Raw genomic sequence first — 56,484 nt, forward strand, 5'->3', positions numbered from 1 at the left:
CCATACAGTAAAGCGGCCGGGTTAAGGACGGAGCGTGCTGCTGCGGGGCGCCCCGCCGCCGCCAATAGGTTGGGCTCACTGGGACTTGGTATTAGCCGTAGGACCTTAGGGAACAGGCTCCGTCGAGACGAACCTGATGGCCTCGACAGGCGCGGAGTGGATGCTGGTCAAGCGGCTCCCAGCCGAGAGATCCGGGTGGCAGGATCGTGCTGTGCCGAACCAAAACTCGACGTGGACGTTTCGTCTGCAAGCCCGCCCGGCTGGTGAGCCGCGAAGCGGGCAGGAGAAACGCCGTCATGCCGGGCTTCAGGGCTTTTGCCGCACTCGCCGGGGGCCTCGCCCTCGGCGCCTGCACCGTTGCACCACCGACCGGGCCCAACGTCTTAGTGTTTCCGGCAGAGGGGAAGGACCTCGCCCAGTTCGGGCAAGAGGACACGGCCTGCCGAGGCTACGCACAGCAGCAGATCGGCGGTGGCTCGCCCCAGCAGGCGGCGAACCAGAGCGCGGTCGGCAGCGCGGCCGTAGGCACGGCGCTCGGTGCGGGTGCAGGCGCCCTGCTCGGGGCGGCGGGTGGCAATCCCGGGGCAGGCGCCGCGATTGGCGCGGGAGGCGGCCTGCTGGCGGGCTCGGCTGTCGGTGCCGGTAACGCGCAGACGTCGGCGGGCAGCCTCCAGCAGCGTTACGACACGGCCTACCTCCAGTGCATGACCGCGAGCGGTAACAGGCAGCCAACCTATGCTGCGGTCCCGTCTTACTCCTACGCGCCGAGCAGCTACTATGCCCCTTACGGCACTCCGTCCTATTGGGGCGCACCCTACTACGGCTACGGTCCCTATGTCGGTGGTCCCGCCGTGTCCTTCGGCTTCTTCGGGGGCGGCTTCGGCCACCGTCACTTCGGGGGCCGCCATCACTTTCGTGGTCATCGGCACTTTGGTGGCTACGGCCATCATGGTGGCCGCGGCCACCGCCGCTAGGACAACCAAACCAGTTAGCCTGCTGCGGTTCTGAAGTCCAACGGACCGCAACCGGCGATCCGTTGGTTCTGGCCGTCAAACCAAGGCGGTGCTCAGATGAACCACTGCCCAGTAGCCTCGAAGTTTGCCGTAGCCTCGGACGCGATGGCATTCCAGTCGACGACGTCGTTCGGGTTCAGTCCGAGGTCGCTGACCGCCTGGAGCACGTCGGCGGCAGGTGCAACCCCTGTCAGTTCGCCGGAGGCGACTGGCAGCACCAGCTTGAAGCCAGCGGTGCCGTCAACCTCACCCTCGGTGCCCACACCCTGGTTGGCATTGGTCGTCATGCCATGGATGACGATCTCCTTGGCCTCGAGCGGCGTGATGCCGTCGAAGATGGCCTGGGCATTCGGATCGTCCGCCGAGAAGGTGAACACCTCGTGGTAGCTCAGCTTCCCGTCCTCGCCGACGGTCGGGAATACCGCCTCGTCGGTGTGGTCATGGCCCTCAGTGCCGTGATCATGAGCGGCGTTCTCGGGGTTCAGCGTCAGGTTAAGCTGGATCGGACCATAGGTTGCCAAACCCTCGGCGAGCTCGACGAAGCCGTCGCCGTCCGTGTCCTGGGCGATGGTGGGCGACTTGGAATCGGTATCGTCAGCGAAGCCATGGATATGCTGAATGTGCATCGGCCCTGGCTCCAGGCCGCTGGCCTGGATGTCGACGGTCAGGGTCTGGGTGTTCTGATCGACGAGCATCACCACCCGACCATCGACGCCTGAGTTGTTCAGGGCGTTGAGATCAGTCGAGTAGAGCAGCTTGCCATCTTGGACGTAGGTGTCGTGTGCCATGGTTGTCTCCCGGGCCGTTTGGACCCAGGAGCAATACAGATGCCCCCAATGCACGGATGCGGAACAATACTTGGAAAAATGCCGAGGACAGCGCGCAATATTCGGTACGATATCTTCATATCTTTGTGGATCACTGGCCAGGAAGCCCGGCTCCGGTTCGCAGCCGCCTTGGCGAGCTTTGACGTGGCTAGAAAGACCGGCACAGGCCCGGCTTAGCTTCTGCGGCAACGGACGAGCCTGCTGCGCCGCCAGCATCTTTGCCGCTGGAAGCCGTAATGTCCTACCGCCTGCCGCCCGTTAACTCTCTTATGGCGCTGCTACTGTTATTGCTCCTATCCGCCGCCATACCCGCGGCGGCTCCAGAACGAGCCGATCGAGTTGGCGGAGGGTCCTTTTGAGATCACCGACCCGACGGCCGCGCCACGCAGGGCGGCAGAACTTGCCTTCGTCGGGTTGTACGAGCGGGCCAGAAGCGGACACGTCCGCGACACTGGGGGAGCGGAGGCGGAAATCGAGATGGGCGTCGTGGCGGGGCTCGAGTTCCGCATGGGGGCATGCCTCTGGTGCTGGAACTGAAGCCAGACCGCCTTCAGTGATGCCGAGGCAGCCCTCGGCGGCAGTGACCGACACTGCGCTGAACGCCTTGTTGTGTCGGCAGATCATCAGCCATGCGTCGCCACCTGGAACCGGTATCCCAGCAGCCGCAGGGCGTTCAAGGTCACCAACACCGTGGCACCGGTATCTGCCAGCACTGCGGGCCAGAGGCCGGTGATGCCAACCACCGTTGTCACCAGAAAGACCGCCTTCAGGCCGAGGGCGATGGCGACGTTCTGGTGGATGTTGGCCAGCGTCGCGCGCGACAGCCCGACCAGGGCGGCGACGTCCACGACGCGGCTGTTCAGCAGTGCTGCGTCGGCGGTTTCCAACGCCACATCGGTCCCGCCGCCCATGGCGATGCCGACCGAGGCGGCGGCCAGCGCGGGCGCGTCGTTGATGCCGTCGCCGACCATGGCCACCGGCGCCTTCGCCTTGAGGCCGCCGATCTCGCGCAGCTTGCCCTCGGGCAGCAGGCCTGCCTGCACGTCGAGCCCGAGCGCGGAGGCAATGGCCTTGCCGGTCCGCGGGTTGTCGCCGGTCAGCATGACCGCGCGAACCCCAAGGTCACGCAGTGCGCGAATGCCTGCGGCGGCGTCCGCCCGCGGCTCGTCGCGGACGGCAATGAGGCCGGTGGACGCGCCGTCCACAGAGACGACAACCACCGTCTTTCCTTCGCCCTCCCATTCTGCAACCGCCCGCTCCGCATCAACCGGGAGAGGCGCCTGCTCGCTAGCGTAGCTGGGCGAGCCGACACTGACCCTTTTGCCGGTGACGACCGCCTCGACAGCCTTGCCCGGGATGGCCCGAAAGTCCTTGGCTGGGCGCAGCGGGATGCCGTCGGCCGCCGCCCGCTCCAGGATGGCGCGGCCGAGCGGGTGGCTGGACCCGCTCTCCACCGTCGCAGCGAAGCCGAGCATTGTCCGCTCGGAGCCGGTCAGTGCCAAGACGTCCGTCACGCGCGGGCGCCCCTCGGTCAAGGTGCCGGTCTTGTCGAAGGCGACCGTGCGGACGCGGCCAATGGTCTCCAGGGCGCCGCCGCCCTTGACCAGCAGGCCTCGCCTGGTGCCGACCGCGAGGCCGGAAGCGATGGCGGCGGGTGTCGAGAGGACGAGCGCGCAGGGACACGCCACCAGAAGCAGCGCCAGTCCGCGGTAAACCCAAACGTCCCAGTCAGCACCGAGCAGAAGCGGCGGCGCCACGGCGACCAGGGCCGCGACGACGACTGCGATCGGCGTGTAGATGGCCGAGAACCGCTCGATGAAGCGCGCGGTCGGCGCCTTGGCCTCTTGGGCCTCATCCACCAGGCGGATGATGCGGGCGATGGTGTTGTCGGAGGCGGGCTTGGTCACCCGGACCTGGAGCGTGCCAGAGGCGTTGATGCTGCCCGCGAAGACGGAGCCGCCCTCAGTCTTCGGCACCGGCACGGACTCGCCGGTGACGGGGCTCTCATCGACCTCGGACGCGCCCTCGACCACCTCGCCATCGGCTGAGACGCGGTCGCCAGGGCGAACCAGGACGAGATCGCCGACCTTGAGACTGGCGGCGGGCACCTCCCGCGCCGTCCCGCCCTCGACGAGCAGCGCCGTCCGCGGCACCAGGGCACCGAGCGCCTCGATACCTGACCGCGCCCGGCTGGCGGCGACGCCCTCCAGCAGTTCGCCTTTGGTGAACAGGAAGACGACGGTAGCCGCCTCGGAGGTCGCGCCGATGGCGATTGCGCCGACAGTCGCTATCGACATCAGCATCTCGATGGAGAAAGGCGACCCTGCACGCGTCGCGGCGGCAGCCTTTTGGCCAAAGAAGGCAAGGCCGAGCAGGGTGGCTGGCAGGTAGGCCCAGTGATCCAGCGAGGGCACGGCGAGGGAGACGGCGAACCCGGCTGCGATCAGGACGGCGAGGATAGCCGCCAGGCGGGCCTTGGTGCCCCGCCACCAGGGCCGACGGACAGGACTGCGGACCTCGGACCCGGCAGTGCCCGGTTCACCCGCGACCACCCGTGGCGCTTCGACCGGCGCGATGCCGTAGCCAAGCCTGCGGACCTGCTCCTCAACCGCCGTTCGCGGCGTGGCGGCCTCGTCCAATCGGAAGGCCAGGATCTGGGTGCCGTAGTTGACCCGAATGTCTCTGGCACCTCGAACGCGGCCGACGGCGGTCTCGATCTTCGAGGCGCAACTTGGGCAATCCATGCCCTCGACCCGGTATCTCAGGGCCGCCCGGGAGTGCTCACCCGCTTCAGCCAGTCCTCCGTCAGCCATAACTACCCATCCCGTCCTTGGATCGCCGCTAGCTTGCGCCGGGGGTGCATGGCACCTCATATGGACCCTATGGCCGCTACAGGGTCAAGAGCATGCCATCGGAGACCTCACTCAGCATCGGCGACCTGGCGAGGGCAACTGACACCAAGGTCGAGACCAGCCGCTGGTACGAGCGGGTTGGGGTTCTCGCGGCCCCCGCCCGGACCTCAGGCAACTATCGGGCCTACGGATCGGAGCATCTGGAACGGCTCAGCTTCGTTCGGCGCGCCCGAGACCTCGGGTTCTCGCTCGACCAGGTGCGTGACCTGCTCCAACTCGCCGACGATCGCAACCAGTCTTGCGACGCCGTGGACCGCGTCGCCCGCGAGCACCTGGAGCAGGTTGAACGCAAGATCGCTGACCTCAAAGCACTCCGGCACGAACTGCGGGACCTCATCGGCCAGTGCTGCCATGGGACCGTGGCCGAGTGCCGCATAGTCCGGGCCCTGGCCCCTGATCGAGGGGCGGCATAGCCGTTAGATCGCCGTCCGCTGGCCGAACTGCTTCTAGGACCAAGGCAGGACGGGAGATGCCAACAGTGTCTCCCGCCCGATGCTTGGATCCGTGTGGGCCGCATGGCAGGCGAGGTGGCAACGTCTCGGCCGGAGGGCCCGGCAATCTTCCTCACTATGCTGCCTGCCCCTCCAGTGCTCAGGATGCCCCGTGACAGATGCCCCATCCCGACCCGCTCGCAGCCTCACCCGGCGCCGCCTCGTTGCCCTGCTCGGCGCCGTTCCGGTGCTGGGGGCACTGCCCTGGATCGGTGGCTGTTCCGGCAACAGCATCGCAGCCTATGGGGGCCCAGTAAGCGATCACTTCAACGGCGAGCGGTTCTTTAACCCGGGCGGAGCCAGTCCGCGTGGCTTCCTTGATCTGGCACGCTGGAAGCTGGGCGGGAACAACGAGGGCTGGCCGGACTCCTTTCCGAGCCCGTTCCCGCCGGATCGGCCGCCCCGTCGCGTCGAGGGGAAGGCGCTGCGCGTGAGCTTTGTGGGGCACGCGACCTTCCTGATCCAGGGAGCGGGGCTGAACATCCTGACCGACCCAGTCTGGTCGGAGCGCGCCAGCCCGTTTTCCTTTGTCGGCCCCAGGCGGGTGAATCCGCCGGGGATTGCCTTCGACAACCTGCCGCCGATTGATGTCGTGCTGGTGTCGCATGGCCATTACGACCACCTGGACCTCGAAACTCTCGCACGCCTCTGGCAGCGTGACCGACCCCGAATTATCGCGCCACTCGGCAACGATGCCACCATCCGGGGGCGTGACCTGGCCATCGAGGTCACCACCGCCGATTGGGGCGGCGTGGTGCCGCTGGGCCGTGGCGTCAAGGTTGTGCTGGAGCAGGTCCACCATTGGACGGCGCGGGGCCTGCTGGACCGCAACCGCGCTCTGTGGTGCGGCTTCGTGCTGCGTGGCCTCAGCGACGGCGTCTTCTTCGCGGGCGACACGGGATTCGACGAGGGCCGCCCGTTCCGGCGCATTGCCGAGCGGCACGGGCTACTCGGGCTCGCACTGCTGCCAATCGGTGCCTACGAACCCCGGTGGTTCATGGCGGGCCAGCACATGAACCCGGCGGACGCGGTTCAAGGCTTCAAGCTGCTCGGGGCGCAGCAGGCCCTGGGTTACCACTGGGGCACCTTCAAGCTCACCGATGAGGGGGTCGGCCGTCCGTTGGCAGACCTTGCGGCGGCGCTCGCCACGCAAGGTGTCGACCCTACCCGCTTCGTCGGTGGCCGTCCGGGTCTGGTCTGGTCGAGAGCGGCGGAAAGCTGATTTGCGCCGATGAGTTTTATGGCGCCACCAAGCAGGGTTTGACATCCAGGCTCAGGCTGGATCCTTCCGGTTGCCCCTCGACACGATGAGCATGTCGGCATCCGGCAAGGGACGCTGTAGCTCCCTAGCAACCTCCCAGGGCGCCTCCAACCAGGTGTCCATCTCGTCGGGCGTCGTCAGCAGCACCGGCATAGCTTTCGGATGAATGGCGCCCACTGTCTCGTTCGGGTCGCAGGTCAGGAAGCCGTAGAGCTCGTGCTCCCCCTCAACTGGATCAGCCTTGGTGCCGCGAACCCCGGTCCAGGTGGTCCAAATCCCCGCGAAGGCGAACAGCGGCCTCTCTTCCGACAGCCCGAACCAGACCGGCGTCTTCTTGGGCTTGGTGTCCTCCCACTCGCTGAAGGAGGTGACCGGCACCAGGCAACGATGCGCCGGTCCGAGCCAGCGGCGCCAATGCGGGCTGCGAGTGTTGCGGATGTTGGTCACAGGGTGCCCGCCATACTGCTCCGGCCCCGGCATGCCCCAGCGCATCATGGTGAGCTCACGCTCGCCGTCCTCAGCTTGCCGCACCACAGGGGCCATGCTGTCGGGATAGATGGCGGGCAGCGGCGGCAGGTTGCCGGTGCTGTCGCGTGTGGCCCGGGTGAGCCCCATGATCGCGCGCTGGTTACTGGTCACGCTGTAGAGATTGCACATGGGTCAGCCTCAGGTGCGCTTCTTCCTCACCCGCTTCTTGGGCGCGGCGTTGGTCAATGCAGCCGCCCAGGGATCGATGACCTGTTTGGTGCCCTGCCGCATCGCGGCCGTCTGATGGCGCTTGGCCTGGCCGAGCATGACGCCCCGGGCTGCTCCGGCCCAGGCATTCGCGCCGCTGAGCATCATGCTCATTAGCGGATTCCTCGTAGTCCATGGGTTGAACATGTCCGTCTCCTGGGGCGCCGACTGAGGGCCTCCCAACCTCGTCAGAAGCCAGTCGAGCGCTGACAGTTGCCGAGGGCCAAATGTTCTCTTAACGTTCTTTTCCCTGAGCCGGAGAGCCTTGTGGAGCCGAGACAGCCTGAACCCGTGCGGCTGCGAATACCGACCGGCCTTGCCGTGTCGCCGTTCCGCATGCTTGCAAATGAGGTTCCAGCATGTCCGCAGACCACGATGCCGTAGACGACAGCTTATCAGGCGATAGCGACCTTCCGGATAGTGAGCCGGATCTCTGGTTGCCTCGGGCCGTAGACCCAGCCCAGGTCGCCGTCCGACTCGCGATCCAACGCGCCCTGGCCGAGCAGGGGATCAACGTCGATACCCTGACGGGCGCCGTTGTCATCGAGGTGTTAAGCCCGGATTGGGTGTCGCCCGTCAGCTTGGCTTGGCGGGACATCGCCAAGGTGCCCAGCAAGCGGACGTCCACTAGCAGGACAGGCGACATCGAGGTCCGGCCGGGCGCGTGGATGGTGTTCGATGGCGATGGATCAGGATCGCGCCACCGGCCCAAATACGAAAACGAGCAGATCTCGGAGAGCCTTTGGCAGGGCCAGAGCGTCTTGGGGGTGTCCCAAGCGCCCGACCGGCTCCTGCCGCCGGACCTGATTCGAGCCGCCGACCTGAGACTCGTCCTGCGGCCCCTGGACGCCGAGGACCTGAGGAGCGTGGCCCAGTCGGTCACGTCCGACACCACGAACTTGATGCTCGCTCCCGAGGTCTGCGCCGCCGTGTCGCCGATTGTTCTAAAGCTAGCGCGACGGCCGGGGCAGTCGGCGGAGAACTTCCTGCGGCGTGCCGAAGGGATCGTGGCTCGCGCAGATTCGGGAGCGCCGCGGCCGCGCTTTCGCTGGACGATCTCCCTGGCATGGATGCTGCGGTAGCTTGGGGACACGACCTGGCGCGCGTCCTGGAGACCTACAGCGCCGGGCGGCTATCCTGGGTGGATATTGACCGCGGTTGCCTGCTCGCCGGTCCATCAGGGACTGGCAAGACCACCTTCGCGCGCGCTGGCGGCGACTTGCGGCGTCCCGCTTGTCCCTGGCTCCTACTCGATGGCAGGCATCGAAGGAGGGCTACCTTGGCAATCTGCTTAAGGCGATGGCGGCGACCTTCGATGAGGCACGCAAGGTGGCGCCCGCCATCCCGTCCGTCGAAGAGCTCGACAGCTTCTGGAGCCGCGGCGCCGACAGCCGTCATCGAGACTGGTAGGCCTCGGTCGTTGGTGCGCTGCTCGACCATCTGGACGGCGGCGTTGGGCGCGAAAATCTGTCAACTTTGTTGGGGGCGGGCTGAAGCAGCCGTGTTGTCACCCCCTGAATACCACGCGGCTGGCTGTCTCGTCCCAGTACAGCCAGCCGTCGGTGGTCCGCGCGAGGTGCCGGAGGCGCTCGAAGAACTCGGGCGTCACCACCCCGAGGCTGTCGTGAACCGGCAGCGGCTCCCGCTGGTCGCTATTGACCCATTCGCGCAACCGGTCTTCGTAGCCGAAGGGAAACGAGCTCGCGTCGTGGCTCTCCGAAATCCAGGCCAGTGCATCGGCAAGCTCGAGTGTCGGGTTTCGGGAAACGATCCCCTTGTAATCCCGCTTCCAATCCCGCCATCGCGCGACGAGCTCCGGCGGCACCTTGTCGTGCAGCCAGCGTTGAAGCAGGAAGCTGAATGCGGAGTGCGGCTGCGGACGCCAAGTGGTCATCCGCGACACCCGCTCCCCAGCGGCGGCGAGCGCGTCCCGGGTGTCCCGGCAAAGGGCCAGAAAGCGGTCTCGCATTTCCTCCTCGCCCACGGTTAGTGAGAAGGCGTCGTCAGCCTCCTCGGCCTGTGCCGCCTCCCAATCCTGTGGCGGCCCACTCATGCGCGCGCCATCCCCTGATCGCGCGCCGCAAGCACCCCCTCGACCAGGCGCCGCAGAACCCGGAGCGAGCCGCCACGCCACGCCTGCTGGATGGCGGCGAGCTCGACCCCGTCCACCGGTGCCCCCCAGGACTGGTGCCAGCCGATGTCGTCGATCGTCCGCTTGATGATGTGGTTGGCGAGAGCCTCGGCATGCTCGACGGAGGGGGACGGGAACCGGATGATCCGGCAGCGGTCGCGCATAGGTGCGGGGATGCCCTCCAGCGAATTCGCGGTGCTGAGCCAGATGACGTGGCTCAGGTCCACAGGCCCTTGGAGGAACGGGTCGAGCCAGCGGCATGCGCTCTCCGGCTCCAACATGCCGAGCAGGGCGTCGAGCAGGTTGCCGTTGTGCTTGCCCGTGCCGACCTTCTCAAGCTCGTCGAGGATGATGCCGGGGGCAGCCGTCCGGAAGCGTCGGGCCAAGGCCACGGGCATGCTCGGCTCGCCCGAGTGCCAGCGCCTCGGCGTGCCCGCGATTGAGGAGTCGGATGCACCGCCGCAAGGATAGATCTGGTGGCGCACGCCCAGGAGCTCGAGCAGGCGGCGCGCGAATGCCGACTTGCCGCATCCTGGCTCTCCAACCAGGATTGTTGGCTTCAGGTGGACCGTGCCGCGTCCCTGGAGGTCGCGCAGGATGGCCTCCGCCACGCCCTCCGCGTGCGGGAACTCGTGGATCAGGCGCCGGAGGCTGCGCGGCACTGCGTCGACGTCCAGCGTCGGGAGCGGCAAGGCCCTGCCGACGATTTCCTGCCAGGGCGCCATCGCCTCCTTGGCCTCTTTGCCGCCGGTGCCGACCTCGCGGACGAGGACGACGCTCGGCACACCAACGGCCGCCCCGCCCTCGTCACTCAGGACCTCGGCGAAGATGGCATCGAGATCCTCGGGAACCGTGTAGTCGAGCACCCGCTTCATCGCGCCCGTGCTGCGGCGTGGCTCGCTGTCCACTTGCACGAAAGGAGCGGCGGCCGCAGGGGCTGCCGCCTCTTCCGCCCTCCGGGCCATACTGTCGTGGTATGCTAGCAGCACCTGCACGTGGGCATGCCCGGCTACCCCCGCCTTGTCGCGGAGGTCGTCCCAGCGCCCCAGTTGGTCCCTGCTGATGCCGACCGGCTTGGCGTCGGCGGAGATGGCAATCCAGCCCATCGCCCGCTCGGTCAACGCCGCGCTCTCGGCGGGCGACATGTCGTCGTCCAGAGCGAGCCGAGAGGCAAGCTGGGCAATCTGCACGCAGGCATCGGTGTCACCGAGGATGGCCGCGTAGAGGGTGGCGCGGTTGGCGCAATCCCGCGCGTCGGGGCCGCTGTAACCCCGGTTGCCGACAGCTTGGTGCAGCAGGTCGGCAGCCGCGAGGCAGGACCTGGCATCGGGGGAATGCTCGAGCCCCTGCACAGCCATCTGCACGAACAGGTCGATGTCCGCTTCCAATTTCAGACGCCGGAGCACTCGCTGGCACCAGCCGCGGATGTCGTTCAGCGCGCTGTCTTCGAAGTATGGGCTCCCGGCGATGAGTTCGCGGACGGTCGGGAGGTGGCGGCCCTTCCGGGCCGCTTGCCGGTGCCGGTCGCGGACACGGAGATAGCGTGCGTTGGCCTCGTCGTCGTTGTGGATGCGCTTGCGCGTACGGGACGTCTGCTTCTCGAACATTGGCGCTCCTGCTGCTGCTCTCGGGTCACCAGATAACCGGTGTGCGCGCAGGAGGCGGGGAGCTACCTGCGCTGGCGAATGCCTATGCTGAGCGGGGCGCGGGGACGCATGAGGGGCTCCATTTCGCGGCAAAATAAAAGCCTGAAAAGCGATCTATGTCAACGCTTTACGGGAAGCCTTCGGTGTTCGATTGCCCTTGTGTCGCTGTGCCGGTGGTTTTGGGCGGCGGGGAGGCCTGCTCACCGGTGGCAGGGCAAGGACCTCGACGACCGGTTGCGGTCCATCCCGGAGGAGCTCGCACTCACAAGCGACGATCAGGTGCCAACCCATCTCGCGCAGGGCGGAGTGGTTGCGCTGGTCGCGGGCGACTTTTTCCACGAACTTGCGTTCTTAAAATTCCAGCCTGCTCTTCGGCATTCGTGTCGGGGGGCAGCGTGGGGCGAGATGCCGGTGCCAGAAGCAGCCGCGAACCTCGACGATGCAGCCCCGGCTCGGCAGCACGATGTTGGGCCGCCCGGGTAGCCGCTTGTCGTACAGCACGTAGCGCAGGCCAGCAGCGTGCAGAGCCCTGCGCACCAGCATCTCTCCGCCGATCCGAAAGGGAGCGGCCGACGTCGACGACTGTTGGCAGGTGCTCGGTGCCATCTGTGGGAACCGGCTGCGCGACCATTGCGACCTCGCGCTCATCGTCTTGGGGATGGCGGGAGCGCTCCGCCGGTTGGAGCTCGTCGCGCTGCGCCTTGAGGATCTGGAGCGGGTGCCTGAGGGCCTGCGGTTCACGGTGCGCCGGTCTAAGATTGATCAGGAGGCACAAGGTGCCGTCATTGCCATCCCGAACGGCAGGCGTCTCTTGCCGCTTGACTTGGTTGAGGCTTGGCTGGCGGCGGGATTGAAGCGACATGGTTCGTTTGGTGATCCCGAGCGTTCACCGTAATCGACCAAGCGACGGAGGAGCCGAGGACTACCAGGGCACCTCACCGCGCACGCGCCTTAGCAGGAGCGTTGGGCACACGTCGTCTGGATAGGTCACGGCATCGGCAACTTGCCTGAGTGCCTCGGCCGTTAACCCATGAAAATACACTTTGAGCCCTACCGACTTCGGAGCATCTCCCGGACGCTCATGCTTGTGGCCGAGCATCGTGTCGATCCAGTTCTGCTTTACGGTCTCGCTGCCGAGGATGGTCTCAACATTGTGCCGGAAGCTGTGGAAGACCATGCTGCCAGGCGTCCCGATTGCGGTCTTGTGTCTGCTGAACTCGCGGCTGTACTCGGCGGCAAGATTGCCATTGGGACCACTAGCGGTGAGTTCGAAGAGGCGCTCCGCCCCTGCGACCCGGCGTGCTTCCACCATTCTCAAGATCCCTGCCTCGAGCAGCGTCGGATGGATCGCCACAGCGCGCCTTCCCGCAGGGCTCTTCGTTGTCCAGGCAGGCCTGCCTTTGTCCTTCTCTGCCTTCTGTGTCTGGATGATGAAGAACCAGTCACCCTCGACTTCCACCACGTCCTGCGGTCGGAGACGGGCGATTTCCTCAACTCTGGCGCCCGTGTAAGCTCCGATGGCAACGAGCCAAGCATGAGTTTCCTCGGAAACGCGGACTCCCTTTCGGTTTTTGGGATTCCAACGGGCCCGCAGAAGACGATCGAGAGCCTCGACCGACCAGGGGAGCCGCTCGCCAGCGACGACCTTGTGTTCGATGCCATCGAAGATGGATTGGTCAGCGATCCGCTCGGTAAGATGCTTCCATAGCTGCCGCAGCAGCGAAAAATGCCGTTCGATCGTCTTCTCGCTCAGCCGCGGAATCGCTTTGTCTTTGCTATCCGCGATAGCAGCCGGGACCGATATCGGGCGGCGGCTTTTCCCGTGGCTGGCGGGTAGTTGCCGGAGCGCATCCTGGAACCGGAACGCATCGTCCTCCGTGTACCGGTTTGTGCGCTTATCGCCGACGACCTCCATCCACATCCGGATCGTTGCGCGACTCTGGTGCTCCGTATGCGCTGGGTATTGTTTGGCTTTGAAGAACCTTCCTACGAGTTCGGAAAGCAGCGGCGGCTCGCCCGTACGATACGAAAGGGTAGCCTCTCCTGCTGCGGGTGTTAATGGTGGCACGTTTGCGGCTGGCGCAGCGGCTCCAACAGCCGCCTCTGGTGTGGGCTTCGTCCCGGCGAGCAGTTCGGGCTTTGTAGCTTGCGATGCACTGGCCGCGATCTCGGCGAGCCGGGCGCTGACTGCGGAGTTCACCTCCGCTGCCCTCTGCGTCCGAGCCAGGGTTACCTCCGCCTCGTCGGCACGTGCCTGCTCGCGAATCTTCCGATGTTCCGCTAGCCCAACGCGATCCAATGCCGCCGCTTGTGCCATGCGGGCCGTTCCGGCCTCCATACGCTCGGCGATTAGCGCCATGTGCTGGGCGAGGTGACGACGCTGATCATCCGGCAGCGCCATCACCAGGTCGACAGCCTCTCGGTTAAACAGCAGGCCTGCGAGAGCACCCTCGCCTCGGAGGAGGGCAGCCACCAGCCCATCAGCCGTGGGCGAGGCCAGGTGCGGCTCATCGAGAAGCTGGTCGATGAGCACCTTGGCGTGGCGCGCGGTCAGGGTAGGGATTTTGGACACAGCTTTGAACACGGCCTCCGTCGCTAGCCAGGCCAACCTGGCACGTCCGGCTGCTTTCCTAGGGCAGACTGTATGCAAGCTGCGATTAATTTCTGTGCGTCCGATACGCGTTCTGAGCGCATCGGGAACTCGGCGCCGGAACCAATAGGTGCCGCAGCGTCGACGCAGGTTGCTGCCCATCCGAGCCCCATGAAGCAGGGTTGTGGAACAGGCCTGTGGAACAGACTCCCACCAAGGCCTGATTCGGCAGCTAAGCTATTGAGAAGTAGGGAGTGGCTGGGGGACCTGGACCCTCGCAGCCACCCAGCGAAACTACCGACTACCTCGGCTACCTGTGCCCCGGACAGGTGGGAGTGGACACGTTGTGGGCATCATCATTGCGGGCCCGGCGAATGGTAGCAAGGGGCTGGGCGCCGGCCCCCATCGAGGGTTCCCTTGTGTCCGCAAACGACACCCCCGTTCTGATGGAAGAAGAAGCGATCTGGCCGGGGGGGGGGGAGAACGATGTTCGGTTTCTGTGGCGGCGGCCTCTGCTGACGAAGGCCGAACAACAACAGGGCGTTCAGGCTTTAGCGGTTTTTGCGAAGCCGTCCTGAAAAGGCCCCCAGGACACCCCAGCATGATGCTGAAGCCCCAGGAGGCGAGAGCCGGCCACCCGCACAAGCGGCTCAGTCCGACTTAGGGGCTTCCTCCGTCCGATCATCGTAGCCCTGTAGCCATGCCCTGGCAGCGGAGGGGGCATAGCTCACTGGGACGACGCGAGCCTTCCTCTGCTTGGCAGCCTTCCAGCCCTCGATCCACGCATCCAGGCGACTGACGTTCGCTTCCGTCTGCCCAGCGGTCTGTCGATCGGTCTGTCTCAAGGTGAACCTCGCAAACGGAGCTTGGTCAGATCCGGGAAGAGCTGCTTGATGGCTCGTCCGAGCGAGGGCTGAGTGGGTAGGCGCCCACTTCTGCAAGGACATCTTGGACGGTGGACAGGGCAATCCCGCACTCGGCGGCGATCTTCCGCAGGGAGACCCCAGCAGCCCGTAGGGACCGCACCCGCTCCCGCACCGCATCGGCCAGCGGCGGACGGCCCAGGCGCTTTCCTTGGGCCTTCACACGGGCGATCCCGGCCTTCACCCGATCCCGGATCATCTCCCGCTCAAGCTCCGCGAACACTGCGGACATCTGGAGCATGGCCCGGCCGTGGGCCGTGGTGCCGTCGATGGCTTCTCGGTGGCTGTAGGGCTCAACCCCGGCCTCAACCAACTCGGCCAGCGCAGGAGCAACGGCAGCGGTGGAACGGCCAAGGCGGTCGATGGCGGCTACCATCAGCACATCGAACCGGCGGCGGGTGGCGTCCTTCAGCATGCGATCAAAGGCCGGGCGCTTGTCCCGACCCTTGGCGCCGCTGATGCCCGCGTCCTCATAGACCGCCACCACCCACCACCCGCGCCGCTCCGCTACCTCGGCCAGGACCATGCGCTGGTTCTCGGTGGTCTGGCCGTCCGTACTCACCCGAAGGTAAAGCGCCGCCCGCTTGCCCATGATCCCGGCCCCCATCACCGTCCGTTCCGGAATCGATTCTCGCCCAGAATGTACCCAAAATCAAGTGTTTTGCGGTACACTCGAAGTAAGGAACTGGGCCGTTGATTTTGCGGGCTTTTTTAAGGGTGCTGCGAGCTGGTTTTTCGGTACGGTCACCGCCTTAGCTGCGGCGTGGTCGTAACCACCGCTGACTCATCTGCTTGGCCAAAGCTTTAGCTGCCACACGTAGGGGGTAGAACCTTACCGTGACAGTTCTCTTAGCATTGAACAATCTTGCAAGGTAGCACGTGATGCTAACCTACAAGAGATAGCCACGCTGAAGGCCAGTCTCAACGCCGCCGCCCCAAGGGCGCGTCAGGTGATTGCGAACATATTCATACAAATGAAAGACGACATCTGGGTCGATTGGGTTCTTCACATAGCTTTCCTCATAGCGAAACTCCCGGTCTGTGTTTTTTTGCTTTCGAAATACATAGATTTGGTCGACCCGATATTTCTTTATATTGATTGCGTCAGTGAGCTTCAGCCATTCCATTACTACAATGTAGAGCGCATTTGGATTGCGAGCTTTCAGCTGATCGGCCGCACCGGAACTACCTTCCAGCATCGTTTTATCGAGATAAGTCTTGCATTCAATCGCCACTGCGGGAACTTCTAATGCGTGTTTCTCAACAGATCGAACCCCTTTCGGAGCAAGTTCCATATTGTAAGTCGCGCCAATCACAAAATCGTGGTTCTTCCGTTCGATACGGACAGATGGATTAGTCAGCATCTGAGCGTAGTTGCCCGGCATGAAAAAAAGATCCTTAAAGGTAGAACTTTTTCCAACCAGAGGCACGCCTCTAAAATCGTCGATCATGTCCCGAAACAAGTAGTAAATAAACTCTTCTAGCACTGAGCTATGCAGGTTCGATCTGCTGTCGAAGCACTCTGCGTACCTTCTTAAGTCAATAAAATCTTTGTAATCAGAAAACAACTTGACCCGCTTGCGGATAATCTCCTTGTCATTCTGATCCGGCGTCTTGCCAGGCCCTTTCAGCTGTATGTTTTGCTGGTGCCAAACATCATATTTTGCTCGGATTTCCGCGATAAACTGGCGACTCTGCCGATCGCGGTACTTAGTCCTATGGTTTTCTTTTTGGGTAATGTTCGCTCCATGCGCCAGAACGCCTGGGGTGTCCATCCCAACAGCAAGGGGGTCCCGTGCCTCCTCTTGGTTCAGCGGTAAATCGTCTTGAGGCGGCAGTAGATCGTCACTCATTTCAGGTTCCCAGCATCTCACGGAGATGCGTTGCAAGGTGGTAGGCAAGGAGTGGAGGCACCGCATTACCGATTTGGTTGTACTGGCAGAGATGTAACTCTTCTGACCTTCCCTCCCTAGACAGCAAGCGAGTACTCACAACCGTGGGCTTCCCTGAAAAACGATACCAATCTGGGAATGACTGAATGCGCGCTCCCTCTCTCGGAGTGAAGTTCCGGTGGAGGAAGGGATGAACGAAGTTTGCGTAAAAACTCGCTGGCAAAGTGTGGCAGGGCCGGTCAGGGAAAAGCCTACGATTGTTTTGATCGTACTGCTTTTCGGATAGGGTTCCTGGTGCTCCGCGACGGAAGGCTGCGTGCTCCTCTGGCGCGTCAGCACTAGACTCACCCCACTTGAGCTTGGAAAACCTTTCAATTAGGCGCTGTGAATGCCTCATCGACGTATGGTTGAAAACGCGTGTGCTGCCGGCGCGCAACATTCTCTGATAGTCATTTTGGGCTTCGCCAGCTTGCTCCAGATCCTCCGCGCCACCACGCGGTTCAACGTGAGGCAGATCGGAAATCGCGTCCCACAGGGAGAGTAGCGGCAGTAACTCGGTCCCGAAGAGCCCGGGGCTTGCATCCGGAAAATGTGTCGGCATGGGGAAGGGTTTGGTTGTCCCCGCACGAAGGCCAAGGACGAAGAGGCGCGGCCTTATCTGCGGAATGCCATAGTCCTGAGCCTTCAGAACCTGAACGTAGGCATGGAAGCCGATGCGCTTAAACTCAGCTTCAATAATCGAAATCACCGATTGGTGGTCGTCCGCTGTCCGCTTCAACAAACCCGGGACGTTCTCCATGAGGATGGCGTCGGGCTGAAGAACATCAGCAACACGAATAAACTCACGGAATAGCGAGTTTCTGGGGTCCTTGTTCGACCCACGCGCAGCATTGTTCGCGTGCGAGAAACCCTGACATGGCGGGCCACCTATGATGACAGATGGTTTGCCAAACCACTCTTTGAGGTCGTTGTCGGAAACTGCCCTCAGGTCAGCCTTCACAACCTTACTACAATGGGGGTGGTTAGCTTCGAGTGTCTCCACCGCCCAATCATCTATTTCCACCGCTCCGACGAGCTTCGCTCCAGCAGCCTGAAAACCGAGGCTGAATCCCCCAGCGCCGGCAAATAGATCAAGGACTGTGAACCTCGGCGCTTCAACGTCCAGCAGGCGTTGCCGCACGAAGAGATCTATTGGGAGAGAAAGCCTGCGCTCACGCCCGGTGGGGAGGCCTGGGGGGACAAAGTTCATCGCGTGCTATCACCTCTGCATCGCGCATACCGCGTTCCCGCTCGATTCGTCCATGCAGCATCACGCGGCATCGGGAGGTAGCTACGCAATCAAAACGTAATCTGGGCGAACTCTGATGGTTCAGGGAAGCTGGCGGGGCGGACCATGCGTTGAGGCCCAAGAACATCGCGCAAGTTACTCATCCAGAGATTTCCTCTTAAGCTGCACTCCCAAACAGTGTGTACACGCCAGCCGAGGTCTAGAAGCTTGCCAATGTTTGCGGCGTCTCTCTCCATGTTTCGGCGTAACTTAGGACCCCAATAGTCCAAGCGCACCCTCGGAAGGCGTGCCAAAGAACATCCAGGATGCTGATGCCAAAAGCAGCCATGGACGAAGATGGCGACTTTGCGCTGCGGGAACACGATGTCGGGGCGCCCGGGTAGCCCACTGACATGTACTCTAAACCTATAGCCAACAGCGTGAAGTGCCGAGCGCACTAGGCGCTCCGGCCGGGTGTTCTTGCTACGAATAGCTGCCATGACCCGGCGGCGGGCTGGGTCAACGTCATCAAACGGCTTCCGGCCCATCGTGGTTCAGCCCGTGTTGCCCTCCAGATAACGCACGCGGCTCCCCTCAAATGCTTTGACAGCAGCCTCCCAATCGCCCTCTTCCGGCGTCACCGAACGCACCCTGAGCAGCGTCACCTGCGCCCCCTTGCTGTAGTAATCCCCCTCCCGCACCGCCAGCCAAGCCGTGACGCCCTGGGCTGCGATGGCGGCGCCGGCCTGCTATAGCTCCTCCTCGGTGGGGTCCGAGTGGCGGCCGAGAAGAACATGCCGCCCGTCGCTGGCGAGAATCATCCACACGCGGTCGCGGGTGCGGTTCTTCGGGGTGACGGGGGTTCGGGTGCTGGGCATGGGCTGGATTCTGACAGAGGCGGATTCGCCACGCCAGGGCAGTCACCGGGGGCACGGGATGCTCATCAGGCGAGCACAGGGGAGCGCCGGAGGACGGACGGCAGCGGGCGCCTGCATGCCCCATCCGCCTCCACCGATCCGCCGCTTCCCCCAAGCGCCGCAACAGGCTGTCCGGCCTGCGATAGTGCTCCAGACGCCGGGCGATTTCGCCAGCGGCGCGCGGATGCAGCGCAAGCCGCCCCCGCCGGTCACGGGCGATGCACCGTTGGGAAACCTTCGCCTGCTCAAGGATGCGGTCGAGGTCGCTGGCGGACCGCAGCGGGACCTTTATGGCCGCTTTGGTAGTGGTGGTCATGCGCGTGGGCTCCTCTCATGCCGGGACGCCCTCGGTCGTCGTCATCAAGTCCCAGCATCGGCTTCACGCGCACACGCACACGCGCACCATCCCCGGCGGCTTCGTAGGCACACTCCAGCGCCTCCTTCGCTTCCTCGGCGTGGCTCACCCGGACCAACAGGGCATCGTGCAAGGGGAGGGCAAGGATGCCTTGGTCCGCCATCCTGAGCATGGCGATGGTTAAGGCCCGGCTCTCCACCCCCATGAGGACATGCCCACACAAGCGCGGCTCGCCGGGGCATCCCAGAAGTTCCGGTAGGCGGGCGAGGAACGGGTAACGTCCCAGCACAGCCGCGCGCACATCACGCACGGAGCGCGGGAGCGTCACTCCGGCCTCCGCTGCGTCCTTCCAGGCCTTGCGGGTCCAGACGCACGGTGGGCCGCCATTGCCGATGGTCGCAGCGATGTATGCCTTGACCACCGCCCGGTCGAAGCCTTGGAGCGCGTAGGGATCAGCGCCGGGGTCCAATGACTCACCAGCGATGCCGGCGAGCAGGCACAGTTGGGAGGCGCGGGCGTCAACCTCGGCCAATGGCTCCCCATCAATCCGCAGGGACGGGCGCCCCCATTCCCGGTCCCTCCGCTTGAGGCTCTGGTAGTCGCCGCCAGCGGCATACCAGCGGCCGTGGAGGTCGAACCCGTGCCCGTAGGTGAACACCCGATACCACTCGGGGCGCAGGGTCACGGGATCGTCGGCCGGGCCGTGGGTGATCCGGTGCTGGTCGGCCACGCGGTTCATCATCACGACCTTGCTCCGGAGCCACGCGAGATGGCGCCGGTCCATGTCGCTGAGGCTGTCCGGGTCGATCTCCACCCGCTCCCCGCCGATCCTCACCCGCTTGCCGTGGAGGTCCGTGGCGACGCGCGACGGGCGCCTCCACTGGACAAGATCGGCCTCGGCAATGTCCAGACGCTCCGGCTGGAAATGGGCCAGCGCACGACAAGCGCGGATGCCGTAGTCGGCTTCGGCCATCGCCAGCAGGCGCGAGGTCGGACGGAAGCGGGTGGCCTCGTAGTCGAGGACGCCGGCGCCACCGTCCTCCCGCCAGCCAGCGACAAGGCGGGCGAACCCCGGCTTCACTTCGATCCAGCCCTGGGTCTCCATGGCTTCGCGGACCTTGGTGAACACCCGGTAGCTAATGCCGGTGGCGGTGAAGGCGTTCGGATTGGTGGGATGGCTGCTCCACCGGCCCTGCATCGCATTGACGAACAGGGAGCCGACGAAGCCAGCAGCCGTGCCCTCCAGGTCAACGCCGGCCTTGGGGGCGCGCCGGTAGGTCGCCCGGACCGCTTCGGTGATCCGCTTGACCAGGGCGTGCGCCTGCGGGCTGCGGGGGCGGGTCTTCCAGCGCACCGGGCGGCTATTCGAGACGTGGTGCCACCCGTCATCCTTGTCCTCGTCCGCCTTATCGTTATGGATAATGCCCTCGGATGCCGGCGCCCCTACCTGTGCAGGACAGATGTATGCCGGTGTCTGGTTATGGTGATTGATTGAGGGATCACAGCCAGCGTCAGCCAGTGATCCTGTAGCGATCCATGTGCCTGGGTCAGCGAAGGCAACCTGGGTGTAGCTGGCTGGCTCATGCTGGCTATGGGTGATCTCTCCATGGTCGTCCATCCTCATTGCGGTCTCCTTCAGGGCTTCTCGTTGGTCGCGGGCTAGGTCTTCCGGCCTTCCGACGGTCACGCCCGATCCACATTGGCCGGTTGGTGGCGGGCATCATTCGTCGGGGTACAAGAGGCGGCATCGGCGCCTCGGCCTCGCGGCGAGTGCTGCGGCAATGGCCTTCGCCTCCCGGTCCTCGCGCCGATCCTCGGTCGTGGTGATGGTCGGCCGCCGTGCGGACCGGGGTGCGCCAGGAGACGGGTCCGTGGTGGTGGCGGGCGGGCACGGAGCGGCGTGATCGCTCGTTGGCATGGCATCGGTCTCCATGGCTGGTGGACCTTCGCCATCGGCCTGATGTCATCGCTGTCGTGACAGCACAGGTCATCCGCCTGCCGTCGCTGGCGGCGATGGGCGGTGCGTCGGTCGCGGGTTCTCTCTTGGTGTGGCACTAATGGGCAGCCAGACCCGGTGCGGGCCGGCGCCATCCATAGTCTGGCGGGAAGCCTCAGCGGGGCACTGGTCCGGCGCTACCTCTTAAGTAAGCAGAAAGCCTGAAATCAAAGGGTTGGGCCAAAACGCCTAACGCACCCGTAACAATAGTGTGCAGACCCGGCCTAAAGCCCTACCCTAGCCACGCCTGCCCGCCCGGCGGGGTGATTGTTGAATGATGCAACAATCGGCATCAATACGTGAGAAAAGAGCTGGGGCGGTCGAGTCCCTTGCGATCCTCTGGCCGAACCGCCGGCCGAATGTCTGCCAGCGGCACGCCCGCAGAACGCGCCAGGAAAGCCGTGAAAGGCTCGGTGGGGCTGTCCGCTACAACCTTGCGCCCGCTCCCGCTGTTGACTCCTGCGGCCATCTGCGGGGCTCTGCGGGGCATGTTGGGCGATGGGGTGAAGCACCGGAGCGCAGGGGAGGCGGCTCGGCCTCCATCGGATGCGGAAAGGGCGCGCCCACACGGGGCATATGAGGGATCGGCGCCGGGTCCAAGCAGGCATCAGGCGGCCACGCCCTCCCGCTGCCGGGTGTAGAGGTGCGCCAGATCAAGCTCCGGGTACTGGAGCAAGGCCAGCGTCTCCGCTGTGGCCTTCAACCCAGGTCCCTTGTCATACCGCTCCCGGCCTTCGCTGCCTCCGCGCCCGTGGCCCAGCATGAAGTCAACGTGGCGCTCCTGCTGCACATCCCGGATGCGGTTGCTCAGACGAGTGCGAACGGTGTGACGGAAGGCGTGCATCCCAACGCCTTCGCGGTAAATGCCGATGGCCTTCCGATACTCCACGAACCAGCGGGTGATGCGTGGACCGCGCTTGCGATCCTTCCCTTGAGGCTCAAGGTCCGGGAAGAGCGGATCACCGGGGTTCGGCGCGGTGGTGCGGACGTGATCGAGGAAGCCCAGCCGGATCACCTCGGGATGCAATGGCACCACCCGTTCCGCATTGGCGGTCTTGAGGCGCCGGCCCTCGGTTTCGGTGATGCGGACGAACCACACCCCCTCATCACAGCCGATGTCCCGGCGGTAGAGGTCCGCAAACTCCTCAAGGCGCGCGCCGTGGAACAGCGCCAACAAGGGCAGCCAGAACCGGGCATCGCGGATGATCTCCGGTCCTGCCTCTGCCCGCCTCACGGGATGGCAACCTGTCCACACGGGCGAGGTGAACAGCCGGGCCAGTTCCTCCGAAGTCCAGGCGTCCCGCTGCTTGCGGGCGCTTCGGTCCACGCGGAACCTGTGATTCTCCACCAGATCGCCCTTGGCGCTATTGGCGAGGTGGCCAAGGTCAACCGCGAACTGGAAGAACTGCGACAGTGCGGACAGATGGCGCTTCACCGTCTTGTCCGTCAGGCGTTCTGCTCCCTTTGCATGGGCTTCCGCAATGATGTCCACGAGGCTCCGGTCCTTGTCCTTCGGGCTCTTGCCGTAGGTGGCCGGCAGCCGGCGCAGGGTATCGAGGAAGCTGCTGATGTCGCCCCGGTGGTAGGCATCTACCGGACGATCCCCGCACACCTCCATGAAGCGCGTGACGGTCCCGCGTTCTTGGTTCATCACCTGATGCGTGGTCCGGTCCAAGGTCTCACGGCGGTTGAAGTAGGGCTCCACCAACTCGGACACCTTCGGCTTCGCGGGCACGGCGGCTTCAGGCGCAGCCAATGGTTCGGCCGGGGCCAGGGGAGGGGGCAGCGGCGCCGGGGGCTCGGATTCCACCAACTCCAAGGCTCTGCCGGTGATCCGCTTCTCAAGCTCACGGTACATCTGGACGTTCGCTTGCAGGACCCCGAGCGAGAGCAGGGGCCGCACTTCCTCGCGCAGATCGTGCGTGGCCATCAAGGCGCCCACCGTGTCTGCCACCCTAGCGAAGTCGCGTTCCGCAAGGGCTTCCTCGGCCAGCGCCATGCCCTCGGTGATCATCTCCCTGTCGTGGTGGGCCGGCTCCACTTCGCCGTCCCAGCCACTCGGGTAAACTGGACGGCCGGGCGAGGTCGCCAGTCGCTCCCGCATGTCCTCGGCAAGGGCGTCCTGAAGGTATTGCCGCAGGACCCGCTTGATGTCCGCGTCACTCATGCCAGCCGCCACCGCACGTTCCCAAGCCGAGCCGAAAGCCTCGTCCACCAGTCCCGCCCGATGCTCGGCTTCCCGATAGCGGCGGGTCCGGAGGGAGAGCATCACCTCGCCACGTGCCCGGCCGGGCAGGCGCCGGCGGTAGTGGTAGACACCTCTCCGTCGCGTGATGTGGACACCCTGTGGACACAGAACAAGCACCAGCGGCCTCCGGAGCGGGCCGGGGCCTCAAGAGACCAAGGATGTCAGCTTGTTGCGCGAGAGTGGCTGGGGGACCTGGATTCGAACCAAGACTGCCCGAGTCAGAGTCGGGAGTTCTACCGTTAAACTATCCCCCAACGCCCCCGCCGATTGGCGGGGTGGGCTGGCCTGCGAAGCGTCACCACCTCGCAGGGCGCCGCACCTACCATTTCCCTTTGCGGCCTGCAACCCGCACCTTGCGGAAAGCGCTTGCCCCCGGGGCCGCATCCCCGGATCATGCTGTTCGGGAAGGTGCGGAGCAGCTTTCCCCGGGGAACCCCCTTGGCCCAAGACGATGCCGGATGACGTACAACCCCTTCGGCTGACAGAGCCCTCGCCACCCAACCCGGCTTTGCCGGAGCGGCCGGCCCCGCTTCATGCCCGGTTCGCCGTGCCGCCCGCTCCGGCCTATGCCGCCCTCGATCTTGGTACCAATAACTGCCGATTGTTGATCGGCTCGCCCACCACGAGCGGTTTCCGCGTGGTGGACAGCTTCAGCCGCATCGTCCGGCTAGGGGAGGGGCTCGCCAGCACCGGCGACCTTGCCGAGCCGGCCATGGATCGTGCCGTCGCCGCGCTGGCCGCCTGTGCCGAGAAACTCTCCCGCCGCCCGATCCGCCAGTTCCAGGCCGTCGCCACTGAAGCCTGCCGCCGTGCCGGCAACGGCGCCGCCTTCCTCGCCCGGGTCGAAGCGGAAACCGGACTGCGCCCGCGTATCATCTCGGCGCGGGAGGAGGCGGAACTGGCGATGGAATCCTGCGCCCCGCTGCTGGAGGAGACGGATCGTCGCGCCCTGCTCTTCGATATCGGCGGCGGCAGCACCGAGATCGCCTGGATTCGCGTACCGCCTCGCGGCGGTCGCCCATCCGGCGCGCCGACGGCGGAGCTGATCGGTTATATTTCGCTTCCTCTCGGGGTCGTGACATTGGCTGAGCGTGCCGGCGCCTCCTGCTTCACCGAGGAGGGTTTTCACTCGGTAGTTGAGGAGGTTGCGACCCATCTCCTGGCCTTCGACCGCGTCCATTGTATCGGCCAGGAAATCAGGGCCGGCGGCGTGCGGCTGATCGGTACCAGCGGCACCGTCACCACCCTGGCCGGCGTGGCGCTGGCCTTGCCGCGCTACCGCCGCCCGCTAGTTGATGGCCGCACCCTCGACATGGGCATGGCCGATCAGGCACTTGGCGACCTCTTCGCCCTCGGCCGGGCGGGGCTTGCGGCGCATCCCTGCGTCGGACCGGACCGGGTGGATTTCGTCCTGCCGGGCTGCGCGGTCTATGCTGCCATCCGCCATGTCTGGCCGTTGCCGGCGCTGACTGTCGCTGATCGTGGCCTTCGGGAGGGGATGTTGCTGAGGATGATGCGGGCGGATCGTTGGCCAGGGGCGCGGGCGGCAGGCAACAGGCGGACCGTCACCTGAAAGGCCCGGCATCCGGCGGGCGGGGGCTCACTACCCGGCTGAAGACCGCCAAGAAGCGCACCATCGGCAGCCAGCGCTGGCTGGAGAGGCAGCTGAACGACCCCTATGTGCGGGCCGCGCAGCAGCAGGGCTTGCGCTCCCGAGCCGCCTTCAAGCTGATCGAGCTGGATGAGCGGTTCCACCTGCTGAAGCCCGGGATGCGCGTGGTCGATCTCGGCGCCGCGCCGGGCGGCTGGACTCAGGTGGTGGCGCAGAAGGGCAGCGCTCGCATCGTCGCCCTCGACCTGCTGCCGATGGATCCGTTGCCTGGCGTCACTATGCTCCAGGGCGATTTTCAGGATGAGGCGGTGGAACAGGCCGTGCTCGCCGCCCTCGATGGCCCCGCCGACCTTGTTCTGTCCGACATGGCACCCAACACCACTGGACATGGCGCGACCGACCACCTGCGCATCATCGCGCTCGCGGAGCTCGCCCTCGATTTCACGCTGAAGGTGCTGGCCCCAGGCGGCAGCTTCGTCGCCAAGGTCTTCCAGGGTGGCACGGAGAAGGCGCTGCTCGACCTGCTCAAGCGCCATTTCGCCAGCGTGAAGCACGGCAAGCCGCCGGCAAGCCGCAAGGACAGCGCGGAGCTTTACGTCGTGGCGACGGGCTTCCGGCCCGGCTGACCCTTCCCTCGGCCCGCCCGCGCACCGATATGCCGGGTGGAGGATATCGCCCATGCCGCCTAGCTTGCCTGCCGCCGAGGCGGCGCTCGATCCCTGGCCCTTCCTAATGGAGGAGGCGGAGCGGACGGCCGCCGCGGAGCCGCTGCTCGGCGCCCTGCTCCATGCCATGCTGCTCAGTCGAAGCAGCTTCGCCGAGGCACTGGGGGCGGTGCTGGCGGAGCGCCTGGCCGATCCCTTCCTCGGCGCCGACCGGCTCGCTGCCCTGGTCGCCGAGGCTCTGGCAGCCGAGCCGGGCATCGCCGAGGCCGCCCGGGCCGACCTCCGCGCCATTGGCGCGCGGGATCCGGCGGCCGCTTCCGGCTTGCTTGGACCCTTCCTGCACTACAAGGGCTTCCACGCGCTCGAGGCACATCGGATCGCCCATTGGCTCTGGACTAGGGGGAGGGTGGCGCTGGCCGGCTTCTTCCAGGCTCGCATCGCCCGGGTGCTCGCCATCGACATCCACCCGGCGGCCCGCTTCGGTCATGGCGTTTTCATCGACCATGGCACCGGCGTCGTCGTCGGCGAGACAGCGGTTGTCGGCAACGACGTCTCCATCCTTCAGGGCGTGACCCTCGGCGGCACGGGCAAGGAAACGGGCGACCGCCACCCCAAGGTGCGAGACGGCGTGCTGCTCGGCGCCGGGGCGAAGGTACTCGGCAATGTCGTCATCGGGCGTGGTGCCAAGGTCGGTGCCGGCAGCGTGGTGCTGCGGGATGTGCCGCCCTGCGCCACCGTCGCCGGCGTTCCCGCCCGGATCGTAGGCTGGTGCGGGGAAGCGGTGCCGGCGCTCGCCATGAACCATGCGCTGCCGGCGGGCGAGGACGCCCCCTGAGACGCAGGGCGGATATCACCGCATTGCAACGCTCGGACCGGCACCGACGCTGGACGCGGCTGCCGCCCTGGGGGTAAAGGGGGCCGCCAAGGTAGCGGATCGCCCGCCCCCGCGACGAATCTCGCGCGAAAGGTCCCCCTATGGCCCCCGAGTCTTCCCCTGATGCCGGCTCCACCCGCAGCCAGCCGCGTTCGCCGATCACCATCGCCGAGGCCTATGCCTTCGACGACGTGCTGCTGGTGCCGGCCTATTCCACCGTCCTGCCGCACCAGACCGACACGCGCACCCGGTTGACGCGGGAGATCGCGCTTAACATCCCCCTCGTCGCCGCGGCGATGGACACCGTGACCGAGGCGCCGATGGCCATCGCCATGGCCCAGGCCGGCGGCATCGGCGTCATCCACAAGAACATGACGGCCGAGGAACAGGCGGCCCAGGTTCGCCGGGTGAAGAAATTCGAGAGCGGCATGGTGGTGAACCCTGTCACCATCCATCCGGACCAGACCCTGGCCGATGTCCGCGCGTTGCAGGAACAGTACCGCATTAGCGGCATCCCGGTGGTGGAGCGCGGCTCGGGTCGCCTGGTCGGCATCATCACCAACCGCGACGTCCGCTTCGCCACCGACCCGGGCACCCGGGTTTACGAGCTGATGACGCGGGACAATCTGGTGATCGCCAATGGCGACATCTCGCCCGAGCAGGCCCGTGCCCTGCTGCACCGCCACCGCATCGAGAAGCTGCTGGTGGTGGACGAGGGCGGGCGTTGCGTCGGCCTCATCACCGTCAAGGACATGGACAAGGCCCAGGCTAACCCGAATGCAGTGAAGGACGCGCTCGGCCGACTCCGTACGGCGGCTGCGACGGGCGTCGGCGAAGACGGCTTCCGCCGCGTCGAGGCATTGATCGCCGCCGAGGTCGATGTCGTCGTCGTCGACACCGCCCACGGCCATTCCGGCGGCGTCCTGGCTGCGATCGAGCGTATCAAGCGCCTGTCCAACACCGTCCAGGTGGTCGCCGGCAACGTCGCCACGCCGGAGGGCGTCGAGGCGCTCATCCAGGCTGGCGCCGATGCGGTGAAGATCGGCATCGGGCCAGGCTCCATCTGCACCACCCGCGTCGTGGCCGGCGTCGGCGTGCCGCAGCTTACCGCGGTGATGGAATGCGCCGCGGCGGCGAAGGAGCGGGGCATACCGGCCATCGCCGATGGCGGCATCCGCACCTCGGGCGACATCGCCAAGGCCGTCGCCGCCGGCGCCGATTGCGTGATGATGGGCGGCCTTTTCGCCGGCACCGACGAGGCGCCGGGCGAGGTCTTCCTCTATCAGGGCCGCTCCTACAAATCCTATCGCGGCATGGGCTCGATCGGGGCGATGGCGCGGGGCTCGGCCGACCGCTACTTCCAGCAGGACGTGCAGGACAGCCTGAAGCTCGTCCCCGAAGGGGTCGAGGGGCGCGTCGGCTACAAGGGACCGGTCGGCACAGTGATCCACCAGCTGGTCGGCGGCCTCAAGGCCGCCATGGGCTATACCGGCAACGCCACCGTCGCCGAGATGCAGTCCAACGCCCGCTTCCGCCGCATCACCGGGGCGGGGCTGCGCGAAAGCCACGTCCATGACGTGGCGATCACGCGGGAGGCGCCGAACTACCGACTGGAAGGGTAGGGGCGGGGGCTCCGCCCCCAAACCTCGCCAATGGTCAGGGCTGCATGTGGCTGCCGCCCGAGACCGTCATGTTCTCGCCGCTGATGTAGACGGCGCCGTTGGACAGCAGGAAGCAGATCAGCGGCGCCACCTCTGCCGGCTGTGCCACCCGGCCGAGCGGGATGCGCGAGAGTGTCTGCTCGCGGAAGCGGTCGCTGCGGATCACTTCCGTCATCGGCGTCTCCACCGTGCCGAAGCCGACCGAGTTGCAGCGCACCCCGTAGCGCGCCCATTCCCGTGCCGCCGTCATCGTCATGCCGAACAGGCCCGCCTTGGCGGCGGAGTAGTTGACCTGCCCGATGCTGCCCCGCTTCCCGGCGGTAGAGGAGATGTTGACGATGGCGCCCGTGGTGCCGCTCGGCTCCGGCATCGCTTCCCGTGCGCGGTTGCACATGTGCCGGCCAACCGCCTGGAGCATGAGGTAGCAACCGGTCAGGTTCACGTCGATCACCGCCTGCCACTGCTGGAAGGTCATCTTCTCGATCATCGCCGGGCGGGTGATGCCGGCATTGTTCACCAACCCATGCACCGCGCCGAACCGCGCCACCGACTGGGCGACACAGTCCTCGCCGAAGCCTTCCTCGGCGACATTGCCGTGAACGGCTAGGATGCGGTCGGCAGGCAGCGCCGCCGCCGTCGCCGCCAGCGTCTCGGCATTCCGCTCGACCAGCACCACATTGCCGCCAAGATCGAGCACCAGCTCGCTGATCGCCCGGCCGATGCCCTGGCCGGCCCCGGTGACGATGATCGTCCGCCCGGTGAGCTCCATCGGGTTGCGCATATGTGTTTCCTCCCATTCACGTCCGGGCAGTCTGCGCGGCGTGGCGGCTGGAGGCCAGAGGGGCTAGGGTCCTGCGCCTCATGACCCCTGCCGCACGCCTCGCCGCCGCCATCGATCTGCTCGATGCGCTGGAGGCCCAACCCCGCCGCCCGGCCGATGCCACGGCCAATGATTTCTTCCGCGCCCGACGCTATATCGGCGGCGGCGACCGCCGCGCGATCAACGAACTGGCCTGGGGCGTCGTCCGCCAGCGTCTGCGCCTCGACTGGTGGCTGGCGCGCATCCGCTGCCGACCGACCGCCCGCATGCTGGTCGCGGCGGCGCTGCTGCTGGATGGGGGCCTCGACCTGCCGCAGGTCCTCGCCTCCTTCCCGGGCGGGCAATACGCCGCCGAGCCGCTCGCCACCCTGGAGGAGCGCCTGCTGCGTCAGCTCGAATCGAGCCGTGGCGGAATCGAAGGCCTGGTCCATCCCGAGATGCCGGAGGCCATCCGCCTCGACCTGCCCGATTGGGTGCTGCCCGGCTTCCGCGCCCGCTTCGGCGAGCGGCTGGCGGAGGAAGCGGCGGCGATGGAAGGGGAGGCTCCCCTCGACCTCCGCGCCAACCTGCTGAAGACGACGCGGGAGGAAGCCGCCGCCGCCCTCGCTGCCGAGGGCATCGAGACCCGGCCGACCCCTTTCTCGCCCTGGGGCCTCCGCCTGCCGCAGCGGCGCCCCGTCACCCAGACCCGTGCCTTTACCGAGGGCCTGGTCGAGGTGCAGGACGAGGGCAGCCAGCTCATCGCTCTGCTCACTGACGCAAGGCCTGGGATGCGCGTCGTCGATCTCTGCGCCGGCGCCGCGGGCAAGACCCTGGCGCTGGCCGGAGCCATGCGGAATCGCGGCCGCATCACCGCCTGCGACGTCTCGGCCCCGCGGCTAGAAGGAGCGGTGAAGCGCCTGCGCCGCGCCGGCGCCGACAATGTGGAGCGGCACCTGCTCGCGCCTGGAGACCGCTGGGCCAAGCGCCGCGCCGGCCAATTCGACCGTGTCCTGGTCGATGCGCCTTGTACCGGGACCGGCACATGGCGCCGCAATCCGGATGCACGCTTGCGTACAAACCAAAATGATCTCGCAGAGTTGTGTACAAAGCAGGCCGAAATTCTCGCCGGGGCCGCAGATCTGGTGCGGCCCGGCGGGCGTCTGGTCTACGCTACATGTTCGCTGCTGCCCGAAGAGGATGAGGCACAGATAGAAGCCTTCCTCGGCCGCCACCCTGATTTCGCCCTTCTCCCCCTGGCCGAGGCCTGGGCCGATTCGGGCGGTACCGGGGCGCCGCCGGCCGAGGGCCTCTATCTCGTCACCTCGCCCGCCCGGCACGGCACCGACGGCTTCTTTGCCGCGGTCCTGCAACGCCAGCCCGAGGGGTAGCCGACAGGGGGTCGGCTTCGGGCCTTTCCGGGGGGAGGAAAGCGCGCCCCATGATTTGTATCCGCCGCGCCCGGCCTTCCGATGCCGCTGCCATCGGTACCGTCCACGTTGCCACCTGGCGCACGGTCTACCCGGGCGTGCTGCCGGATGGCTACCTCGCCAGCATGTCCACGCTTCGCCATGCCGCCGGTTACGAGGCCGCAATCGGCGACCGGCGCCATGGTCACGCCATTTTCGTCGCCGTCGCCATGGGAGCGGATGCTCCGGCGGGGCAGGAGGGGGCGGAGGGCGGCACCGTCATCGGCTTCGTCTCCGGCGGCCGCTCACGCCGGCCGCAACTCGGCGATGGCGAGATCGAGACGCTCTACCTGCTGGACGACTACCGCGACCGCGGCGTCGGCCGCCGGCTGGTGCGCGCCATGGCGGCGCATCTGGCCGCCATCGGCTGCCGCTCCGCCATGCTTTGGGTGCTGAAGGACAATCCGACGCGCTGGTTTTACGGGCGTCTCGGCGGCCGGCTGATCGCGCGCGAGGCGATCCGCTTCGCGGGGCAGGGGCTGGAACAGCTCGCTTTCGCCTGGGACCCGATCGAGGCACTGCTGTTGGCGACGGCCCCCGCGCCGGAGGTGTAGCGCGGACTTGCCCTTGCCGGTGCATTATGCTGTGAGGCGCCATGAACGAGCCCCTCGCCGCCGCGGCCCGGCACGACCGCATCCTCATCCTCGATTTCGGCAGCCAGGTGACGCAGCTCATCGCGCGCCGCCTGCGAGAGGCCGGGGTCTATTGCGAGATCTGGCCTTTCACCGCCGAGGAAGCGCGCATCCGTGAATTCGCCCCGCGCGGCATCATTCTCTCCGGCGGCCCGGCCAGCGTGACCGAGGGCGAGAGCCCGCGCGCTCCCCAGGCCGTGTTCGAGATGGGCTTGCCGGTGATGGGCATCTGCTACGGCCAGCAGGCGATGGCACATCAGCTCGGCGGCATGGTGGAGAGCGGTCATCACCGCGAATTCGGCCGAGCCTTCATCGAGGTGACGGCGGAATGCGCCATCACTCAAGGGCTCTGGGCCAAGGGCTCGCGCGAGCAGGTCTGGATGAGCCACGGCGACCGCATCACCCGCTTGCCGGAGGGCTTCCGCGTCGTCGCCGCGAGCGAGGGTGCCCCCTTCGCCCTGATCGCCAATGACCAGCGCCATTTCTATGGCACCATGTTCCATCCGGAGGTCGTGCACACTCCGCATGGCGCCGCGCTGCTGAAGAACTTCACCAACCTTGTCTGCGGTTGCCATGGCGACTGGACCATGGGCGCCTTCCGCGCCGAGGCCATCGCCCGCATCCGTGCCCAGGTGGGCGAGGGGAGGGTGATCTGCGGCCTCTCCGGCGGCGTCGATTCCAGCGTCGCCGCGGTGCTGCTGCACGAGGCGGTCGGCGACCAGCTCACCTGCATCTATGTCGACCACGGGCTGATGCGCGCCGGTGAGTCGGAGCAGGTGGTGAGTACCTTCCGCGACCGCTTCAACATCAAGCTGGTCCACCGCGACGCTTCCGACCTCTTCCTTGCCCAGCTCGCCGGCGTCACCGACCCGGAGCAGAAGCGGAAGATTATCGGCCGCCTCTTCATCGAGGTCTTCGAGGAGGAGCAGCACAAGATAGGCGGCGCCGACTTCCTGGCACAGGGCACGCTCTACCCGGACGTGATCGAGAGCGTCTCGGCGACCGGCGGCCCCTCCGTCACAATCAAAAGCCACCACAATGTCGGTGGCCTGCCCGCCCATATGCGGATGAAGCTGGTCGAGCCGCTACGCGAGCTGTTCAAGGATGAGGTGCGGGCGCTCGGCCGCGAACTCGGCATGCCGGAGGCAATCATTGGCCGCCACCCCTTCCCGGGGCCGGGCCTCGCCATCCGCATCCCCGGCGAGGTGACGCGGGAGCGCGCGGACATCCTCCGCCAGGCCGACACCATCTTCCTTGAGGAGATCCGCCTCGCCGGCCTCTACGACGCCATCTGGCAAGCCTTCACCGTGCTGCTGCCGGTGAAAAGTGTCGGCGTGATGGGCGATGGCCGTACCTATGAGAGCGTCTGCGCATTGCGTGCAGTCACCAGCACGGATGGGATGACGGCGGATGTCTATCCCTTCGACATGGGCTTTCTTACCCGCGTCGCCAGCCGCATCGTCAACGAGGTGCGCGGCATCAACCGAGTGACCTACGACATCACCTCGAAGCCGCCGGGGACGATTGAGTGGGAATGAGGCTCGCGTAGAGCCTGCGGTCTGGCCGCCGGCGGCGAGGCGGCGCGAACGGAAGCGAACTGAGATTGGGCGCATATGGGAAAGGCGGGGCAGCGCCAATTTCCAACCAGCCTCGGAGATGCCGCCTGAGACTAAAAGAATTGCGCTTCGCCGCCAAACTTGAGCGGAATCAGGCTGTTGCGGCGCCGTCCCGGGGGGTATTGGACGGTCATGAGCACGAGCCTGATCTATCCCAACGGGTTCATTGAGCCACGCCCGAGGCTGGAAGTGAAAGTCCAACGCCTGGCTCGCCCGCCGGCACCCTGGCTCTGGTCGATCCATGTCGAGGGTCAGCCGAAGCACCTGTATATCGCCAAGAATCGCTACAGCAGCGCTCAGGAGGCCTGGGAAGCCGGCCGCAAGGCGCTCATCGTCCTGGAGCGAGGCCGCAGGCCGCCACGGCCGACCGCCGCCCAGCATTCGAAATAGTCAGGCGGCTGCCACGCTGGGCGGCAGCCGCCTCTTCCGTCAAAGGCGGAAGGCCTGCCTCGCCAGCAAGCGCCAATGTCCATCCTGCCGCTGCCAGACCTGCAGGACGCCGATATGCACTGGGGACACTTTGCCCTGGCTTTCGGTTTCGCCATCCATGACATGCCGGACGATGGCTTCGTTGCCCGACAGCTTGATGGTCTGACCGCTGAGCTTGATGCTGCGGAAGGCAGCTGTCTTCGCCAGGAGATCGGCGATGAACTCTTCCTTGGTCTCGATCCGGCCGGCCGAATGCCCGTAGCTCAGCGCGTTGGCGCAAAGCGGCTCAAGCTTCGCGCGATCCGGCTCGAGCATGGCCTGGACCAGCGCCTCGACTGCTCGTGCAACGGCCTGCTCGTCAGCGGATTGCGCGGTGGCTGGCAGGTTTGCGAGCAGCGCCAGCGAGGCCATGCCGCCTGCGATGGCTCGACGTCGTTCGAGATGCATTGCGTCCTCCCTTTCTCGGCCAGTTGTCCTGGCAGGAGGAAGGTTAGGAGGACTTTGGTGCCGGGTCCATGCGGGGGGTTCAGGGTCTGCCGGCCAGGAAGCCTCGCACGACATTCCCGAGCAGGCGCGAGACCGGCCCGGCGAAGGCGGTGCCGTTCCACAAACTGCCGCAGAAGGTGATAGAGCCGACGGAGAAGACCGCGCCGCCGCCCGGCACGGTGAAGTAGACAATCTCGCCGCGTTGCAGGTCCCGTGGCCGCTCACCGGTGACGGTGTTCACGTGGGACAACAATTCCTCCGGTACGGTGACGAAGGAGGCCGGTGGCGGGCCGGATCGAGCCAGGATCGCGGCATTGGGCGGCGTGCCGAGGCGGATATCGGCGCGGTCCAGTTCGAAGCCGGCCGCCCCGCCACCGGACAGGCCCGAATCGCCGAATACCTCGGGCACGCCATCCATGATCCAGCCATGCTCCGGTGCCTGCGCCGCCGGAAGGCACCGGAAATGGGTGCCCTCGAACAGGCCCTGTGCCGAGAAGCCGACGCCGACGAGCTGCTGCGGCGGGCGGCGATTCCGCCGCCACAGGCCGCCGAGCTGGCCATCGAGCTGATGGTAATACTCGCTCGGCTCTGCATCCCAGGCGCGGATGCCGCCCTCGGCGCGGCGCACCTCGATGAGATGCGGACGGGCAGGGTCGCGTGCGATGCGCCAGTAGAAGCCGTTACCACCAAGATAGACCAGCTTGCCGCCATTGTCGCGATAGGTGGTCAGCGCATCGAGCATTCGGCCGGTATGGTATTCGGGATGCGTACCGGTCAGCAGCACGCGGTAGGGAGCGATCAGCGCCGCGCCCTCGTCGTCGAGATCTTCGTCGGTGACGACGTCGAAGGCGATGCCCTGCGCCTCGAGCCAAGCCAGCAGGTGAGTATCGGCCGGGTAGTGCCGCAGGCCGGAGCCGCGCGCATCGTTGAAGGTAAGGAAGCCGGGCCGCATCGTCAGCACCGGCCGCAGGCGGGAGGATAGCGCGACGCCGCTGCCATCCGGATGGCGGTTGTAGGTCGAGTATCCGTAGGCGCCGTATTGGTCCGGATTGTGCGGATAAGCACCCCAGGCCGCAACGCGCGCCCAATAGGCCTCGTCGGCATTGCCACGCGCGTGGTTGGCATAGGCCTGGTATGTAAAGGTGGAGGCGAGGAACACCACCTGGGCCGTCGCCTGGCCGAGCGGCGGGAGCACATAGAAGGGCAGCCAGTCCTCGCCGGTCTCGGTGACGATGTGAAAGGCGTAGCAGCCGCTCGCCATCCCCTGCGGCACGTCGAACTGGAAGGACGGCGCCCAGCGGCAATCCTCGAGATCGTCGGCATGGAAATGGATGGCGGCGTAGTCGCCGGGCGCGTGGCGCCAGCAGCTTTCCGCGCCGCTCCAATGCGCGCCCACCACCGCCTGCGTCGGCGCGTTGACCAGGACGCCATGGAGGCCGTCCGGGCCGGCATCCTCCACCCGGTCGGTGCCGATAGCGCGGGAAAAGTCCCACCGCGCCCGGATGGCCGCCGCGGCCTCCGCCGGAATCGCCAGCGGCTCCGCCCAATCGGTAAGGAAGGCTGCTGTGGCCATCGGCGCTTCGAGCTTGCCGGTGAAATGGTCGCGCGGCGCATCGAGGCCGCGTGCCGCGATGACGACCCCCGTCACGTCCGGAGCCGGGCCGCCCGGCAGGGCCGCCTCGGCCGTCACGGCGCCCTCCGCACCGCGTTGGCCAAGGAGGATGCGCCCCGTGGCGGGGTCATGCGAGAGCCAGAGGCGATGCCAGGCGCGCGGCGCCAGCCCCACCTCCGTGGCGAGAGGGCAGCTTGTGCCGCCGAGCGTTACCTCGGCCTCGGCACCCGCCGTGCCGGCGCGGAGCACGAGGGAGAAGCCGGGGCCTTCGGCCGAGAGCACCGTCGCGGCCGTCTGCTCGTCGCGCATCCAGACCAGCACCGACCAGCAGCGCGGCTCCTCCGCTCCGAAGCGCGGACCGTGCGGGATCAGCGCATGGGAGCCGATCGGCACCGGCTGATGCGTCCCGTCGAATTGCATCTCCGGCAGGCCGGGCACCGGCCGCAGGTCGAGGCCCGGCCCGTCCGGGTTGGGGTCGCCGCTCACCACGCGGAGGATGCGCACGCGGCAGGGGGCCGGTTGGCGCAGGCTGACATGCGCGGTGAAGCGCTCGCCCGGGCGGCGCGAGGGGCGGTCGAGGTAGCCCGCGACGGGCGGAGTGGCCTGCGTCATGCGCGCCTCAGATTCCAGGGCACTGGGCGTGGCCCTTCGAGCAGGCCGGTCAACGAGCGGCGATAGGCGGTGCGGATGAAGAACTGCCCGAGCGGCACGCTGGGGACGTCGCGGAAGGCGAGATCCTGCATCCGCATGCCGATGGCGAGTCGCCCCGCCTCGTCCGGAGCGCTGAGCCATTCGGCGTTCAGCGCCTCCATCTCGGCGCTCTCGTACCAGCCGTTCCAGCCGCCGGTGCCCTGGCCGCGAATCAGCGCGTTCTGCGTGGGCGTGACGATGCCCATGCCGCTCCACCAGACCGGATAGATGTTCCAGCCACCCTGGGCGGGCGGGTTGCGGTTGAGGGTGCGGCTCAACACCGTGCCCCAGTCGGTGGTGACGAACTCCACGTTGAAGCCGATGCGCGTCAGTAAATCCTGACCGATCAGGCCGAGGGGCGCGATGGAGGTGAAATCCGCCGGGTTCAGCATCACCACCCGCTCGCCGGCATAGCCGCTCTCGCGCAGCAAGGCCCGGGCGCGGTCGAGGCCGGGCGAGGCCATCGGGTCCTGCGCCGGCGGGCGGCCATAGGGCGTCGTGCAGGGGAAGAAGGAGTGGCAGACATTGAAGGCGCTCGGGTCGCTGTTCGTCACCGCCGCCATGAAATCCGGCTGGTTGACGGCGGCGAGCACGGCGCGGCGCACCGCCGGCTTGTCGAAGGGCGGTTGCAGATGGTTGAAGCGCAGGACGCCCATATAGCCGGCCGGGTCGCCATTCGCGATGGCGATGTCGCGCGACCGGCGCAGCACAGGGATGAGGTCGGCGGCGACCTGCTCCCACCAATCCACCTCACCGGCCTGCAGCGCGGCGGCGGCGGTCGCGGCGTCGGGCATCATGTGCCACTCGACGCGCTCGAAATGCGCCACCTTGCCGCCGGCGGTCCATTCCGGTGCCTCGGTGCGCGGCCGGTAGCGGTCGAAGCGCGCATAGGCGGCGCGGCTGCCGGCGACGAACTCGTCGGCCAGGAAGCGGTAGGGGCCGGAGCCAATCATCTCCGGCACCGGCCGCACCGGGTCGGTGGCGGCGAGGCGTTCCGGCATGATAAAGGCCGGGGCGGTGCCGGCCTTGGCGATGGCGTCCAGCAGCAGGGGAAAGGGCTTGGCGAGGCGGATGACCAGGGTGCGGTCGTCGGGCGTCTCGTAGTCGCGCACCACCGCGGCCAGGGTGCGGCCGAAAGTGTCGCGGCCGCCCCAGCGCCTGAGGCTGGCGGCGCAGTCGCGCGAGCGCACCGGCTCGCCATCATGAAAGATCAGGCCCTCGCGCAGCCGGATCGTCCAGGCGAGGCCGTCCTCGGAGATGCTGTGGCCTTCCGCCATCTGCGGCTGTGGGCGCATCCTGGCATCGATGCCGTAGAGCGTGTCGAAGACGTAGAAGCCGTGGTTGACCGCGACGCCGGCCAGCGAGGCGATGGGGTCGAGATTGGTCAGCGCAGCTTGCGGCACGAAGCGCAGCACCCGCGGATCGCCGCCACGCTGGGCCTGCGACAGGCTCGGCACCGCGAGCGCCGCGGCGGCCCCAAGTGCGGCACGGCGGGTCAATCGGGCTGTCATGGCCTGGTCTCCGCGAAGGATGCGCCATGCTGGCCGGTTCTTGAGCGGTGGACAAGAGCCCTTCGCAGCCTATGTCATGCAGTGCCGATGCGGCAGGTTCGGCACGGCATGCGGCGCCGGCGGGGGCAGATGGCAGTACCGAGGGTCAAGCGGCAGAAGCCGGAACGGGCCGCGCCCCGCGCGGTGGGGCTGACGCGCGAGGCCGTCATCGCCGCCGCGCTGGAGGAAATCGATGCGACCGGCCTGCCGGGGTTCAGCATCCGTGGCTTGGCGCGGCGGCTTGGCGTGAACCCGACCGTGGTCGTCTGGCATCTGGGCAACCGCAACATGGTGCTGGCCGAGGTGGTGAATGCCGTGCAGGGCGACCTGGTACCCGCCCGCCCGCCGCACCAGGGCTGGCAGGACCGGCTGCGGCAGATCTTCGCGCGCTCGCGGGAGGCGGTGCGGCGCCATCCCAATGTCGCGCCGTTGATCGGAGCGGAGATCGTCTCCAATGTCCGCTCCGATTTCCGCTTGGCTGAGGCGCTGCTGGAGGCGCTGGCCGAGGCGGGTTTCACCGGCGCCGCGCTTTGCCGCGCCTACAACGCGACCCATGCCGCTCTGGTCGGCTTCACCACCCAGGAGCTGGCCCAGATGCCGGGCGAGGACCTGCCGGGCTGGCAGGCGGGGATGCGGGAGCATCTCACCCGCGCCGATCCCCGGACCCACCCCATCCTCGCCCGCGAGCTGCCGCACCTCGCCAACCGCGCCTTCATCTTGCGCTGGCAGAATGGCGTCGAGGCGCCGATGGACGAGTCCTTCGCCCTCTATGTGGATTGCTTCATCGCCGGCCTCGCGGCGCATGCGCTAGGCACCGGAATCCCGGCGAATTAAGCGCTACATGGCAGGCGATGGGCGGGCCGCCACCAGCGCGGCGCCTTCCGCGACGAAGGCCGCGGCCGCCGCCTCTGGTGCTTCCGTCACCAGCGTCCAGCGGGCCGGCAGCGGCGCCCAACAAGGCTGGCTGGCGCGGCCGAGCTTCGAGGCATCCGCCAGGACCGTCACCGATGCCGCGCGCTGCATCATCAGTGATTTCAGCGAGACCTGTTCCAGCGTCGCCTCGCAGAGGCCGAGGCCGGGTGCCAGCCCATCCGCGCTGGTCAGCAGCCGGTCGGCGGTCAGGCAGCGCAGCGCCGCCTCGGCCAGCGGCCCGGCGGTGCTCATGCTGATCGGCCGAACCGCGCCGCCCAGCACCACCAGTTCGATCCCCGGCGCATCCGCCAGCACTGGGATGAGCGCCAGGTTGTTGGTGATGACGCGATGCCGCCGCCCGCGCAATAGCCGGCCGAAGGCTTCGACAGTGGAGCCGCCGTCGAGGATCAGCGTCTCGCCCTCCTCCACCAGCGCGAGCGCCGCAGCGGCGATCGCTGCCTTGGCGGTGCGTTGGATCCCTTCCCGCGCGAGGAGACTCTGCTCCTCGGCGGCCGGGGCGAGGATGGCGCCGCCATAGGTCCGGGCGATGGCACGGCGGGCCGAGAGATGCTGCAGATCGCGCCGGATGGTAGAGGGCGAGACGCCGAAGCGCGCCGCCAGCCCGTCCACATCCGTCTCCCCCGCGGCGAGCGCGGCGAGGATGGCGTCCCGCCGCGCACCGTTGCGCCGCATGGGCCGGCTCAGGCGGGCAGGCGGCGCGGTGCGAGGTCCACCGCCTGGCGCAACGCCTCGATCAGGCTGCCTTCGTCGGCGATGCCCTTGCCGGCGATGTCGAAGGCGGTGCCGTGGTCGACTGAGGTGCGGATCACGGGCAGGCCGACGGTGATGTTCACCCCGGCTTCCAGCCCCATCACCTTCACCGGGCCATGGCCCTGGTCATGATACATGGCGACGACGAGGTCGAAATCGCCGCGGGCGGCGCGGAAGAACAGCGTGTCGGCCGGCAGCGGGCCATCGACCTTCCAGCCCTTCGCGCGGCAGGCCTCGACGGCGGGGATGATCTTGTGCTCCTCCTCGCCATGGCCGAAGAGGCCGTTCTCGCCAGCATGCGGGTTGATGCCGCAGACACCGATGCGCGGGTCGGCGATGCCAGACTTCACCAGCGTCGCATGGCCGCGGGCGATGACCCGCCCCACCAGTCCCGGCTCGATCCGGTTGATCGCGTCGATCAGGCCGATATGCGTGGTGACGTGGATCACGCGCAGCTTCGGCGCGACCAGCATCATCGAGACCTCCGGCGTGCCGGTCAGATGCGCCAGCAGCTCGGTATGGCCGGGATATTTGTGGCCGGCGGCGTGCAGCGCCTCCTTCGACAGCGGCGCGGTGCATATGGCATCCGCCTCGCCGGCTTGCACCAACTGCGTCGCGCGCTCGATGTAGCGATAGGCGCCCTCGCCGGAGAGGGGGGAGAGCTTGCCGAAGGGATGGCCAGGCGGGATCAGGCCGATATCGATGCAGTCGACCGTGCCTCGGTGGTATCGCGCGCCGGACGGCTCCTGTAGTGCCGCGACCTCAAGGCCGCCGCCGGTGATCGCGCCGGCCTCGCGCAGGCGCCCCGCATCGCCGACCACCAGCGGGCGGCAGATGGCGTAAACATCCTCGCGTGCCAGGGCCTTCATGATGATCTCGGGTCCGATGCCGGAGGCATCCCCCATGGTGATGGCGACGATCGGACGGCTGGCCGGAGCATTGGCCTGGGCTGCTGACATGGCGGGACCTCGTTCGAGAAGGCTGTGCAGCCGGTCGAGGCTGCGGACGATGGTGTCGGCCGTGCCGAAGGCGCCGGCCTTGGTCATGACGGGGATGGCATGAGCGCCCAGCGTGACGCCGAGCGGCACGCCCGGCTCCACCTCCTCCAGCAACCGGATGCCGGTGACGCCGAGGCGGGACAGCAGGGCACAGGCGGTCTCGCCGCCGGTGGCGAAGAGGCCAGCGACATGCGGCGCCGCCGGGGCGAGAAGGGCGGACAGGCGCTCGGCAAGCAACGCACCGCGGGAAAGGTCGGCCTCCGCCTCGGCACCGATATCCACCAGCACATCCTCGCCGGACGCGAGCACCGATGCGATCGCCGTGCCGGCACGGTTGGCCTCGACCTGGTCGAGCAGCAGGGCAGGCGGCAGGCTGAAGGATCGCACGGCGCCTGCCTCGACCAGGCGAGCTGCGGCGGCGCGAGAGACCTCGGCGATGCTGCCGACCACGATGAGGATGCCGCCCCGGTTGGCTGCGGGAAGGGCTGGCATGGGCGCCTCTGCCGGCTCTTCGGCGGCGAGCGCCGCGGCGATGCCGCCCGAGCCCGTCCAGAACAACCGGTCCGCGTAAGGCAGGCTGGCCCTGGCGATGGTGTCCAGATCCTCGGGCAGCACGGCATCGCAGACCAGGGCGTCGAGGCCTTGCGCCAGCGCCTGGGCAATTCCCCCGGCCGCATCGCCACGTACCGCGTCGAGCGGCAGAAGTCCTGTACGGAGCCCTGCCGCTGTCAGCTCCGCAACGAGGTCGGCGCTCGGGTAGCTGTGGTCGCGCGCCCAGAGTGGCGTCGCCTCCAAGGGCGCGCCTTGCAGGCGGATGCACCCGCTCTCGGTGGTGCGGCCGGTCGCCGGAAAGGCCGGCGCGACCAGCGCCATCGCGCCCTGGCCCCCGGCCTGCAGCGTCGCGATGGTGGCTCGCAATTCCGCCACCGGCTGGCCACGAAGGGTGCTGTCGATCTTCTTGATGAGCCGAAGGCCCGGCGCGAGCTTGGCCTCCAGCAGGGTCTGGTGGCGCGCCGCGGCCTTCGCCGGGCCGAGGCGCCGGCTGTCAGCATCGATGGCGAGCACGGCGGCGTCCGGATGCGCGGGCGCCTCGCCCCAGCCGACCACGGCGGCCTGGCCGCGGCGGGCGAAGGCGATGCCGCAATCCGCGGCGCCGGTGAGGTCATCGGCCAGGATTAGCCAGCGAAGCGCCATCGCCGCCCTACTCCGCTGGTGCGGGGGCAGGCCGGGCGCCGACGAGGCGCGCCGTCCAGGCGGTGGCGAGCGGCACCAGCACGGTCGTGACGATGACCGCGGCGGCGACGAGGATCGTCGCATGCGCGGCGGCCTCGCTATAGGCCGGGTTGGCCGCGGCGACAATCGCCGGTACCGCCGCGGCATTGCCGGCGGTCGAGGCCGCGGCGACGCCGGCCACGCCCGTCCCGCCCGTCGCGCGGTCGGCAAGGAAGAGCGGGATGCCGGTCAGCACCACTACCGCCAGGCCGAGGCCGAGGCCGAGCAGCCCGGCCTGCCAGACCTTCGCCAGGTCGAGCCCGCTACCGAGGGCGAAGGCGAAGAAGGGGATCATCACTGGCACGGCACGGGAGAGGAAGGTGCGCATCTCGCGGTCCAGATTGCCGAGCAGCATGCCGAAGAGCAGCGGCAGGATGGAGCCGACCAGCGTCGGCCAGGGAAAGGCCGAAAGCCCGGCGACGCCGAGCGTCACCATGGTGAGGAAGGGGCCGGATTCCAGCGACATGATGCTGTAGGCGCCGACATCGCGCGGCTCGCCATACTGGCCCATCAGCGCCATGTAGAGGCCGCCATTGGTGTCGTTCATCGCTGCCACCACGGCGAGTGTCGAGAGGCCGGCGAAGAGGCCGGAGCCGATCGGCGCCTCGCCCAGCCAATGGCCGAAGAGGATGCCGAGCAGGATGGCGACGGCGATCTTCACCCCGAACAGCGCGCCGCCCTTCTTCAGGATGTAGGGGGTGGCGCGCACGTCGATGCTCGCGCCCATGCAGACATAGAAGACGGCGAGGATGGTCAGCGCGCCGCTGAACAGGGCGCCGGTGAAGGAGCCGAAGAATTTCGGCGTGTCCGGAGCGAAGGTGGCCAACAGGGCGCCGAAAGCGAGGGGTACCACCATCATGCCACCGGGGACGCGTTCGATGGCTTGCTTGATCGGAATCTGCATCGGAACTCCGGATTTGCGCAAATTGCGCAATAATGGACTGCATCGTCGGGCTGTGCCGTTACCGGTGCCGCTATATGCGCGTAATGCGCAGGATGACCAGATCGAAACTCCGTGTTCTGCGCATTTTGCCGGCTGCTCCCCAGGACCGTGGATCGGTCCCCCCAGCGCCACCGGTTAGTCTGGTCGCGAATTTGCATGGTGGCCCGCATCCGATTCCCGGGAGCGAAGGATCACCATGGACATGAAACTCAGGCGCCGCGGGCTGCTTCGTGGCGCCGGTACGCTACTTGCTGCGGGCGCGTTGCCTTTTGATCTCGCCCAGGCGCAGGCCGCCAGCGGCACTCTCCGCGTCGGCATGACCGCCGCGGCGGTGCCGCTGACCAATGGCGTGCCGGACCAGGGCGCCGAGGGGCATCGCTTCATGGGCGTCACCCTCTACGACCAGCTGGTGCATTGGGACCTTTCCAAGGCCGATGCGCCGGCGGTGCTGGTCCCGGGCCTCGCCACCGAGTGGAAGGTCGACCCAGCCAACCCGAAGCGCTGGACCTTCACCCTGCGTCAGGGCGTGAAATTCCATGACGGCAAGCCGCTGACCGCCCAGGATGTGGTCTTCTCCTTCGATCGCGTGCTCAAGACGGATGCGCCACATTTCGACCAGCGCGCCGCCGCCTTCGGCCGGGTCCGCGTGCCGACCGTCGTCGCCTGGGAGGCGGTGGACGAGCGGACCATCGCCATCGAGACCCGGACCGTGGACAGCACGCTGCCCTATGGCGTGAGCTGGATCGGCATCGTCCATCAGGTCGCCTGGGAGGCCGCGGGCCGCAATTGGGATGCCTATATGGCGAAGGCCGTCGGCACCGGGCCGTGGAAGCTCGAGAGCTTCAACATCCGCGAGCGCGCCGTCCTCACCCGCAATGCGGATTACTGGGACGCGAAGCGGGTGCCGAAATGCGAGCGTCTGGTGCTGCTACCGCTGGCCGAGCCCAATACCCGCGTCGCCGCGCTGCGCTCCAACCAGGTGGACTGGATCGAGGCGCCGCCGGCGGATACGGTGCCGAGCTTGAAGCAGGCGGGCTTCACCATCGTCACCAACCAGTATCCGCACAACTGGACCTGGCAGCTGGCGACCGCCGAAGGCTCGCCCTGGCGCGACGTGCGGGTGCGGCGTGCGGCCAACCTCGCCATCGACCGGGCGGCAATGAAGGACATGCTCGGCGGGCTGATGGATGAGGGCGCCGGGCTGCTGCCGCTCGGCGACCCGTGGAACAGCGTCCCGAGGTTCAAATGGGCCTATGACCTGCCGGCGGCGAAGAAGCTGATGACGGAGGCCGGCTTCTCGCCACGCAACCCGCTGAAGACGAAGATCGGCATCTCCACCAGCGGCTCCGGCCAGATGCAGCCGATGGCGATGAACGAGGCCGTGCAGCAGATGCTGAAGGAGATCGGCATCGAGATCGAGTTCGAGGTCTTCGAGTGGAACACGCTTCTGACCATTTGGCGTGACGGCTGGAAGGCGCCTTCCAACCGCGGCATCACCGGGATCAACATCTCCTTCACCGCGATCGATCCCTTCACGGCAATGATCCGCTTCCTCCGCTCCGACCTGACGCCACCGGCGGGGAACAACTGGGGCGGCTTCGCCAACCCGGACTATGATGCACTCATCGGCCGGATTCTCGCCGAATTCGATCCGGCAGCGCAGACCAGGCTGGTCGCCGAGCTGCATGCGAAGATCGTGGACGACGCGCTCTTCCTCTTCGTCGCGCATGACCTGAACCCGCGGGCGATGAACCGGCGGGTGCAAGGCTTCGTGCAGGCGCGGTCCTGGTTCCAGGACCTGACGCCGGTGCGGGTCAGCGGGTAAGGGCGTTCGCCTCCGCGTCACGCGTCACCCCGGCGGCGCATCCGCCGGGGCGCTGCTGACAGCTTTGGCGAGGTCATCGGCAAACTGCCTGGCTGCTGCCTCGCCGCACTCCCTTGCAAGGTCCTCCATGACGGACGCCCCGTACCGCATCAGCAATTGGCCTTGCGAAAGCTTGTCTTGGCCGTCGTGGTAGAGGCGTTGCCGCAGCTTGCGGTCGAAAGGCTCGCCGCTGAGTACCGGGTGGTAGATCAAGCCGTCATGGGGCGTCTGCGCAAGCCGGCTGAGCGCAACGGCATCGAGAAAGCCGAATGACTCCCGGGTATAGAAACTCCGCCCGAACGCGTTTATGTCCATGCAGCGGTAGTTGGCATTCGACAGCTCCGTCGCGCAGAAGACCTCGTCATTCGGCCACTCCCTCGCCTCGCCGCCGGCAAGGCAGGCTTGATGGAGCGTCGTCAAAACCCGCCGCCGCATGAGCAAATACTCAATAGCACGCCGCGACAAGCGGGTGATCGGAAAGAGACAACTGAATACCCGGTCGGCATGGGGCCGCATGCTGGAGTACCAGCTCCAGCCTGAATTCGTCTCCCAAAGGCGACAAGCTAGGAAGTCGACATGTTGCTGCCCTGCGAAGAAGGCAAAGAATTCGCCGGGATCGGGCATGTGAATGCGTACATCCGGCTCAATTAGCCAGAAATACGTCTCCGAGAGGACAGATGCGGCGGCGTACAAAGCGTAGTCGCCGCACCGCCACATGGTATCCGGCCCGGTGAAAAGGCCCAGCTCCTGAAAGCGCTGGGGCGTCAGTGAGACCTTGCCCGTAGCCGGGCCAAGCTCGACGAACCGCGCCGTCTCGTCCGCAACCAGCCAGACTGCAAGGCCTGTCGAACGGTGCAGGGCTTCCACGAGGTGGTGCTGAGCTTGGTTCGTGGTATCGGTACGAAGCAAAATCACCGGCTTGTTCGGGTCGGAGGCTTCGGACAGCCCAGCTTGGGAGGGTCCCGGCAATGGCTGGTCGGCAGGGTTCACTATCCAACCCTTTCCGCTGGCACCACCATATAGTTCTCGTTGACGTCATAGCGCCGGAAGCTGCGCAAAACCCTGTAATGATGCGCTTCAGTCCAGGCAAGGAACTCCTCGATGTTGGAGTTCTCGATCTCGATGAACATTGATGGACGCCATGTTGCAATCGTGGCCTGAAGGCCGGCCAGAACCCTCATCTCCATGCCTTCGACATCGACCTTGAGGAAGTCAACTGCCCGCCGGGCCAGGATGTCGTCACCCCGAACCAGAACCAGGGCGCCATCGGTGATGCCGGTGTCGAGCCTGGTGCCGCCCAGGTTGTTGGTTGGCACCCAGGCATGGGCCCGGCTTGCCACATCGGACAGCCCGAGCCCGAGATGGGTAAGGTCGGCTAGGTGCTGAAGGCCATTGAGCCTGAGATTGACCTGAAGCATCGCCATCGCAGGCGGATTTGGCTCTATGGCGATGATCTGTCTGGGGTGCAGGTACCGTCCAACATAGACCGAGTGGTTGCCAATGTTGGAGCCAACATCAACAAAGACGCCGCCCGGCTTGAAGAATTCCGCAATGATCTGGAGTTCTTCTACTTCATAGAATTGTCCTTCGGCATGATGCCGTTGGATAACGTCGTTAGAGTCCTGAACGAAAAAGGAAATATCCTGTCCGGAGATGGTATTCCGCACAATGAAGCCGTCGAGGCGATCCATGCCCTTCCCCCTGAGACATGATCCGCTGCGGCCGCTCGAAAAGATGCGTCACGCAGGCTCCACCGAAGCTACACCCCAGGTAGCTGTACCGGTTTTGCCCGAATGGGTTAACACAGTCTGGGAAGAAGAGCATGTCCATGTGCCCACCGCGCGCATCCCGCGAGATGGGCATGAAGGCGATCCGCGGCGGCGAGGGTGCTGGCGGCGTTCTGGCAGGTGCGGCCCTGCTTCAGACCGTGCCGCCATCCACGACGAGATGTTGCGCCGTCACCATCCGGCTGTCATCGGCCGCCAGCCAGAGCACCATGCGGGCGATATCCGGCGGATAGAGCCGCTCCTTCAAGCATTGCCGGGCCATGTTCTCGGCCTCGCCCTCCGGCGTCGCCCATTTCTCCAGCTGGCGCTCGGTGAAGATCCAGCCGGGGACCACCTCGTTCACCCGAATTTTGCTGGGGCCGAGGTCGCGGGCGAGGCCGCGGGTCAGGCCGCGGATGGCGGCTTTGGCCGTGGTGTAGGCCGGCATGCCGCCTTGCGACTTCATCCAGGAGACGCTGCCAAGGTTGACGATGGAGCCGCCGCCGGCCTCGATCATCATCGGCGCCACAGCCTGGGCGCAGAAGAACTGATGGCGAAGATTGGTCTGCATCCGCTCGTCCCAGTAGTCCGGCTCGACGGTCTCCCACCCATGCCGATCGTCGCGGGCGGCGTTGTTCACCAGCACAGTAACCAAGCCGAGCTTCGCCTTGATCTCGCCGATGGCGGCCCGGAGGGCGGCGATGTCGCGCAGGTCGCAGGGGAGGAAGAGGGCGCCGGTCCGCTCGGCGACCTTCGGCCCATTCTCCCGATCGAAATCGAGGAAAGCGACGCGCGCGCCCTGGGCTGCGAAATGCTCGACCATGCTGGCGCCGATGCCGCTGGCGCCGCCGGTGATCAGCACCACCCGGCCCTTGAGGCTGGGATATTGGGCAAAGGCTTCGGTGCCGCTCATGCAGGGGCGCTCCTTGTAGGTATCGCGGCCTGAACCGCCGATCCGGGCCGTGGTTTCACCCGGTAACGGGTGGCAGGACGGGCTGGGCGTCCAGCCAGGTCGCGTACCAGGACAGTCCGAAATGCAGATGCGGCCCAGTGACGCGGCCGGTGGCGCCAACCGCGCCGATTCGTTGGCCGGCGCCGACGCGCTCGCCCTCCGCCACATGCTGGGCCGATTGATGCGCATAGAGGCTGTTCACTCCATGCCCGTGGTCGATGACAGTGAGTTGGCCGAAGAAAAAGAATTCGGCCGCCAGCACCACCTGCCCGGCGGCGATGGCCAGGATCGGCGTGCCGGTGGGGGCGGCGATGTCGAAGCCATAATGCGGCTGGCGGGGCTCGCCGTTCAGGATGCGCTGGCTGCCGAAGACGCCGCTGATCCGGCCATGCGCCGGCAGCAGGAAGTCGGCGATGAAATCGGTACGGGCGCTGTCGACGGCGCGGGCGGCGGCTAGGCGCTCGCGCTCGGCATTGATGCGGCGGAGGGCGTCGGGGTCGGGCGTCACCTGGGCGGGAGGCAAGCCGGAGATGCGCTGCATTGGCCATTCACGCCGGGCGATGGCGAGGCGCTGCGCCTCCGGCCGCCCGCCGGGCGGGGTGACGGTGAGGGTCGCCTCCGCGGAATGGTCCCGGCCGAAGCCGAAGGCGTACTCGCCGCCCGGTCCGACGCGGATGGGCTTTCCATCCAGCGCCAGCCGCGTCCCCGGCGCGAAGCGGCCGCGGACCAAGCCGCCCTGGACCAAGCCCGCGGCCGGCACGGCGAAGGCCGACCGGGCAAGCAGCAGGCCAGGGAGGGCGAAGGCGGTACGGCGGCGGATCACAGCAGGGTCTCCTGCGCCGGCTTGGCGCGCGTTCGGCGCTTTGGCCCAGCCTTGACCCCATCGGCCGTCGCTTGCGCCTCGCCGTCGGCGAAGGTGAGGACAAGTCGCGCGCCGGGCGGGACGTCGGTCGCGCTGGTGATGGGCGCGCCCTCGGCATCGCGTATCAGGGCGAAGCCACGGGAGAGAACGGATTGGAAGGAGCCGCCCTCCAACCGCGCCGCCAGCCCCTCCAGTCGCAGCCGTTTCTCCCGTAGCAGCGACTCGACGGGGCCGGCGCTGAACCGGGCGAGAGGCGGGGCGGTGCGGCTCCGGGCCTCAATCCGGCCCCATGCGGCGCGGCCGCGAGCTTGAAGCAGGGCGAGCATTGCCCGATGGCCAGCGATGCCTTCGCGTGGGTGCGGCAGGCGGGGGGCGAGGCGGCCAAGCTCGCCGCGCTTGCGCTGGACGAGGCCAGGAAGGGCGAGGGTGAGGCGCTCGCCACGGTCCTCCAGCCGCTGGCGCATGGCACCGAGAATGTTGGGCAGGTCGGGCAGGCCGCGCTCGGCCAGCATCAGGCGGCGGCGTGCCCGCTCGACCAGGGTACGGCCGAGCTGGAGCAGCCGGGCCTCGGTCTGCGCCAGGTCGGCCAGGAGGTCGGTGCGGGCAGGGATCGCCATCTCGGCCGCGGCAGTGGGCGTCGGGGCGCGGCGGTCGGAGGCGAAGTCGATCAGCGTGGTGTCGGTTTCGTGGCCGACTGCGCTGATGAGGGGGATCGGGCTCTCGGCTGCGGCGCGGACGACGATCTCCTCATTGAAGGCCATCAGGTCCTCGAGGCTGCCGCCGCCGCGGGCGACGATGATAACATCCGGCCGCATCGCCCCCTCCAGCCGGCCGAAGCCGCGGATGGCGGCGGCGATCTGCTCGGCGGCGCCCCCGCCCTGGACGGCGACCGGCCAGAGCAGGATGCGGCGGGGGAAGCGCCGGGCGATGGTGGTGCGGATATCCTGGATGACGGCGCCGCGCTCGCTCGTCACCACGCCGATGGTGGCTGGCAGCATCGGCAGGCGGCGCTTGCGCTCGGCATCGAACAGGCCCTCCTCCAGCAGCCGCTTCCGCAACATCTCGATGCGGGCGAGAAGGGCGCCTTCGCCCGCGAATTCCAGCCGGTCGATGACGAGCTGATATTTTGAGCGGTCGGCATAGGTGCCGATGCGGCCGGTGGCGATGACCTCGATGCCGTTCTCCGGCTTCACCGCAAGGCGGCCGACCGAGGTCTTCCAGATGACCGATTCCAGCTTCGCCTGCTCGTCCTTCAGCGAGAGGTAGACATGCCCGGAGGGGTAACGCTTGAGCTCGGTGATCTCGCCGCGCACGCGGACCCGGCCGAAGCTCTCTTCCAGGGTCCGCTTGATGGCCCCCGCGATCTCGGAGACGGCGAATTCGGGGATGTTGGCGCGCGGCGCGGATGTGTCCATCGCCTCAGCTTATGCTAGAGCCGCCGTGGTTTGGAGGGTGCGGCGATGAAGGTGCTGGTGGTCGGCGGCGGCGGGCGGGAACATGCGCTGTGCTGGGCCATCGTCCACTCGCCGCTGCTGACGAAGCTGTGGTGCGCGCCGGGCAATGCCGGGGTTGCGGCGGTGGCGGAGTGCGTGCCGCTCGCGGCTGAGGATGTCGCTGGCCTGCTCGCCTTCGCCAGGGCCGAGGCGGTCGACCTCGTGGTGGTCGGACCCGAGGCGCCGCTGACGCTCGGGCTGGCGGATGCCCTGGCGGCGGCGGGGATCAAGGTCTTCGGGCCGAGCCGGGCGGCCGCGGCACTGGAGGGGTCGAAGACCTTCACCAAGCAGGTGGCGGATGCCGCCCGAGTGCCGACCGCGGCCTGGACGCGATTCGAGGATGCGGCGGCGGCCAAGGCCTATGTACGGGAGCGCGGCGCGCCGATCGTCGTCAAGGCGGATGGGCTGGCGGCCGGCAAGGGCGTCGTTGTCGCGGCGACCGTCGGGGAGGCGGAGGCGGCCATCGCCGACATCATGGAGAGCCGCATCCATGGCGCGGCCGGGGCGAGCGTTGTCATCGAGGAATGCCTGATCGGAGAGGAGGTCTCCTTCTTCGCCCTCTGCGACGGGGAGCGGGCCGTTGCGCTCGGCGCGGCGCAGGACCACAAGCGCGTCGGCGACGGCGATACCGGGCCGAATACGGGCGGGATGGGCGCCTATTCGCCGCCGCCCGCCTTCACGCCGGCGCTGGAGGCGGAGGTGATGGAGCGCATCGTCCGCCCGAGCCTCGCCGAAATGGCGCGGCGGGGCACGCCCTTCCGCGGCGTGCTCTTCGCCGGGCTGATGCTGACGGCGGCGGGGCCGAAGCTGATCGAGTTCAACGTCCGCTTCGGCGACCCGGAATGCCAGGCGCTGATGGTGCGGCTGCGCTCCGACCTGCTGGCGGCGCTGCTGGCGGCGGCCGAGGGGCGGCTGGGCGAGGTGGCGCTGGCGTGGGATACGCGGCCGAGCCTCTGCGTGGTGATGGCGGCGGAGGGGTATCCGGGCGCCTACCGCAAGGGGACGCCGATCCACGGGCTCGACCGCGCGGCGGCTGTGCCGGGCGTGCAGGTCTTCCATGCCGGCACGGCGGCGGGGCCGGAAGGGACAGTGCTGGCGAATGGCGGCCGGGTGCTCGGCGTGACGGCGGTCGGCGAGACGGTGCGGGCCGCGCGGGACGCAGCCTACCGCGCAGTCGCCGCGATCGACTGGCCGGAAGGCTTCTGCCGCCGCGACATCGCTTACCGCACCCTTTAACTCTGTTTTCCAGAAGCCTCCCGGCCTTTGGTAGGGAGAGCGAGAGGGGCGAAGCCCCCTCTCGTATCAGGCGGCCGCCGCCCGCGACGTGCCGCGCCATTGCAAGGCCAGCAGCACCGCGCCGAGCGCCACGCCGATCCAATGCGGCGCCGGCACCGCATTGCCGAAGGCTGCCTCTACCAGCGCCGGGAAGATCATCAGTAGTCCGGCGATGGCGAGGCCTGCCCGCTCCCACCCCGCCATTGCCCGCCGCGCGAAGCCTTGGCAGGCCGCCGAGAGCGCGGCCAGCCCGGCTGCGGCCAGGAAGACCTGCAGCACCACATCGCCCCAGCCCATGCCTGGCTTGAAGGCGAGCAGCAGGCCGACGCCGTCCGGGTCGGTAACGAAGACGAAGGGCAGGACGAAGGCGGGCAGGGTGTATTTCCAGGCCTGCAGCGTCGTCCGGTAGGGCCCGGCGCCGGTGATCGCCGCCGCGGCGAAGGGTGAGAGGGCGGTCGGCGGTGAGACCTCCGACAGCACAGCGTAGTAGAAGACGAACATATGGGCCGCATAGTCCGGCACGCCGAGCTTGATCAGCGCTGGCGCGGCAACCACGGCGCAGATGATGTAGCTGGCCGTCACCGGCACGGCGAGGCCAACGATCCAGACGATCAACGCGGTGTAGAGCGCCGTGATGACGAGGTTGCCGCCGGCGGCCTGGATGGCGATCTCGGAGAATTTCAGCCCGAGCCCGGTCAGGGTAATGACGCCGACGATGATGCCGGCGCAGGCGCAGGTCGCGGCGATGCCGACCGATTGCACGGCGCCGGAGGCCAGCGCCTCTGCCAGCTTGCGGGGCCAGAGCGCGCTCTCCCGCCGAAGGAAGGAGAGCAGCACGGCGACGCCCATGGCGTAGAGCACGGAGAGCGTCGGCGAGTAGCCGAGCACCATGAAGACGACGATCGCCAGCAGCGAAGAGAAGTGAAAGCCGTACTTCTTCGTCAGCGCCCAGGGGCTCTCGACCGAGATGACCTCCCGCTCGGTACCGGCCGCGGCGTGCTTCGCGCCGATGCGGCGCTGGTCGAGCTCCACCATGAAGAGGAGCGAGGCGTAGTAGAGCACGGTCGGCACGATGGCCATGCGAAGCACTTCGAGATAGCCGATCTTGAGGTACTCGGCGATCAGGAAGGCGGCGGCGCCGAGGACAGGCGGCGAGATGATGGCCCCCAGCCCGCCGGCCGCCAGCAGCCCGCCGGCATCATCGGGCCGGTAACCGACACGTCGCATCATCGGCCAGGCCACGGTGCCAAGCGTCACGGTGGTGGCGACGCCGGAGCCTGAGGGGCCGCCGAGTAGGAAGGATGAAAGCACCACCGTCCGTCCTGCCGAGGTCGCCTTGCCGCCGGTCGCGGAGAAGGAGAAGTCGACGAAGAACTTGCCGGCGCCGCTGAGCTGAAGGATGGCGCCATAGATGGTGAAGAGGATGATGAGGCTGGCCGAGACATCAACCGCCGTGCCGAAGATGCCGTCGAGGGTGATGGTGAGGTGCGGGATCAGACGCTCCGTCCCGTAGCCCTGGTGCCGCCAGGGCGGCGGCAGTAGGTTGCCGAAGAAGGCGTAGAGCATGAAGAGCCCGGCGACGACCGGCATCACCCAGCCGGTGGCCCGCCGCGTCACCTCCAGCACCAGCACCACCAGGATCCAGCCGATGACGAGGTCCATGGGTTCCGGGAAGACGTAGCGGTCCAACAGGTCGTCGCCGCCGGCGATGAGGTAGTAGGTGACGTAGACCCCGGCCGCGAGCAGCAGCCAGTCCCAGGGCATGAAGCGGTGGCGGAAGCGCCGCGCAACAGGAAAAAGCAGGAAGCCGAGCGCCATGGCGAAGCCGACATGGACGAAGCGAAGCGTCGTCGTCGGCACAATGTCCCAGGCGGCCCAGAGGTGGAAGAGCGCCATCGCCAGCGCCACCCCGGTGCCGACCCAGCCGAGCCAGCCGGAGAAGCGGTTCTGCGCGCCCTCTTCTTCCTCGATCAATGCCTCGACGCGGGCGGCGGTCTGGTCGTCGAGCGCGCCCGGCGGGATTTCGGGCGGAAGGGTAGTGCTCATTCTCGGGCGGGCTCCTGCCGGCTCGGGGGATTCGGCTTCCCCCGTTGCGCCCTCATCTACCCGGCAGCACGGCATTCGCCCATCCCCTACGGATTTGTCACCGGAACAGGCTTGGCCGTTCTCTCCCCTCGCGCGTCAGATGCGGCATCGCCTTCAAAGGGAACCCGCCATGGCCCTGACCGATACCCAGCCCGGACCGATGACACTCACTGGCCGCTTCCCGCTGGTGCGAATGATGGCACGCGGCTGGTGGATGTTCCTGCTGCGCGGCGTCTTCGCCATCCTCTTCGGACTGCTCGCCTTCCTGGTGCCGGGGCTCGGTCTCGCGGTCATCCTTGGGTGCCTTGCGGCCTGGATGGCGCTGGACGGGGCCGGGACGCTCTATCAGGCGGTGAAGGGGCCACCGGAGCGGCATGGCGCCTGGTTCTGGATCGACGGCATCCTTTCCCTCATCGCCGCGGCAGCGCTGCTGCTGGCGCCGGTGGCCTCGGCGATCGGGCTGGTCTTCCTGGTGGCGGCCTGGTCGGTGGTTACTGGCGTGGTGCGGCTGGTGATGGCCTTCCGTCTCGGCAGCGTGCTGATGGGGCTGTTCGGAGCGATCTCGGTCTTCATCGGCGCTTGGATGATCGCGGCACCGGGCGCGGGGCTGCTGGCGCTGATCTGGCTCGTTGCCATCCAGGCGGTGGCGACCGGGGCGGTGCTGCTCGGCCTCGGCTGGCGGCTGCGGCGGATTGCGCATGACCCGCATGGGCCGGATATGGGTCGGGGCTAGGCTTCCAGGCTCGCATCCCAGTAGAGGAAGTCCTGCCAGGTCCGGTGCAGCTTCTCGCGCGGGGCCTGGCGCTTGGCCGCCTCGTCGATCTGATGGGGCGTCGGCTCGATCGGCGTGCAAAGCAGCTTCAGCCCGCTCTCCCGCAACGAGCGGCTGCCCTTGAACAGGTTGTCCCGCTGGCAGCAGGTGACGACGTTGGTCCAGGAAGAGACGCCGCCTTTGCTGCGAGGCACCACATGGTCGAAGGTCAGCTCCTTCGCCGGCAGCGTCTCGCCGCAGTACTGACAGCTGAAGCGGTCACGCAGGAAGACGTGGTAGCGGGTGAAGGCGACCTTCCGCCGCTTGTGGAAGCGCTTCAGCGCCACGACCGAGGGAATGGCGAAAGATTGGCTCGCCGAATGTGCCTCGAACTCGTAGTCGACGATGCGGTTCACCCGGTCCTGCAGCACGGCGACCAGCGCATCCTGCCAGGACCAGACGGAGAGGGGGCCCCAGCTGAGCGGCTGCATATCCGCGTTCAGCACCAGGGTCTGGAGATTCGACACATGGGTCATCCGGGCCGTCCCGCCTTGCGGAAAGGGGCCTGAGGGATCACCCCGGTGAGATAGCCATCGCCGTCAGGCAAGCGCCGCTCCCTGTTCGGTGCGGTGCCAACAAGCCATGGGGCCTGCCACGGCGGAGAGGCCCCATATTCTGTGGCGCCGCCGATCTACAGGCGCATTCTTGCCAGTCCGGTTGCCGCGGTGCAACAGGCTGGCGGTTTTCTTTCATCCCGTTGTCATGCCGAAGGCCCGGGCGAGCGCCCGGGCGCCGGCCTCGATCCCGGTCGGGTCGATGGCATGGGGCAGGGCAGGGCGGTAGATCGCCTCGACTGGGACGCCCGCCTCACGCAGCGCCGCCTCCGCCGCACGGCTGGCGGCGACGGGGACGATATCGTCCGCCTCACCATGGACCAGCAGCACCGGGGGCCTGCCGGTGAGCTCGGCTGCCAGCGACTCGGGTGCCAGCAGCGCGCCGGAATAGGCGAGGATGGCGGCCGGGGTCGGGCAGCGGCGGAGGCCGAGCTGGAGCGCCATCATCGCTCCCTGGCTGAAGCCGGCGAGGGCCAGCGCCTCGGGTGGCAGGCCGAAGCGGGCGAGTTCGGCCTCTATCAGCGGGCCGAGGATGGCGGCGGCGCTCCGGACGCCGGTGGTCATTACGGCCGGGCTTCGATCTTGCACGCTGAACCATTGTCTGCCGTATGGGGCCATGTCGCAGGGTTGGGGAGCGTCCGGCGCGATGAAGGCGGCTTTGGGCAACGCCTCTGCCCAGTCGGGCGCCAGCTGGATCAGGTCCTGCCCATCGGCACCGAGGCCATGCAGCACCACCACCAGCTGCCGTGCCTGGCCCGGCTTGGCGCCGAATCGGGGTCCGTCGAGGCCTGCCATCGCCGCTTGCTCCCTTGCCGCCCGACCCGCTACCCCGGCGGGCTATGCCTGTCATCACCCGCTTCGCACCGAGCCCGACCGGGCTGCTGCATCTCGGCCATGCCCACGCCGCCCTCACGGCCTGGAGCGCAGCGCGCTGGGCTGGCGGGCGGTTCCTGCTGCGGATCGAGGATATCGATGGCACGCGCTGCCGACCAGAATTCACGGCCGCCATCCTCGAGGACCTAGCTTGGCTCGGTCTCGATTGGGCAGGAGAGGTGCGGGTGCAGTCGCGCCATATGGCCGAGTACCGGGCGGCGCTCGACCAGCTCGCGGCACGAGGGCTGCTCTATCCCTGCTTCTGTACCCGGGCCGATATCGCCCGGGAGGTCGCGGCCGCCGGCGCGGCGCCGCACGGGCCGGATGGGCCGCTCTACCCCGGCACCTGCCGCCGCCTGGCCCGGGCATCTCGGGAGGCCCGGATGGCATCCGGCGAGCCCTATGCCCTCCGCCTCGACATGGCGGCGGCGATGGCGCTTGCGCCGGCAAATCTCTCCTTCGAGGAGGCTGGTGAGGGACGGATCGGCTGCGACCCGGTGCAATTTGGCGATGCAGTGCTGGCGCGGAAGGAGGTGCCGGCCAGCTACCACCTCTGCGTGACCCATGATGACGCATTCCAGGGCGTGACCCTCGTCACCCGTGCCGAGGACCTGAAGCCGGCAACCCACCTGCATCGTCTGCTGCAGGTGCTGCTGGGATGGCCTGAGCCGCGTTATGCCCATCACCGGCTGCTGACCGATGCCACGGGGCGGCGCCTCGCCAAGCGGGACGGGGCGCCGAGCCTCCGCGCCCTGCGGGAGGCAGGCCGGAGCCCCGCCGAGGCGCGTGCCCTGGCCGGATTCGCCGACACATGACACGATGATGGCCATGGATGCCGCGCCGCCGCCCGAAGACCCGCCCCTTGCCGAACCCGCCTACCGGGTCTTCGATCGGGCTGCCTGGGCGGCGCTCCGCGCCAGCACGCCGCTCTCCCTGACACGGGCCGACATTGCCGCGCTCAAGGGCCTCAACGAGACGGTCTCACTCGCCGACGTGCAGGAGATCTACCTGCCGCTCTCGCGCCTGCTGAATCTCCAGGTCCGGGCGGCGCGGCGGCTGGCCATGGCGCAGGATGCCTTCCTCGGCCACCAGGCGGCACCGCCGCCCTATGTCATCGGCATCGCCGGCAGCGTGGCGGTGGGGAAGAGCACGTTGGCCCGCGTGCTGCGCGCCATCCTGGCGCGCTGGCCCGATCATCCGCGCGTCGAACTGGTGACGACCGACGGCTTCCTTCACCCGACCAAGGTGCTGGAGGAGCGGGGGCTGATGCGGCGCAAGGGCTTCCCTGAGAGCTACGACCTGAAGCGCATGCTCGCCTTCCTCAACGCTTTGAAGGCAGGCGAGCCGGAGGTGGCGGCGCCGGTTTATTCGCACCTGAAATACGATATCATCCCAGGCGAGATGCAGGTGCTGCGCCGGCCCGACATCGTCATCTTCGAGGGGCTGAACGTGCTGCAGCACGCGGCCGGTGCGCCGGTCGTCGCTTCGGACTATTTCGACTTCTCGGTCTACCTGGACGCCGCCATCGGCGAGATCGAGGCCTGGTACATCGAGCGCTTCCTGCTACTGCAGAAAATCGCCTTTCCCAACCCCGACAGCTATTTCCATCACTACCGCGACCTGCCGCTCGATGAGGCGAAGGAGGTAGCGCGGGGCATCTGGCGCAGCATCAACCTGCCGAACCTGCAGCAGAACATACAGCCGACGCGGCACCGCGCACGTCTCGTGCTGCGCAAGGGGCGCGACCACTCGAT

The 56,484-nt window shown here is 67.3% G+C and carries 50 protein-coding genes and 1 tRNA gene (1 of these 51 only partly in view); 20 read left to right on the plus strand and 31 right to left on the minus strand.

The window, feature by feature from the left end:
* The first annotated feature begins 296 nt into the window (after positions 1–296).
* Positions 297–974, plus strand: a complete 678-nt coding sequence (locus EP26_RS37205) for a glycine zipper family protein (protein ID WP_157033348.1) — start codon at positions 297–299, stop codon at positions 972–974.
* A 92-nt stretch (positions 975–1,066) separates the two neighbouring features.
* Here the strand turns inward: EP26_RS37205 and EP26_RS31505 are convergent, their stop codons facing one another.
* Entirely contained in the window at positions 1,067–1,801 is a 735-nt protein-coding gene (locus tag EP26_RS31505) for a CHRD domain-containing protein (protein ID WP_052388603.1), read from the minus strand.
* 378 nt (positions 1,802–2,179) lie between these two features.
* On the opposite strand from EP26_RS31505, the gene EP26_RS00015 reads away from it, so the two are divergent.
* Positions 2,180–2,377, plus strand: coding sequence for a hypothetical protein (locus EP26_RS00015; RefSeq protein WP_043334323.1), 198 nt, complete (start codon positions 2,180–2,182; stop codon positions 2,375–2,377).
* Positions 2,378–2,463: 86 nt separating this feature from the next.
* Here the strand turns inward: EP26_RS00015 and EP26_RS00020 are convergent, their stop codons facing one another.
* The gene (locus tag EP26_RS00020) at positions 2,464–4,584 is read right to left on the minus strand and encodes a heavy metal translocating P-type ATPase (protein WP_245624245.1); all 2,121 of its coding nucleotides are present in this window, start codon (positions 4,582–4,584) and stop codon (positions 2,464–2,466) included.
* Positions 4,585–4,745: 161 nt separating this feature from the next.
* Between EP26_RS00020 and EP26_RS00025 the strand changes: the two genes are divergently transcribed.
* Both EP26_RS00025 and EP26_RS00030 read left to right on the plus strand, forming a co-directional pair.
* Positions 4,746–5,165 (plus strand): MerR family transcriptional regulator, encoded by a 420-nt coding sequence (locus tag EP26_RS00025; protein WP_043334325.1) that lies wholly within the window; start codon positions 4,746–4,748, stop codon positions 5,163–5,165.
* Between the two features lie 190 nt (positions 5,166–5,355).
* Complete coding sequence (locus EP26_RS00030; protein WP_043334327.1) at positions 5,356–6,465, plus strand: MBL fold metallo-hydrolase; 1,110 nt, start codon at positions 5,356–5,358, stop codon at positions 6,463–6,465.
* 51 nt (positions 6,466–6,516) lie between these two features.
* On the opposite strand, the gene EP26_RS00035 is transcribed toward EP26_RS00030, so the two are convergent.
* Positions 6,517–7,161 (minus strand): SOS response-associated peptidase, encoded by a 645-nt coding sequence (locus tag EP26_RS00035; protein ID WP_043334329.1) that lies wholly within the window; start codon positions 7,159–7,161, stop codon positions 6,517–6,519.
* A 9-nt stretch (positions 7,162–7,170) separates the two neighbouring features.
* On the minus strand, positions 7,171–7,353 hold the full coding sequence (locus EP26_RS00040) for a hypothetical protein (protein WP_245624246.1): 183 nt from the start codon (positions 7,351–7,353) through the stop codon (positions 7,171–7,173).
* Positions 7,354–7,598: 245 nt separating this feature from the next.
* Here EP26_RS00040 and EP26_RS00045 point away from each other — a divergent pair, with 245 nt between their 5' ends.
* Positions 7,599–8,321, plus strand: a complete 723-nt coding sequence (locus EP26_RS00045) for a hypothetical protein (RefSeq protein WP_043334334.1) — start codon at positions 7,599–7,601, stop codon at positions 8,319–8,321.
* Between the two features lie 425 nt (positions 8,322–8,746).
* Here the strand turns inward: EP26_RS00045 and EP26_RS00050 are convergent, their stop codons facing one another.
* The 3 genes from EP26_RS00050 to EP26_RS38560 form a co-directional block, all read right to left on the minus strand.
* Positions 8,747–9,292: a hypothetical protein gene (locus EP26_RS00050; RefSeq protein WP_043334337.1), complete on the minus strand. Its 546-nt coding sequence runs from the start codon at positions 9,290–9,292 to the stop codon at positions 8,747–8,749.
* The gene (locus EP26_RS31510; RefSeq protein WP_052388605.1) at positions 9,289–10,977 is read right to left on the minus strand and encodes an AAA family ATPase; all 1,689 of its coding nucleotides are present in this window, start codon (positions 10,975–10,977) and stop codon (positions 9,289–9,291) included. Before EP26_RS31510 ends, EP26_RS00050 begins: the two co-directional genes overlap by 4 nt.
* 390 nt (positions 10,978–11,367) lie before the next feature.
* Positions 11,368–11,664, minus strand: coding sequence for a hypothetical protein (locus EP26_RS38560; RefSeq protein WP_084112207.1), 297 nt, complete (start codon positions 11,662–11,664; stop codon positions 11,368–11,370).
* Here EP26_RS38560 and EP26_RS34560 point away from each other — a divergent pair.
* Positions 11,609–11,911, plus strand: a complete 303-nt coding sequence (locus EP26_RS34560) for a site-specific integrase (protein WP_052388607.1) — start codon at positions 11,609–11,611, stop codon at positions 11,909–11,911. The genes EP26_RS38560 and EP26_RS34560 overlap by 56 nt on opposite strands.
* Positions 11,912–11,938: 27 nt before the next feature.
* On the opposite strand, the gene EP26_RS32860 is transcribed toward EP26_RS34560, so the two are convergent.
* From EP26_RS32860 to EP26_RS00100, 9 genes are all read right to left on the minus strand, one after another.
* Complete coding sequence (locus EP26_RS32860) at positions 11,939–13,768, minus strand: DUF6538 domain-containing protein (protein ID WP_084112209.1); 1,830 nt, start codon at positions 13,766–13,768, stop codon at positions 11,939–11,941.
* Positions 13,769–14,476: 708 nt separating this feature from the next.
* Positions 14,477–15,136, minus strand: coding sequence for a recombinase family protein (locus EP26_RS00075; protein ID WP_052388608.1), 660 nt, complete (start codon positions 15,134–15,136; stop codon positions 14,477–14,479).
* Positions 15,137–15,419: 283 nt separating this feature from the next.
* A complete protein-coding gene (locus EP26_RS32865; protein WP_211259335.1) occupies positions 15,420–16,382 on the minus strand; it encodes a Bpu10I family restriction endonuclease in 963 nt (320 codons plus the stop codon).
* Between the two features lies 1 nt (position 16,383).
* Positions 16,384–17,670 carry a DNA cytosine methyltransferase gene (locus EP26_RS32870; RefSeq protein ID WP_084112211.1) on the minus strand — a complete coding sequence of 429 codons (1,287 nt, stop codon included), beginning with the start codon at positions 17,668–17,670 and terminating at the stop codon, positions 16,384–16,386.
* 89 nt (positions 17,671–17,759) lie between these two features.
* The gene (locus EP26_RS32875) at positions 17,760–18,236 is read right to left on the minus strand and encodes a very short patch repair endonuclease (protein WP_084112213.1); all 477 of its coding nucleotides are present in this window, start codon (positions 18,234–18,236) and stop codon (positions 17,760–17,762) included.
* Between the two features lie 201 nt (positions 18,237–18,437).
* On the minus strand, positions 18,438–18,566 hold the full coding sequence (locus tag EP26_RS38025; RefSeq protein ID WP_281177061.1) for a hypothetical protein: 129 nt from the start codon (positions 18,564–18,566) through the stop codon (positions 18,438–18,440).
* A gap of 284 nt (positions 18,567–18,850) precedes the next feature.
* Positions 18,851–20,584 (minus strand): hypothetical protein, encoded by a 1,734-nt coding sequence (locus tag EP26_RS00090; protein WP_157033350.1) that lies wholly within the window; start codon positions 20,582–20,584, stop codon positions 18,851–18,853.
* 979 nt (positions 20,585–21,563) lie between these two features.
* On the minus strand, positions 21,564–23,321 hold the full coding sequence (locus EP26_RS31525; RefSeq protein ID WP_342669071.1) for a site-specific integrase: 1,758 nt from the start codon (positions 23,319–23,321) through the stop codon (positions 21,564–21,566).
* A gap of 63 nt (positions 23,322–23,384) precedes the next feature.
* Positions 23,385–23,458 (minus strand) — tRNA-Gln (locus tag EP26_RS00100).
* A 197-nt stretch (positions 23,459–23,655) separates the two neighbouring features.
* On the opposite strand from EP26_RS00100, the gene EP26_RS00105 reads away from it, so the two are divergent.
* The 4 genes from EP26_RS00105 (at position 23,656) to guaB (ending at position 27,977) form a co-directional block, all read left to right on the plus strand.
* Positions 23,656–24,777, plus strand: coding sequence for a Ppx/GppA phosphatase family protein (locus EP26_RS00105; protein ID WP_052388610.1), 1,122 nt, complete (start codon positions 23,656–23,658; stop codon positions 24,775–24,777).
* Positions 24,732–25,442 (plus strand): RlmE family RNA methyltransferase, encoded by a 711-nt coding sequence (locus tag EP26_RS00110; protein ID WP_408735084.1) that lies wholly within the window; start codon positions 24,732–24,734, stop codon positions 25,440–25,442. The genes EP26_RS00105 and EP26_RS00110 overlap by 46 nt, the downstream gene beginning before the upstream one ends.
* A 52-nt stretch (positions 25,443–25,494) precedes the next feature.
* Positions 25,495–26,316: a serine O-acetyltransferase gene (cysE, locus tag EP26_RS00115; RefSeq protein ID WP_043334346.1), complete on the plus strand. Its 822-nt coding sequence runs from the start codon at positions 25,495–25,497 to the stop codon at positions 26,314–26,316.
* A 140-nt stretch (positions 26,317–26,456) separates the two neighbouring features.
* Positions 26,457–27,977, plus strand: a complete 1,521-nt coding sequence (gene guaB, locus EP26_RS00120; protein WP_043334348.1) for an IMP dehydrogenase — start codon at positions 26,457–26,459, stop codon at positions 27,975–27,977.
* Between the two features lie 34 nt (positions 27,978–28,011).
* On the opposite strand, the gene EP26_RS00125 is transcribed toward guaB, so the two are convergent.
* The gene (locus EP26_RS00125; RefSeq protein ID WP_043334351.1) at positions 28,012–28,797 is read right to left on the minus strand and encodes an SDR family NAD(P)-dependent oxidoreductase; all 786 of its coding nucleotides are present in this window, start codon (positions 28,795–28,797) and stop codon (positions 28,012–28,014) included.
* An 80-nt stretch (positions 28,798–28,877) separates the two neighbouring features.
* Between EP26_RS00125 and EP26_RS00130 the strand changes: the two genes are divergently transcribed.
* The 4 genes from EP26_RS00130 to EP26_RS36655 all read left to right on the plus strand — a co-directional run bounded on the left by EP26_RS00130 (position 28,878) and on the right by EP26_RS36655 (position 32,922).
* Entirely contained in the window at positions 28,878–30,206 is a 1,329-nt protein-coding gene (locus tag EP26_RS00130; RefSeq protein WP_043334353.1) for an RsmB/NOP family class I SAM-dependent RNA methyltransferase, read from the plus strand.
* A gap of 50 nt (positions 30,207–30,256) precedes the next feature.
* Entirely contained in the window at positions 30,257–30,838 is a 582-nt protein-coding gene (locus tag EP26_RS00135; RefSeq protein WP_043334355.1) for a GNAT family N-acetyltransferase, read from the plus strand.
* 41 nt (positions 30,839–30,879) lie between these two features.
* Complete coding sequence (gene guaA, locus EP26_RS00140; RefSeq protein ID WP_043334356.1) at positions 30,880–32,454, plus strand: glutamine-hydrolyzing GMP synthase; 1,575 nt, start codon at positions 30,880–30,882, stop codon at positions 32,452–32,454.
* 267 nt (positions 32,455–32,721) lie between these two features.
* On the plus strand, positions 32,722–32,922 hold the full coding sequence (locus tag EP26_RS36655) for a hypothetical protein (RefSeq protein ID WP_157033352.1): 201 nt from the start codon (positions 32,722–32,724) through the stop codon (positions 32,920–32,922).
* A gap of 39 nt (positions 32,923–32,961) precedes the next feature.
* Here EP26_RS36655 and EP26_RS00150 read toward each other — a convergent pair whose 3' ends face one another.
* The 3 genes from EP26_RS00150 to EP26_RS00160 all read right to left on the minus strand — a co-directional run bounded on the left by EP26_RS00150 (position 32,962) and on the right by EP26_RS00160 (position 37,260).
* Entirely contained in the window at positions 32,962–33,372 is a 411-nt protein-coding gene (locus EP26_RS00150) for a nuclear transport factor 2 family protein (protein WP_052388646.1), read from the minus strand.
* Between the two features lie 115 nt (positions 33,373–33,487).
* Positions 33,488–35,671 carry a N,N-dimethylformamidase beta subunit family domain-containing protein gene (locus tag EP26_RS00155; protein WP_043334362.1) on the minus strand — a complete coding sequence of 728 codons (2,184 nt, stop codon included), beginning with the start codon at positions 35,669–35,671 and terminating at the stop codon, positions 33,488–33,490.
* The gene (locus EP26_RS00160; protein WP_043334363.1) at positions 35,668–37,260 is read right to left on the minus strand and encodes an ABC transporter substrate-binding protein; all 1,593 of its coding nucleotides are present in this window, start codon (positions 37,258–37,260) and stop codon (positions 35,668–35,670) included. The genes EP26_RS00155 and EP26_RS00160 overlap by 4 nt, the downstream gene beginning before the upstream one ends.
* Positions 37,261–37,389: 129 nt before the next feature.
* Between EP26_RS00160 and EP26_RS00165 the strand changes: the two genes are divergently transcribed.
* The gene (locus tag EP26_RS00165; RefSeq protein WP_043334668.1) at positions 37,390–38,133 is read left to right on the plus strand and encodes a TetR/AcrR family transcriptional regulator; all 744 of its coding nucleotides are present in this window, start codon (positions 37,390–37,392) and stop codon (positions 38,131–38,133) included.
* Between the two features lie 3 nt (positions 38,134–38,136).
* Here the strand turns inward: EP26_RS00165 and EP26_RS00170 are convergent, their stop codons facing one another.
* From EP26_RS00170 to EP26_RS00180, 3 genes are read right to left on the minus strand one after another with little or no spacing between them, the layout of a single operon-like run.
* Positions 38,137–38,904, minus strand: a complete 768-nt coding sequence (locus EP26_RS00170; RefSeq protein ID WP_043334364.1) for a DeoR/GlpR family DNA-binding transcription regulator — start codon at positions 38,902–38,904, stop codon at positions 38,137–38,139.
* An 8-nt stretch (positions 38,905–38,912) separates the two neighbouring features.
* On the minus strand, positions 38,913–41,174 hold the full coding sequence (pdxA, locus tag EP26_RS37210; protein WP_084112214.1) for a 4-hydroxythreonine-4-phosphate dehydrogenase PdxA: 2,262 nt from the start codon (positions 41,172–41,174) through the stop codon (positions 38,913–38,915).
* A 7-nt stretch (positions 41,175–41,181) separates the two neighbouring features.
* Positions 41,182–42,156: a 2-keto-3-deoxygluconate permease gene (locus EP26_RS00180; protein ID WP_043334365.1), complete on the minus strand. Its 975-nt coding sequence runs from the start codon at positions 42,154–42,156 to the stop codon at positions 41,182–41,184.
* Between the two features lie 241 nt (positions 42,157–42,397).
* Here EP26_RS00180 and EP26_RS00185 point away from each other — a divergent pair, with 241 nt between their 5' ends.
* A complete protein-coding gene (locus tag EP26_RS00185) occupies positions 42,398–44,020 on the plus strand; it encodes an ABC transporter substrate-binding protein (RefSeq protein WP_157033353.1) in 1,623 nt (540 codons plus the stop codon).
* Between the two features lie 24 nt (positions 44,021–44,044).
* Here the strand turns inward: EP26_RS00185 and EP26_RS00190 are convergent, their stop codons facing one another.
* From EP26_RS00190 to xseA, 5 genes are all read right to left on the minus strand, one after another.
* The gene (locus EP26_RS00190) at positions 44,045–45,049 is read right to left on the minus strand and encodes a hypothetical protein (protein WP_043334368.1); all 1,005 of its coding nucleotides are present in this window, start codon (positions 45,047–45,049) and stop codon (positions 44,045–44,047) included.
* Positions 45,049–45,750 carry an FkbM family methyltransferase gene (locus tag EP26_RS00195; protein ID WP_052388613.1) on the minus strand — a complete coding sequence of 234 codons (702 nt, stop codon included), beginning with the start codon at positions 45,748–45,750 and terminating at the stop codon, positions 45,049–45,051. Before EP26_RS00195 ends, EP26_RS00190 begins: the two co-directional genes overlap by 1 nt.
* 229 nt (positions 45,751–45,979) lie before the next feature.
* A complete protein-coding gene (locus EP26_RS00200; RefSeq protein ID WP_043334371.1) occupies positions 45,980–46,738 on the minus strand; it encodes an SDR family NAD(P)-dependent oxidoreductase in 759 nt (252 codons plus the stop codon).
* A gap of 55 nt (positions 46,739–46,793) precedes the next feature.
* A complete protein-coding gene (locus EP26_RS00205) occupies positions 46,794–47,600 on the minus strand; it encodes a M23 family metallopeptidase (RefSeq protein WP_043334373.1) in 807 nt (268 codons plus the stop codon).
* Complete coding sequence (gene xseA, locus EP26_RS00210; protein WP_043334375.1) at positions 47,597–49,054, minus strand: exodeoxyribonuclease VII large subunit; 1,458 nt, start codon at positions 49,052–49,054, stop codon at positions 47,597–47,599. Before xseA ends, EP26_RS00205 begins: the two co-directional genes overlap by 4 nt.
* Positions 49,055–49,099: 45 nt before the next feature.
* Here xseA and purD point away from each other — a divergent pair, with 45 nt between their 5' ends.
* Positions 49,100–50,368, plus strand: coding sequence for a phosphoribosylamine--glycine ligase (gene purD / locus EP26_RS00215; RefSeq protein ID WP_043334377.1), 1,269 nt, complete (start codon positions 49,100–49,102; stop codon positions 50,366–50,368).
* A gap of 66 nt (positions 50,369–50,434) precedes the next feature.
* On the opposite strand, the gene EP26_RS00220 is transcribed toward purD, so the two are convergent.
* The gene (locus EP26_RS00220) at positions 50,435–52,453 is read right to left on the minus strand and encodes a TRAP transporter permease (RefSeq protein WP_043334380.1); all 2,019 of its coding nucleotides are present in this window, start codon (positions 52,451–52,453) and stop codon (positions 50,435–50,437) included.
* A 169-nt stretch (positions 52,454–52,622) separates the two neighbouring features.
* Between EP26_RS00220 and EP26_RS00225 the strand changes: the two genes are divergently transcribed.
* Entirely contained in the window at positions 52,623–53,225 is a 603-nt protein-coding gene (locus tag EP26_RS00225) for an HdeD family acid-resistance protein (RefSeq protein ID WP_043334382.1), read from the plus strand.
* Here EP26_RS00225 and EP26_RS00230 read toward each other — a convergent pair.
* Both EP26_RS00230 and EP26_RS00235 read right to left on the minus strand, forming a co-directional pair.
* The gene (locus EP26_RS00230; protein ID WP_043334386.1) at positions 53,222–53,779 is read right to left on the minus strand and encodes an HNH endonuclease; all 558 of its coding nucleotides are present in this window, start codon (positions 53,777–53,779) and stop codon (positions 53,222–53,224) included. The two genes, EP26_RS00225 and EP26_RS00230, sit on opposite strands and share 4 nt — an antisense overlap.
* Before the next feature lie 213 nt (positions 53,780–53,992).
* Positions 53,993–54,652 carry an alpha/beta hydrolase gene (locus EP26_RS00235; protein ID WP_043334388.1) on the minus strand — a complete coding sequence of 220 codons (660 nt, stop codon included), beginning with the start codon at positions 54,650–54,652 and terminating at the stop codon, positions 53,993–53,995.
* 44 nt (positions 54,653–54,696) lie between these two features.
* Here EP26_RS00235 and gluQRS point away from each other — a divergent pair, with 44 nt between their 5' ends.
* Together gluQRS and coaA are read left to right on the plus strand one after the other, a co-directional pair.
* Positions 54,697–55,545 carry a tRNA glutamyl-Q(34) synthetase GluQRS gene (gene gluQRS, locus EP26_RS00240; protein ID WP_043334390.1) on the plus strand — a complete coding sequence of 283 codons (849 nt, stop codon included), beginning with the start codon at positions 54,697–54,699 and terminating at the stop codon, positions 55,543–55,545.
* A gap of 13 nt (positions 55,546–55,558) precedes the next feature.
* Positions 55,559–56,484, plus strand: the 5' portion of a protein-coding gene (coaA, locus tag EP26_RS00245) for a type I pantothenate kinase (protein ID WP_043334677.1). Its footprint extends 28 nt past the window's final position; the window shows 926 of its 954 coding nt (coding positions 1–926); it begins with the start codon at positions 55,559–55,561; its stop codon lies off the right edge, out of view.

It is taken from the genome of Belnapia moabensis DSM 16746 (assembly GCF_000745835.1).
Lineage (GTDB): Bacteria > Pseudomonadota > Alphaproteobacteria > Acetobacterales > Acetobacteraceae > Belnapia > Belnapia moabensis.

Coding starts and splice junctions, on each gene's coding strand:
- EP26_RS00150 (WP_052388646.1), bottom strand. CDS start 33,372: ATGGCCTCGCTGGCGCTGCTCGCAAACCTGCCAGCCACCGCGCAATCC.
- EP26_RS00170 (WP_043334364.1), bottom strand. CDS start 38,904: ATGCGGCGCAACGGTGCGCGGCGGGACGCCATCCTCGCCGCGCTCGCC.
- EP26_RS00125 (WP_043334351.1), bottom strand. CDS start 28,797: ATGCGCAACCCGATGGAGCTCACCGGGCGGACGATCATCGTCACCGGG.
- EP26_RS00165 (WP_043334668.1), top strand. CDS start 37,390: ATGGCAGTACCGAGGGTCAAGCGGCAGAAGCCGGAACGGGCCGCGCCC.
- EP26_RS32865 (WP_211259335.1), bottom strand. CDS start 16,382: ATGAGTGACGATCTACTGCCGCCTCAAGACGATTTACCGCTGAACCAA.
- EP26_RS00235 (WP_043334388.1), bottom strand. CDS start 54,652: ATGGCAGGCCTCGACGGACCCCGATTCGGCGCCAAGCCGGGCCAGGCA.
- guaA (WP_043334356.1), top strand. CDS start 30,880: ATGAACGAGCCCCTCGCCGCCGCGGCCCGGCACGACCGCATCCTCATC.
- EP26_RS00090 (WP_157033350.1), bottom strand. CDS start 20,584: ATGAGGATGGACGACCATGGAGAGATCACCCATAGCCAGCATGAGCCA.
- EP26_RS00180 (WP_043334365.1), bottom strand. CDS start 42,156: ATGCAGATTCCGATCAAGCAAGCCATCGAACGCGTCCCCGGTGGCATG.
- gluQRS (WP_043334390.1), top strand. CDS start 54,697: ATGCCTGTCATCACCCGCTTCGCACCGAGCCCGACCGGGCTGCTGCAT.
- EP26_RS37205 (WP_157033348.1), top strand. CDS start 297: ATGCCGGGCTTCAGGGCTTTTGCCGCACTCGCCGGGGGCCTCGCCCTC.
- EP26_RS31505 (WP_052388603.1), bottom strand. CDS start 1,801: ATGGCACACGACACCTACGTCCAAGATGGCAAGCTGCTCTACTCGACT.
- EP26_RS00035 (WP_043334329.1), bottom strand. CDS start 7,161: ATGTGCAATCTCTACAGCGTGACCAGTAACCAGCGCGCGATCATGGGG.
- EP26_RS00135 (WP_043334355.1), top strand. CDS start 30,257: ATGATTTGTATCCGCCGCGCCCGGCCTTCCGATGCCGCTGCCATCGGT.
- cysE (WP_043334346.1), top strand. CDS start 25,495: ATGCCGCCTAGCTTGCCTGCCGCCGAGGCGGCGCTCGATCCCTGGCCC.
- EP26_RS00195 (WP_052388613.1), bottom strand. CDS start 45,750: ATGGATCGCCTCGACGGCTTCATTGTGCGGAATACCATCTCCGGACAG.
- EP26_RS38025 (WP_281177061.1), bottom strand. CDS start 18,566: ATGCCCAGCACCCGAACCCCCGTCACCCCGAAGAACCGCACCCGCGAC.
- EP26_RS32875 (WP_084112213.1), bottom strand. CDS start 18,236: ATGGGCCGGAAGCCGTTTGATGACGTTGACCCAGCCCGCCGCCGGGTC.
- guaB (WP_043334348.1), top strand. CDS start 26,457: ATGGCCCCCGAGTCTTCCCCTGATGCCGGCTCCACCCGCAGCCAGCCG.
- EP26_RS00185 (WP_157033353.1), top strand. CDS start 42,398: ATGAAACTCAGGCGCCGCGGGCTGCTTCGTGGCGCCGGTACGCTACTT.
- EP26_RS00155 (WP_043334362.1), bottom strand. CDS start 35,671: ATGACGCAGGCCACTCCGCCCGTCGCGGGCTACCTCGACCGCCCCTCG.
- EP26_RS00130 (WP_043334353.1), top strand. CDS start 28,878: ATGACCCCTGCCGCACGCCTCGCCGCCGCCATCGATCTGCTCGATGCG.
- pdxA (WP_084112214.1), bottom strand. CDS start 41,174: ATGGCGCTTCGCTGGCTAATCCTGGCCGATGACCTCACCGGCGCCGCG.
- xseA (WP_043334375.1), bottom strand. CDS start 49,054: ATGGACACATCCGCGCCGCGCGCCAACATCCCCGAATTCGCCGTCTCC.
- EP26_RS00040 (WP_245624246.1), bottom strand. CDS start 7,353: ATGAGCATGATGCTCAGCGGCGCGAATGCCTGGGCCGGAGCAGCCCGG.
- EP26_RS00045 (WP_043334334.1), top strand. CDS start 7,599: ATGTCCGCAGACCACGATGCCGTAGACGACAGCTTATCAGGCGATAGC.
- EP26_RS00075 (WP_052388608.1), bottom strand. CDS start 15,136: ATGGGGGCCGGGATCATGGGCAAGCGGGCGGCGCTTTACCTTCGGGTG.
- EP26_RS00160 (WP_043334363.1), bottom strand. CDS start 37,260: ATGACAGCCCGATTGACCCGCCGTGCCGCACTTGGGGCCGCCGCGGCG.
- EP26_RS32860 (WP_084112209.1), bottom strand. CDS start 13,768: ATGGGCAGCAACCTGCGTCGACGCTGCGGCACCTATTGGTTCCGGCGC.
- EP26_RS31510 (WP_052388605.1), bottom strand. CDS start 10,977: ATGTTCGAGAAGCAGACGTCCCGTACGCGCAAGCGCATCCACAACGAC.
- purD (WP_043334377.1), top strand. CDS start 49,100: ATGAAGGTGCTGGTGGTCGGCGGCGGCGGGCGGGAACATGCGCTGTGC.
- EP26_RS00225 (WP_043334382.1), top strand. CDS start 52,623: ATGGCCCTGACCGATACCCAGCCCGGACCGATGACACTCACTGGCCGC.
- EP26_RS38560 (WP_084112207.1), bottom strand. CDS start 11,664: ATGAGCGCGAGGTCGCAATGGTCGCGCAGCCGGTTCCCACAGATGGCA.
- EP26_RS00050 (WP_043334337.1), bottom strand. CDS start 9,292: ATGAGTGGGCCGCCACAGGATTGGGAGGCGGCACAGGCCGAGGAGGCT.
- EP26_RS00025 (WP_043334325.1), top strand. CDS start 4,746: ATGCCATCGGAGACCTCACTCAGCATCGGCGACCTGGCGAGGGCAACT.
- EP26_RS32870 (WP_084112211.1), bottom strand. CDS start 17,670: ATGAACTTTGTCCCCCCAGGCCTCCCCACCGGGCGTGAGCGCAGGCTT.
- EP26_RS00220 (WP_043334380.1), bottom strand. CDS start 52,453: ATGAGCACTACCCTTCCGCCCGAAATCCCGCCGGGCGCGCTCGACGAC.
- EP26_RS00105 (WP_052388610.1), top strand. CDS start 23,656: ATGCCGGATGACGTACAACCCCTTCGGCTGACAGAGCCCTCGCCACCC.
- EP26_RS00230 (WP_043334386.1), bottom strand. CDS start 53,779: ATGACCCATGTGTCGAATCTCCAGACCCTGGTGCTGAACGCGGATATG.
- EP26_RS00200 (WP_043334371.1), bottom strand. CDS start 46,738: ATGAGCGGCACCGAAGCCTTTGCCCAATATCCCAGCCTCAAGGGCCGG.
- EP26_RS00020 (WP_245624245.1), bottom strand. CDS start 4,584: ATGGATTGCCCAAGTTGCGCCTCGAAGATCGAGACCGCCGTCGGCCGC.